Source organism: Glycomyces algeriensis, from assembly GCF_027622855.1.
GTDB lineage: Bacteria > Actinomycetota > Actinomycetes > Mycobacteriales > Micromonosporaceae > Glycomyces > Glycomyces algeriensis.
The window spans coordinates 1-44,260 of record NZ_JAPZVR010000009.1 but is presented as its reverse complement, the minus strand read 5'-3'; the positions used below and the strand labels follow the sequence as shown (position 1 = coordinate 44,260).

General features: G+C 69.7%; 45 protein-coding genes. 25 read left to right on the top strand and 20 right to left on the bottom strand.

Going from position 1 to position 44,260, the window contains the following annotated elements; translation table 11 throughout:
* Positions 1-177: 177 nt before the first annotated feature.
* From O2L52_RS16925 to O2L52_RS16905, 5 genes are all read left to right on the top strand, one after another.
* Positions 178-1,044 (top strand): hypothetical protein, encoded by an 867-nt coding sequence (locus tag O2L52_RS16925; RefSeq protein WP_270116931.1) that lies wholly within the window; start codon positions 178-180, stop codon positions 1,042-1,044.
* A gap of 395 nt (positions 1,045-1,439) precedes the next feature.
* Entirely contained in the window at positions 1,440-1,880 is a 441-nt protein-coding gene (locus O2L52_RS16920; protein WP_270116930.1) for a hypothetical protein, read from the top strand.
* Positions 1,881-1,916: 36 nt separating this feature from the next.
* Positions 1,917-2,507, top strand: coding sequence for a DUF1707 SHOCT-like domain-containing protein (locus O2L52_RS16915; RefSeq protein ID WP_270116929.1), 591 nt, complete (start codon positions 1,917-1,919; stop codon positions 2,505-2,507).
* Positions 2,508-2,737: 230 nt separating this feature from the next.
* Entirely contained in the window at positions 2,738-5,782 is a 3,045-nt protein-coding gene (locus tag O2L52_RS16910) for a S8 family serine peptidase (RefSeq protein WP_270116928.1), read from the top strand.
* Positions 5,783-6,066: 284 nt separating this feature from the next.
* Complete coding sequence (locus O2L52_RS16905; protein WP_270116927.1) at positions 6,067-7,131, top strand: arabinan endo-1,5-alpha-L-arabinosidase; 1,065 nt, start codon at positions 6,067-6,069, stop codon at positions 7,129-7,131.
* 300 nt (positions 7,132-7,431) lie between these two features.
* On the opposite strand, the gene O2L52_RS16900 is transcribed toward O2L52_RS16905, so the two are convergent.
* From O2L52_RS16900 to O2L52_RS16890, 3 genes are all read right to left on the bottom strand, one after another.
* A complete protein-coding gene (locus tag O2L52_RS16900; protein ID WP_270116926.1) occupies positions 7,432-9,285 on the bottom strand; it encodes a hypothetical protein in 1,854 nt (617 codons plus the stop codon).
* Positions 9,286-9,290: 5 nt separating this feature from the next.
* Complete coding sequence (locus tag O2L52_RS16895; RefSeq protein WP_270116925.1) at positions 9,291-9,608, bottom strand: hypothetical protein; 318 nt, start codon at positions 9,606-9,608, stop codon at positions 9,291-9,293.
* 297 nt (positions 9,609-9,905) lie between these two features.
* Complete coding sequence (locus O2L52_RS16890; RefSeq protein WP_270116924.1) at positions 9,906-10,628, bottom strand: winged helix-turn-helix transcriptional regulator; 723 nt, start codon at positions 10,626-10,628, stop codon at positions 9,906-9,908.
* Positions 10,629-11,086: 458 nt separating this feature from the next.
* On the opposite strand from O2L52_RS16890, the gene O2L52_RS16885 reads away from it, so the two are divergent.
* The 5 genes from O2L52_RS16885 (at position 11,087) to O2L52_RS16865 (ending at position 14,908) form a co-directional block, all read left to right on the top strand.
* Positions 11,087-12,157, top strand: a complete 1,071-nt coding sequence (locus O2L52_RS16885; RefSeq protein ID WP_270116923.1) for a hypothetical protein — start codon at positions 11,087-11,089, stop codon at positions 12,155-12,157.
* Between the two features lie 68 nt (positions 12,158-12,225).
* Entirely contained in the window at positions 12,226-12,948 is a 723-nt protein-coding gene (locus O2L52_RS16880) for an LmeA family phospholipid-binding protein (protein WP_270116922.1), read from the top strand.
* Positions 12,949-13,450: 502 nt separating this feature from the next.
* On the top strand, positions 13,451-14,302 hold the full coding sequence (locus tag O2L52_RS16875; RefSeq protein WP_270116921.1) for a sulfurtransferase: 852 nt from the start codon (positions 13,451-13,453) through the stop codon (positions 14,300-14,302).
* 31 nt (positions 14,303-14,333) lie between these two features.
* Complete coding sequence (locus tag O2L52_RS16870) at positions 14,334-14,645, top strand: DUF1416 domain-containing protein (protein WP_205326659.1); 312 nt, start codon at positions 14,334-14,336, stop codon at positions 14,643-14,645.
* A gap of 89 nt (positions 14,646-14,734) precedes the next feature.
* Entirely contained in the window at positions 14,735-14,908 is a 174-nt protein-coding gene (locus tag O2L52_RS16865; RefSeq protein WP_270116920.1) for a hypothetical protein, read from the top strand.
* A gap of 59 nt (positions 14,909-14,967) precedes the next feature.
* Here O2L52_RS16865 and O2L52_RS16860 read toward each other — a convergent pair whose 3' ends face one another.
* From O2L52_RS16860 to sigJ, 3 genes are all read right to left on the bottom strand, one after another.
* The gene (locus O2L52_RS16860; protein ID WP_270116919.1) at positions 14,968-15,645 is read right to left on the bottom strand and encodes a phosphotransferase; all 678 of its coding nucleotides are present in this window, start codon (positions 15,643-15,645) and stop codon (positions 14,968-14,970) included.
* Between the two features lie 377 nt (positions 15,646-16,022).
* Positions 16,023-16,463 carry a carboxymuconolactone decarboxylase family protein gene (locus tag O2L52_RS16855; protein ID WP_344473573.1) on the bottom strand — a complete coding sequence of 147 codons (441 nt, stop codon included), beginning with the start codon at positions 16,461-16,463 and terminating at the stop codon, positions 16,023-16,025.
* A 69-nt stretch (positions 16,464-16,532) separates the two neighbouring features.
* Positions 16,533-17,474 (bottom strand): RNA polymerase sigma factor SigJ, encoded by a 942-nt coding sequence (gene sigJ / locus O2L52_RS16850; RefSeq protein WP_270116916.1) that lies wholly within the window; start codon positions 17,472-17,474, stop codon positions 16,533-16,535.
* A 72-nt stretch (positions 17,475-17,546) separates the two neighbouring features.
* On the opposite strand from sigJ, the gene O2L52_RS16845 reads away from it, so the two are divergent.
* Positions 17,547-18,194 carry a hypothetical protein gene (locus tag O2L52_RS16845; RefSeq protein WP_270116915.1) on the top strand — a complete coding sequence of 216 codons (648 nt, stop codon included), beginning with the start codon at positions 17,547-17,549 and terminating at the stop codon, positions 18,192-18,194.
* Between the two features lie 185 nt (positions 18,195-18,379).
* On the opposite strand, the gene O2L52_RS16840 is transcribed toward O2L52_RS16845, so the two are convergent.
* On the bottom strand, positions 18,380-19,465 hold the full coding sequence (locus O2L52_RS16840) for an NADH-quinone oxidoreductase subunit D (RefSeq protein ID WP_344473570.1): 1,086 nt from the start codon (positions 19,463-19,465) through the stop codon (positions 18,380-18,382).
* Positions 19,466-19,673: 208 nt separating this feature from the next.
* Here O2L52_RS16840 and O2L52_RS16835 point away from each other — a divergent pair, with 208 nt between their 5' ends.
* The 5 genes from O2L52_RS16835 to O2L52_RS16815 all read left to right on the top strand — a co-directional run bounded on the left by O2L52_RS16835 (position 19,674) and on the right by O2L52_RS16815 (position 22,345).
* A complete protein-coding gene (locus O2L52_RS16835) occupies positions 19,674-20,117 on the top strand; it encodes a DUF1707 SHOCT-like domain-containing protein (protein ID WP_270116913.1) in 444 nt (147 codons plus the stop codon).
* A gap of 69 nt (positions 20,118-20,186) precedes the next feature.
* Positions 20,187-20,720: an SUKH-4 family immunity protein gene (locus O2L52_RS16830; RefSeq protein WP_270116912.1), complete on the top strand. Its 534-nt coding sequence runs from the start codon at positions 20,187-20,189 to the stop codon at positions 20,718-20,720.
* A gap of 99 nt (positions 20,721-20,819) precedes the next feature.
* Positions 20,820-21,308: a hypothetical protein gene (locus O2L52_RS16825; protein ID WP_270116911.1), complete on the top strand. Its 489-nt coding sequence runs from the start codon at positions 20,820-20,822 to the stop codon at positions 21,306-21,308.
* A gap of 118 nt (positions 21,309-21,426) precedes the next feature.
* Positions 21,427-21,900 (top strand): GNAT family N-acetyltransferase, encoded by a 474-nt coding sequence (locus O2L52_RS16820; RefSeq protein ID WP_270116910.1) that lies wholly within the window; start codon positions 21,427-21,429, stop codon positions 21,898-21,900.
* Between the two features lie 70 nt (positions 21,901-21,970).
* Positions 21,971-22,345, top strand: coding sequence for a hypothetical protein (locus O2L52_RS16815; protein ID WP_270116909.1), 375 nt, complete (start codon positions 21,971-21,973; stop codon positions 22,343-22,345).
* Positions 22,346-22,372: 27 nt separating this feature from the next.
* Here the strand turns inward: O2L52_RS16815 and O2L52_RS16810 are convergent, their stop codons facing one another.
* From O2L52_RS16810 to O2L52_RS16780, 7 genes are all read right to left on the bottom strand, one after another.
* Positions 22,373-23,251 carry a hypothetical protein gene (locus O2L52_RS16810; protein ID WP_270116908.1) on the bottom strand — a complete coding sequence of 293 codons (879 nt, stop codon included), beginning with the start codon at positions 23,249-23,251 and terminating at the stop codon, positions 22,373-22,375.
* A gap of 218 nt (positions 23,252-23,469) precedes the next feature.
* Positions 23,470-23,991, bottom strand: a complete 522-nt coding sequence (locus O2L52_RS16805; protein WP_270116907.1) for an SUKH-4 family immunity protein — start codon at positions 23,989-23,991, stop codon at positions 23,470-23,472.
* A 45-nt stretch (positions 23,992-24,036) separates the two neighbouring features.
* Positions 24,037-24,576, bottom strand: a complete 540-nt coding sequence (locus tag O2L52_RS16800; protein ID WP_270116906.1) for a hypothetical protein — start codon at positions 24,574-24,576, stop codon at positions 24,037-24,039.
* A 14-nt stretch (positions 24,577-24,590) separates the two neighbouring features.
* Positions 24,591-25,133, bottom strand: a complete 543-nt coding sequence (locus tag O2L52_RS16795; protein WP_270116905.1) for a hypothetical protein — start codon at positions 25,131-25,133, stop codon at positions 24,591-24,593.
* Positions 25,126-25,620, bottom strand: a complete 495-nt coding sequence (locus O2L52_RS16790; protein ID WP_373897001.1) for a WXG100-like domain-containing protein — start codon at positions 25,618-25,620, stop codon at positions 25,126-25,128. The genes O2L52_RS16795 and O2L52_RS16790 overlap by 8 nt, the downstream gene beginning before the upstream one ends.
* Positions 25,621-25,707: 87 nt before the next feature.
* Positions 25,708-26,031 carry a hypothetical protein gene (locus O2L52_RS16785; RefSeq protein WP_270116903.1) on the bottom strand — a complete coding sequence of 108 codons (324 nt, stop codon included), beginning with the start codon at positions 26,029-26,031 and terminating at the stop codon, positions 25,708-25,710.
* 1 nt (position 26,032) lies between these two features.
* Positions 26,033-26,437, bottom strand: coding sequence for a hypothetical protein (locus tag O2L52_RS16780; protein WP_270116902.1), 405 nt, complete (start codon positions 26,435-26,437; stop codon positions 26,033-26,035).
* A gap of 323 nt (positions 26,438-26,760) precedes the next feature.
* Between O2L52_RS16780 and O2L52_RS16775 the strand changes: the two genes are divergently transcribed.
* From O2L52_RS16775 to O2L52_RS16765, 3 genes are read left to right on the top strand one after another with little or no spacing between them, the layout of a single operon-like run.
* The gene (locus O2L52_RS16775) at positions 26,761-27,504 is read left to right on the top strand and encodes a LamB/YcsF family protein (protein WP_270116901.1); all 744 of its coding nucleotides are present in this window, start codon (positions 26,761-26,763) and stop codon (positions 27,502-27,504) included.
* Positions 27,501-28,160, top strand: coding sequence for a 5-oxoprolinase subunit B family protein (locus O2L52_RS16770; protein WP_270116900.1), 660 nt, complete (start codon positions 27,501-27,503; stop codon positions 28,158-28,160). Before O2L52_RS16775 ends, O2L52_RS16770 begins: the two co-directional genes overlap by 4 nt.
* Positions 28,157-29,044, top strand: coding sequence for a 5-oxoprolinase subunit C family protein (locus O2L52_RS16765; protein WP_270116899.1), 888 nt, complete (start codon positions 28,157-28,159; stop codon positions 29,042-29,044). Before O2L52_RS16770 ends, O2L52_RS16765 begins: the two co-directional genes overlap by 4 nt.
* Positions 29,045-29,254: 210 nt before the next feature.
* On the opposite strand, the gene O2L52_RS16760 is transcribed toward O2L52_RS16765, so the two are convergent.
* Both O2L52_RS16760 and O2L52_RS16755 read right to left on the bottom strand, forming a co-directional pair.
* Positions 29,255-30,403, bottom strand: a complete 1,149-nt coding sequence (locus tag O2L52_RS16760; protein ID WP_270116898.1) for a trans-sulfuration enzyme family protein — start codon at positions 30,401-30,403, stop codon at positions 29,255-29,257.
* 78 nt (positions 30,404-30,481) lie between these two features.
* Positions 30,482-32,536, bottom strand: coding sequence for a bifunctional copper resistance protein CopD/cytochrome c oxidase assembly protein (locus O2L52_RS16755; RefSeq protein WP_270116897.1), 2,055 nt, complete (start codon positions 32,534-32,536; stop codon positions 30,482-30,484).
* 230 nt (positions 32,537-32,766) lie between these two features.
* Between O2L52_RS16755 and O2L52_RS16750 the strand changes: the two genes are divergently transcribed.
* Complete coding sequence (locus O2L52_RS16750; RefSeq protein WP_270116896.1) at positions 32,767-33,924, top strand: DUF5925 domain-containing protein; 1,158 nt, start codon at positions 32,767-32,769, stop codon at positions 33,922-33,924.
* A gap of 355 nt (positions 33,925-34,279) precedes the next feature.
* Here the strand turns inward: O2L52_RS16750 and O2L52_RS16745 are convergent, their stop codons facing one another.
* Positions 34,280-34,678, bottom strand: coding sequence for a carboxymuconolactone decarboxylase family protein (locus tag O2L52_RS16745; protein ID WP_270116895.1), 399 nt, complete (start codon positions 34,676-34,678; stop codon positions 34,280-34,282).
* 289 nt (positions 34,679-34,967) lie between these two features.
* On the opposite strand from O2L52_RS16745, the gene O2L52_RS16740 reads away from it, so the two are divergent.
* Positions 34,968-36,278, top strand: a complete 1,311-nt coding sequence (locus O2L52_RS16740; protein WP_270116894.1) for a choice-of-anchor A family protein — start codon at positions 34,968-34,970, stop codon at positions 36,276-36,278.
* Positions 36,279-36,851: 573 nt separating this feature from the next.
* Complete coding sequence (locus tag O2L52_RS16735; protein ID WP_270116893.1) at positions 36,852-37,517, top strand: DUF1275 family protein; 666 nt, start codon at positions 36,852-36,854, stop codon at positions 37,515-37,517.
* An 8-nt stretch (positions 37,518-37,525) separates the two neighbouring features.
* Here the strand turns inward: O2L52_RS16735 and O2L52_RS16730 are convergent, their stop codons facing one another.
* The gene (locus tag O2L52_RS16730; RefSeq protein ID WP_270116892.1) at positions 37,526-38,527 is read right to left on the bottom strand and encodes an epimerase; all 1,002 of its coding nucleotides are present in this window, start codon (positions 38,525-38,527) and stop codon (positions 37,526-37,528) included.
* A 178-nt stretch (positions 38,528-38,705) separates the two neighbouring features.
* Between O2L52_RS16730 and O2L52_RS16725 the strand changes: the two genes are divergently transcribed.
* Entirely contained in the window at positions 38,706-39,584 is an 879-nt protein-coding gene (locus O2L52_RS16725) for a transglycosylase SLT domain-containing protein (protein ID WP_270116891.1), read from the top strand.
* 154 nt (positions 39,585-39,738) lie between these two features.
* On the top strand, positions 39,739-40,401 hold the full coding sequence (locus tag O2L52_RS16720; protein ID WP_270116890.1) for a pentapeptide repeat-containing protein: 663 nt from the start codon (positions 39,739-39,741) through the stop codon (positions 40,399-40,401).
* Positions 40,402-40,671: 270 nt separating this feature from the next.
* On the opposite strand, the gene O2L52_RS16715 is transcribed toward O2L52_RS16720, so the two are convergent.
* Positions 40,672-40,998, bottom strand: a complete 327-nt coding sequence (locus O2L52_RS16715) for a MoaF-related domain-containing protein (protein WP_270116889.1) — start codon at positions 40,996-40,998, stop codon at positions 40,672-40,674.
* A 345-nt stretch (positions 40,999-41,343) separates the two neighbouring features.
* Positions 41,344-42,198: a hypothetical protein gene (locus O2L52_RS16710; protein WP_270116888.1), complete on the bottom strand. Its 855-nt coding sequence runs from the start codon at positions 42,196-42,198 to the stop codon at positions 41,344-41,346.
* A 233-nt stretch (positions 42,199-42,431) separates the two neighbouring features.
* Between O2L52_RS16710 and O2L52_RS16705 the strand changes: the two genes are divergently transcribed.
* The gene (locus tag O2L52_RS16705; protein ID WP_270116887.1) at positions 42,432-43,808 is read left to right on the top strand and encodes a serine hydrolase domain-containing protein; all 1,377 of its coding nucleotides are present in this window, start codon (positions 42,432-42,434) and stop codon (positions 43,806-43,808) included.
* Positions 43,809-44,260 lie beyond the last annotated feature (452 nt).

Sequence of the window (44,260 nt, the reverse complement as noted above, 5' to 3'; positions counted from 1 at the left end):
AGCGGCGCGGGCCGCCTCCCCAGGGGAGGCGGCCCGCGCCGCTGCTGTTGCTGGAACATCTGCTGCGAAAGTTGTCCACAGGCCACTGAACTGCGATTCCGCATTCCACCCATCAAGTTATCCACAGGCGGAAAAGAAGTCGTTGACGCTCTGCAGCGAGTCGGCGACAGTTGGTATATGACGCAGATACCGATGTACCGCACCAGTTCAGCAGCGATGACGGCCACGATGAACCGGCCGCTCGACGAGCCGCTCCACGATGCGGGCGAGACCCCTGAGGACCTCCTCATGCGTTTCGAGGCCGCTTTCGAAGCCGACTTCAGTCTGGTGGCCACCGGCCGCACCGCGGCCTGGATACACGGCTTCGATGTGCTGCCGCCGGGGGCCGACCAGCGCGAGTGGCCGGTGGAGAGCTCGCCCGATCCGCCGCTGGCGCACATCACGGTGATCGACGGCCTGCCGGTGACCCGCTTGGCGCGCACCCTGGTCGACTGCGCGGCCGATCTCCCCCGGCTGGAGGCGGTGGCCGCCGCGGACCAGTTCCTGCGGGCCGGCATCGACGCGGGCAGCCTGTCGGCCGCGCTCGAGTCGCTGCACGGCGACCGGCTCAGACAGGCGAACGCGACGCTGCTCGCGGCCGATCCGCGGTCGGAGTCGCCGATGGAGTCCTGGACGCGCTGCCTGGTCGGCGACGCGGGCCTGCCGGCACCGGTCCCGCAGCTGCGGGTGCGCACACCGAACGGGCGCTCCAAGTTCCTCGACCTCGGCTGGGAGCGGTGGCAGGTCGGGGTGGAGTACGACGGCCTGGGCACGCATTTCGGCCTGGCCGCAGAGAGCAACGACAGGCGCCGCCACCAGCTGCTCGAGAACCTCGGCTGGGAGGTCCTGGTCCTCACCGCCTCCGATGTGATGGAGCACCCGCGGCCGTGGCTGGTCCGGCTCCGGGAGACGCTCCTCGACCGCGGCTGGGACCCGAACCCGAATGAGCTGCGCGACATCAACGAGCGCATCGAGGCGGTGCACATGGCGGTGGGCCGAGGCTGAACCACCGCCGGACCGGTGGCGCGGGAAGGCGCCTCCCGACCACCGGTCCGGCGAACCAGACCTGAAGTGCGACAACCAATCCCGGACACGACGAGCCTGCGGGCCACTCGCACCGCCGAGCGGCCGGCGCCACCGCAGGCGGTCGGACCGGCATAGGGCGGCGGGCGGTCGAGCGGTGGGTGGGCGTGGGTTGACGAGGGAGGGGTGGGGTGGGGGGGCGGGGGGAGGGCCCCCAGGGGGCCCGAGCGGTCGCGCCCGCTTTGCCCGGGAACACCCGCATCCCTCCCGGATTCGCGGCCCGCCGGGCGGTCTCACGGTTTGCAATCGTGGACCGGGATCGGGGCGGGGTCGGGCTAGGATCGGTGCGAGCATCGTTCGAATCGGCAGGAGCGGCAGTGGCGGAAGGGTCCTTCACCGGGTTCGCGCGTCCCGCCGTGCCCACCCCCCAGGAGATCCGCGACTGGGCGCTCGACCCGTACTCGACCGCCCCCGAGGGCCGCCAGTGGGACCTCACCCTCGCGACCGACGAGCTCGTCGACACCTGGCTCGACCTCGCCGCCGACGCGACCTGCCCGAAGCGCTCCTTCGCGCTCCACGTGCTCTACATCTACGCCGGCGACGCCGTGCGCACCAACTTCCGGGTCCACTCGCGCAAGCGCGTCGACCGCCTCCTCGAGAAGGCGGTCGAATCCCGCGACCAGTACGTTGAACTCTGGGCCGCCAACACGAAAGCGCTCATCCGCCAGCCGGACCTGTTCGACTACCACGAATGGTGCAACGGCGGGCTGGTGCGCGGGCCCCGGCGGCTGAAGCCCGGTCCGACGAGGAAGCCTTGACCCGATGAACCCCATGACGAACCATGCGAGCCACCGATGACGCACGACCCGAACATGCGCGTCTCCAACGCCGAGCGCGAGGCGATCCTCGCCAGGCTCCACGCCGCCACCGAGGAGGGCCGCCTCGACCTCGACGAGTTCGCGGACCGCTCCCGCCAGGTCTACGAGGCCCGCACCTACGGCGAGGTCGAGCGCCTCCTCGCCGACCTGCCGAACACCGATGGCGCCCTCGTCGTGCCGGCCGCCAAGCGGCCGGTCCCCGAGGGCCCGGCCGAGCTGCGCCTGAGCCCCACCGGTTCCTCCGTGGAGCGCAAGGGCGAGTGGATCGTCCCCTCGAAGGTCGTCGTCTCCGGCTCCATGAGCTCGGTCAAGCTCGACTGCCGCCACGCCACCATCATCGGCGACACCGTGGAGATCAAGCTCGACTCGAACATGTCCTCGCTCGAGGTCGTCCTCCCCGCCGGGGCCTACGCCGTCGACGACGGCGTGAAGGCGACTTTCGGCTCCGTGACGAATCACGCTCCCTACAAGGGAGGGAACGGCATCCGATTCGTCATCGCGGGCAGGACACAGCTCGGCTCCGTGACGATTCGCCACGAGCGCCGATTCCTCTGGTGGCGCTGGTGATCGCGCATTTCGCAATGCGCGCAATTCACTGAATAACCACCTGCCGGAACCGAAGATGTCACGGCCTCATAACAGTCATGCCTGATACCGGCATTCTCCTCATATGAGGGTTTACAGCGAACCAACCTCGCAATAGGCTCGTTTCCGTGCGCCGCGGCGCGGCCGCAGATCGCTGTCCGCGCCGGAGCACTCACCCACGGCGCACGTCCCCCTTGAGAGGAGCTCATCGCATGGGATCTCCGTCCCTCCGCAGGCGAGGGCGCGCGTCGACGCGCGCCCGAGCCAGAACCAGAGCCGTCATGGCGGCCGCGGCCGTCCCCTTGGTGGCCATCGCGTTCACCACCGCCGCCGCACCCGTCTCGGCCGAGCCCCCCACGCTCCCTGAGGTCACACCCGAATACCTCAAAGAGGGTGCGGCGCTGCCGATCGACTACAAGGACGGCAACTACATCGTCCAGCTCGCCTCGGACCCCATCGCCACCCACGAGGCCACCGCCCCCGCCGAGGGCGAGACCATCGACTTCGAGGCCTCGGCCGTCGAGGAGTACCGCAGCACCCTCGCCGAGGAGCGCGAAGCGGTCATCAACGAGTACGACGTCGACGCGACCGCCGCGTACGACACCGTCCTCAACGGCTTCGCCGCGAACCTCACCGCCGCCGAAGCCGAGGAACTAGCCGCGAGCGACGACGTCGCCGCGGTGATCCCCGAGACGATCTACCAGCCGACCGCCGCGGTCGACACCTCGAGCTTCCTCGGGCTCTCCGGCGGCAACGGCTCCTGGGAAGACGAGTTCGGCGGCCCGAAGGACGCCGGCGAAGGCGTCATCGTCGGTGTCCTCGACACCGGCGTCTGGCCCGAGAACCCGGCCCTGGCCCCGCTCTCCGAGCCCCGCCCCGACCAGGACGTCATCGACGCCAAGTGGAACGGCGAGTGCGTCGCCGGCGTCGACGAGGACCCGGCCAACAACGTCGAGTGCAACAACAAGCTCATCGGCGCCCGCTACTTCGACACCTGGGGCTACGCCGAAGACGGCTTCGCCTCCCCCCGCGACCAGGACGGCCACGGCACCCACACCGCCACGACCGCCGCGGGCAACTACAAGACCAAGGTCGAGATCGACGGCGAGAAGGTCGGCACGTTCTCCGGAATGGCCCCGGCCGCCCGCGTCGCCGCTTACAAGGTCTGCTGGGGCGGCTGCCCCGGCGCCGACCTCGTGGCCGGCATCGAAGCGGCCGTGAACGACGGCGTCGACGTCATCAACTTCTCGATCGGCTCCACCGGCACCCCCGAGTTCATCGACTCGGTGTCGCTCGCGTTCTTCAACGCGGCCGCCGCCGGCGTCTTCGTGGCGGCCAGCGCCGGCAACGACGGCCCGACTTCCACTGTGGACCACCAGGAGCCGTGGGTGACCACGGTCGGCGCGTCGACGCACGACCAGACGTTCCGCACCGAGGTCGAGTTCGGCCGCGAGGAGATCCCCGCGGCCGCGGCGGTCGGCGAGGCGAAGTGGTACGTGAAGAACGCGGTCGACGCGGCGTACGACGGTACCGACCCGGCTGCGGCGTCCCGCTGCGACGCGGGCACGTTGGACCCGGCGAAGACCGAGGACTTCGCGATCATCTGCGAGCGCGGGAACCTGTTCAGCGCCAACGCTGACCAGGTCGCCGCTGCGGGCGGTGTCGCGCTGATCGTGCGCGACCAGTACGAGCGCGGTGCGGCCACGACGGTGACGTCGCAGGCGGTTCCCGTGGTGCACGTGAACTACGAGGACGGTCTGGCGCTGGCCGAGTGGGTGGATTCGAAGTCGAACCCGCGCATCGAGGTCGAGACGTCGGAGCAGGACTACCAGAACGCGCCGAGCATGGCGGCGTTCTCGTCGAACGGTCCGGCGCTGGCGGCGGAGCAGAACCTGCTGAAGCCTGACATCACGGCTCCCGGTGTGGAGATCCTGGCCGGCATCACGCCGTTCAACCACGCGGGGAACGATTTCGCGACGAACCAGGGCACGTCGATGTCGAGCCCGCACATCGCGGGTCTGGCGGCGCTGCTGAAGTCGGCGCACCCGGAGTGGTCGCCGATGGCGGTCAAGTCGGCGATCATGACGACGGCGTACCAGACCGATCAGAACGGGGACCCGATCCAGCGCGGTGGCGCGGATGCGACGCCGTTCGACTTCGGTGCGGGGCATGTCGACGGTCAGGCGATGTTCGATCCGGGTCTCGTGTACGAGTCGAACCCGACCGAGTGGATCCAGTACATCTGCGGTACGCCTGAGGCGGGGAAGGTGCAGTCGTACTGCGACGCTTTGGGTTCGATCGACCCGTCGCAGCTGAACTACCCGTCGATCACGGTCGCGGAGCTCACGGGTTCGTACCAGGTGACGCGTACGGTGACGAACGTGTCGGAGAAGAAGAGCTCCTACAAGGCCGAGATCACGGCTCCGGCGGGCTTCTCGGTGACGTCCGACGTCACGAAGTTCACGTTGAAGCCGGGTGAGTCGGCGACGTACACGCTGACCATCACTCGTACTGACGCGGCGTTCGACGAGTGGGCGTTCGGCGATGTCACGTGGGTGGAGAAGAAGGGCACCAAGACGGTGCACGAGGTCCGTTCGCCGATCGTGGTGAAGCCCGTGCAGCTGGCGGCCGCGGATGAGGCGACGTTCACGGGCGCTTCGGGTTCGGCGACGCTGACGGGTACGTCGGGCTTCGACGGTTCGCTGGGCGCTTCGGTGTCGGGTCTGGTCGCTTCCGAGGTGAAGACGGCTTCGCTGTCGGACCCGGATTCGTCGACGTTCCCGTCGGACGCGCCGGTGGAGAACTCGCACGCGGTGTCGTACGAGTTCACGACGCCGGAGGATGCGGCGCTGGTGCGCTTCTCGACCTTCGACGCGGATCACCCGGCGGGCACGGACCTTGACCTGTTCGTGTACACGAAGGCTGCTGACGGCGCGTTGACGCTGGTGGGCAGTTCGGCTTCGGGCGGTTCGAACGAGACCGTGTCGCTGCCGGGCGGCTACACGTTCGTGGTGTTCGTGGACGAGTGGGCCGGGCCTTCGCCGCTGGAGGCGAAGCTGCACGCTTGGGTGGTTCCGGGTGCCGACGAGGGGAACCTCGTCGTGGATCCGGCCGAGCAGTCGGTCGCGATGGGCGATGACTACTCGGTGGGTCTGACGTGGTCGGGCCTGGCTGAGGGGCAGCGGTTCCTCGGCACGGTGAACTACTCGGCCGACGGTGCCGCGATCGATTCGACGATCGTGGGGATCACTACCTGATCGGTTGAGCCGCAAGGTTCGATGTGATCGACGCGCCCGTCGTGGGCGGCCGGGGCCGGAAGGTCCTTGGTCGGCTGCGGCGGGCGCTGTCGCGTTTACCATCCACTAGCCCCCACCCTCCCAGAGGGGAAGGAAGGGGTCCAGCGTCGCATCGGGGTCCGACAGGACGGCCCCGGATCGGGGCGGGCGGCGCGGAAGTTCACTCGAATGATTGACCGCGCCGCCATGTTCCCGTTAACATTGAGTCGTTTCAATCCATCGATTCACGGACAAGGCGGTCTTCCATGCAACGGAAGCGAACCACCCTCCTCGCCGCGACCGGCGCGATCGGCCTCGCCGCCGCGGCGCTGGCGATCATCGCGCCGCCGGCGCTCGCCCACCCCGGCAACGGGAACGGTCACGGGCACGGCCACGGCCACGACCGCAAGTGCGACATCGAAGCGCCCGGCACGCTCGGCGGCGACCTCGGCGCCCACGACCCCGGCCTCTTCGCCCCCTGCAACGAAGGCGACCCCTGGTACGTGTTCGCCACCGGCTGGGGCCCCCTCGGCGAAGGCAACGTCACCATCCGCTCCTCCACCGACGACGGCGCCACCTGGAACTACGTCGACACCGTGTGGGACACCAAGCCCCAGTGGCTCAAGGACACCGTCCCCGGCGTCGACAACCTCTGGGCCCCCGAGATCTACTTCGACGATGACCAGGACCGCTACTACCTGTACTACTCGGCCTCGACCTTCGGCCAGCAGCGCTCGGTCATCGGCCTCGCCACCAACACCACCCTCGACCCCGCCGACGACGACTACGAGTGGGTCGACGAGGGCCAGGTCTGGGAGTCCAACCCCGGCGACCCCTTCAACGCCATCGACCCGACCATCCTCGAAGCCGACGGCAAGCACTACATGGCCTACGGCTCCTGGTGGCAGGGCATCTACATGCTCGAACTCGACTGGCCCTCGGGCAAGGCCGCGAACGGCGCGACGCCGGTCCACATCGCCGGCCGCGGCGGCGCCGGCATCGAGGCGCCCGTGCTGACCGAGCACCGCGGCTACTACTACCTCTTCACCTCATGGGACGTCTGCTGCGCGGGCGCCGACTCGACCTACAACATCCGCGTCGGCCGCTCCACCTCGCCGACCGGGCCCTTCGTCGACGCGAACGGCGTCCCCCTCACCGAAGGCGGCGGCACCCTCGTGCTCGGCGCCCACGGCGACTACGTCGCCACCGGGGGCCAGTCGATCTCGAACGGCCTCATGGCGTACCACTCGTACCACGAGGACGGCCACTTCGACCTCGGCATCGAAGCGATCACATGGTCCCGGGGGTGGCCCGTCCTGGACGGAGTCTAGGACCGGATGCACAGCCTGGACGGAGTCTAGGACCGGATGCACAGCCTGGACGGAGTCTAGGACCCAAAACGCACCCTGGACGGAGTCCAGGACCGGAAGCACAGCCTGGACGCACTCCAGGACTAGAAGCACAGCCTGGATGCAGTCCAGACCGTGAACGCGCCTCGGGCCGCCCGGATCGGACCGAGGCCGACCAGCGGACAACTAAAGACCGGTGGGCCCGTCGTTGCGACGGGCCCACCGGTCTTTCAGTCGACGTCGTGAACCCGAAGGATCGCGGCCCGTCGCCTCACTGTCCGCTCAGGCGTAGGGGTCCTCGTCGATCTTGCGGATGCCCCAGATCTCCTCGTCCTCTTCGAGCCAGTCGCGGTGCTCGCCCTCGGCCTCCTGATCGCCGCCCATGCCGCGACCGCCTCCAGCGCCGCCGCCGCCCATCATGCCGCCCATGCCGCCACCGCCGCGGCCGCCGCCGGCCGCGTTGGCAGCCGAGCTGCCGCTCTCCAATGTGGAGGAGGCCGGGCCGACCGGGAACGAGCCGCCGCTGCCGAGCGTCGACCCGCCGCTGGCGAGACCACCGCTCACACCGCCGGGGGGCTCCAGGCCGCCGCCACCGCCGCCCCCACCGGCGCCGCCGGCGTCCGGCGAAGGCGGCTCACTGCCGGGCACGAAACCGCCCGAGCCCGCGTCCAGGCCCCCGTAGGAGTCCTCGAGCATGTCCGAGGCCTCCCGGAAGTTCGACGGGTTCGACGGCTTGGCCTCCGGCGCGAAGGTCCCGGCCGACTCCTCGGCGTTCTCCCACCGGTTCATGACGTCTTCGTTCGCGATGCGCGACCGCGACTCGTAGTCGTCGAGACCGGCGCTCATGTCGCTGCTCATCTCGTTGTTCGCGTCGGCCTGCGCCCATGCCGCGCACTGTTCCGGGGTGGGCGGCGGCTTGTCGTTCTTGAACTTGTTCATGTAGTACTCGGTCTGCGATTCGACGTAGTTCGAGACCTCCCGCAGGTAGTCCTTGTCGAATCCGCCGAGCTCCAGCAGGGAGCCCACGAGCCCGCCCGCGTGCCCGCACCCGTTCGTCACATCGCACAGGCCGCTGCGGAACGGCGGGCGCACATGCACGAACGGATCGGTGTACATCACTGCCAGGTCCGAGATCCAGTACAGCGGCGCGGGATACGGCAGCTCTCCGGAGGACCCGCCCTGCAGGCCGTAGAACTCGTCGGCCTTCTGCTCCAGCAGCCCGACCGCACCCGAGGAGAGGTCACCGATGTCGTCGCAGACCGACGCGCAGTTGCTCATGACGACCTCAACTTGCTCGGCGAAGGCGTCGAAGTCGTCGCCCTGCCAGTGCTCGGAGAGGGTTCGCAGGCCCGACTTGAGCATCGGGGCGATCCCGGTGGTCGGGTCGGTGTCGAAGCCGTCCTTGAACGTCTGCCAGTGCGTGCTGATCGCCCTGAGCGCGTAGGTGTCCGGGTTGTCGGGGCGCACCTGGGACACCAGCGACTGGATGGCGTCCTGACCCGGAGCGGCCGTGCCGGTGGTGACGACGGTGAGGTTGCTGACCTGCCCTACCTCGGGGATCGCGGAGACCAGTTTGATCCAGGCTGCCTCGGCGGGGTTCTCGGTGTTCTCGCAGGTCGCGTGCGGGCAGGGGGCGCCGGAGAGGAACAGCGCCTGGGCGTCCATGCGCTGGTACTCGAAGTCGGCCGAGTTGTCGGGCGCCTGGCCGTCCCAGTCCTCGCGCTCGTAGGAGGACTGCCGGCCCTGGTGGTCCTTGTCCTCGTTCTCTTCTTCCTTCTTGCCGTCGTCCTCGTCCGACTCCTCTTCGTCGTCCTCGTCGTCGTCCTCCTCATCGGAGTCGTCGTCAGGGACGTCGTCGGGGTCGTCGTCCTGCTCGTCCTCGTCCGCGCCGTCATCGGAGTCGGCATCGTCGTCTTCTGAGTCCTCGTCGTCCGAGCCCTCGTCCGGGTCGTCGGCGGACTCGTCGTCCGCGTCGGGGTCGACCGGGGTGTCGGCGGGCTCCTCGCCCACGTCCTCGTCCGGGTCCGGCTCCAGGGCGCGGTCGGGGTCGAGCTCGTCGTCGTAGTTCGGGTCCTCGCCGAGGTCCGGGTCCTCCGACTGGTTCTGGTTCTGGTTCTGCTGCTGGGTGTCTGACATGGCGTTCAGTCCCTACCGCGCGAGAGGTGGACGGCGGAGGTCTCATCGTCCTCGACGACTCGCCCGGCGACACCGTCAAGCGTGGCGATGATGCCGGTCAGGTCCGCTCGCAGGTCCTGGAGGTTGGTCCAGGTCTGGCGGTGGAACTCGCGATAGGCATCGCGCGCGGTCAGGGCGCCGTCGAGCAGCCCGAACCCGGGTTCGACGCCCAGTTCGTTGCCGTTGCGCAACTGATCGATGAGGGTTTCGAGGTAGTCCAAGCGGCCCTGGGCGATCTCGCGGAACACCGCGAGGGCTTCGGGGTCGACGGAGCGATCGGACACGGGGTCACACTCCAAGAGGGAAGGTTAGGTCCAAAGCGAACTCAATTCTAACCACCGAGAGCAATAGCATGGGTACGTAGAGTTGCGGCATTTGTCCCGATAGGACCATTCTCTTGTCCCATTAATAATGGTAAGTTTTCCTTGCTCGATTGCATTTTTCTTCCGCGGCTTCGAATCAATTCCCTCTGATACACCAGGAAACGCAATCGCCACTCTGTCAACTTTGGACACAACGAAAAGAGCGGGCCCGCTCTCGCGGACCCGCTCGCAATGTCATTCGTCAGTGGCAGCCCTGTATCAAGCGTCGACCCGCTTCGGGACCGGCTCGGACTCGCGCAGGTTCTCCGGCGGCGGGGCCACGAACTTGTAGCCGACCTGCCGCACCGTGCCGATCATCGACTCGTACTCGCTGCCGAGCTTCGCGCGCAGACGACGCACGTGGACGTCGACGGTGCGGGTGCCGCCGAAGTAGTCGTAGCCCCACACCTCCCGCAGCAGCTGCTCGCGGGTGAAGACCCGGCCGGGGTGCTGGGCCAGGAAGCGCAGCAGCTCGAACTCCTTGTACGTGAGGTCGAGCGGCGTGCCCTTGAGCTTCGCGGCGTACGTGTCCGGGTCGACCGTGAGGTCCCCGGCGCGGATCACGGCCGGTCCCGCGGCCGTGGCCGCGTTCGGTTTGCCGGTGGCCAGGCGCAGCCGCGCCTCGACCTCGGCGGGGCCGGACGAGGCGAGCAGGAAGTCGTCCACACCCCAGTCGGCCTGCAGAGCGGCCAGACCGGCCTCCGTGACGATGGCGTACAGCGGCACCGTCAGGCCGGTGGCCTGCAGGACGCGGCAGGTGGCGCGGGCGTCGGCGAGGTCGGACCTGGCGTCGACCATCACCGCATCGGGGCTCGGGCCGCTCAGCAGCGCTCGCACGTCCCGGCCGGCGTAGCGCGCGCGGTGGGGCAGCAGTTCCAGCGAGGGCAGGATCGACTCAGGGGACTCCGGAACGGGGTTGGAAGTGAGGATAAGGATTTCCACAGCAGTCCTCCGCTGGTTGGTGAGCACACGCGACTATCGCTCTTCCCGGCGTCGACGGCGGGCGGGCTTACATGCGGTAGGTGGAGTCCTGGACAAGTGTAAACGGTCACCAGTCAAAAGACCAGCGTCACCGCGGCGAAACCTCACCATGCGGGACTCCCTGAAGCTAGGTTTCGGACAAACCGCGTTCACCGGACCGACACGGCCCGGTCACGATCTGGACCTGCACTGTTGTCCCGCAGCCGAATCCGAGGCGCGGTCGCGCCCGGCTCGCGGACCCGCCCCGAACTCGATTCGATGAGGGTCCACATGTTGAGACGAGTCGATTCCGGCGATGATCCGGCACCGGACCGGTCCCGCCGGACCCCGCGTCACCCGACGTGCCGGACGACCGTCCGCAAGGGTGACTCATGGCGAAGGTCGCGAGTCGGGATTTCCTGCTGCCGTAGGCTGTGGACGTGTCGTACAGCCGACCCGACGAGACCTGGGGCTACGAGCCTCCCGAGGCGCCCGGCGCCGCCGAGGGCCCCGCCTGGGGCGACGCCTACGCCGGAACCGCCGGTGCCGCCGATGAGCGCGGCGGGCCCGCAGAGCGCCCCGGACCCGACGCCCCGCGCGGCCGCCCCGAGCGCCGCCGCGCCGCCGCGCCCCCGGGGAGCACCGGCGCCTACCGGACCGCCGGCGCCGACGGCACCGAGGACCACACCCTCCCGCCGCCCAGCCCCGCCCTCCTCCACCGCCTCCCGGCCATCGCGGCCACCATCGTCATCAGCGCCGGGCTCGTCCTCGGCGCCCAGATGGAACGCCCCGTCTACGCCGCCGGGATCGCCGTCCTCCAGCTCGCCACCGTCGGCCTCGTGACCTGGGTGCGCCGCATCGAAGGCGCCTGGGTGCCCCTCGCCGTCGCCTCGCTCCTGGCCATCGCCGCCGACGCCGCCGCCGTCGCCTGGACGCCCGTCTCCCTCGTCCCGATCACCGTGCTCCTCGCTCTCGCGTACGGCGTCGCCGTCGCCGCGCAGCTCGTGCGCCGCACCCACGTCGGCGTCACCGAGAACCTCGGGTTCACGATGCTGCTCGGCCTCGCCGTCTGCGGCTACGCCTGCTACATCGCGCTCTCGCGGCTCGGCTCCGCCCCGCCGGCCATGTACTCGGCCGTCGTCGCGGCAGGCACCGCGATCCTCGCCGCGCGGGCCGTCGACCTCGTCATGCCCGACCCGCGCATCAACCGGCAGGTGACGCGCGGCGCGTTCGGCATCGTCATCGGCACCATGTGCGGCACCGCCTCCGCCGCGTACGCCGGGCTCGTCATCGAAGGCCCCGACCCCACCCACGCCGCCGTCGGCGGACTCCTCATCGCGCTCACCGCGGTCCTCGCCGACCTCGCGTGCGGGTACATGTCCGCCTCGCGCCGCATCGACGGCAGCGGGACCGCCCCGAACCCGGTGGTCAGCGCCGCCGGACCGCTCCTCGCGTTCGCCCTCACGGGCCCCGTCGTGTACCTCTTGAGCGCCTATTACATGATCGACTGACACATTCAGTCCGTCGACCACCCTCTGGCGCACCCCGACGGGCACACCGCTGCACAGGAGACCCCCTGGTGAAGATCCTCCGCCGCCTGCTCATCACCCTCGTCATCGTCGTCGCGGTCGTCGCACTCGGCGACCGGGTCGCGAACGCGCTGGTCGAACGCCGCATCGCCGACGAGGTCGCGAACACCGCCGCCGCGAACGGCGCCTACTCCGACCAGGAACCCGACGTGAAGATCCACGGCTGGCCGTTCCTCACCCAGGCCTGGACCGGCGAGTTCGAGCAGATCGACATCACGCTCCAGGACGTCGGCTCGAACGGGCTCACCTTCCCGTCCCTGGAGATGGTCGCGCACGACGTGGACGCCGACTGGCGCGAACTCCGCAACGGCGGCGACGCCGTCGCGAGCACCCTCGACGTGAGCGGCTCCGTCTCGGTCGACTCGATCGAAGCGATCGTCGCCGAGCAGACCGGGTACGACCTCCAGATCGACGAGGACGGCACGGCCTCCCTCACCGGATCCCAGGAGTTCCTCGGCGTCCAGGTCGACCTCGAGGCCACCGGGAAGTTCGCGTTCGCCGACAACACCCTCACCTTCACGCCCGACGCCGTCGAATCCCTCACCGAGAACCTGCCGCCGCAAGTGCAGCCGCTCGTCGACCAGGCCGCCGGCGAGTTCGCCTCCACCGTGGCGCTGCCCGAACTGCCATATGGGATCCAACTGTCGGAGATCCGATTCGAAGGCGACGTCGTCACCGTCTCCGGCACCGCCGAGGACGTCGTCCTCACCTGATCCACCTGCGGTTGCACCGCCCGCCCGCCGCCAGCGCGGGCGGGCACCGGGCGGTACCGGCCCGTAGCTCTGGGTCTTCGTCACAGTCCGCATCGCGAGAACGGGTATGGATTCGGCCCGGGAAGTCTGCTAGCGTTCCAGCCATGCGCAAGCCGATGCTCACCAAGCGGCGCGCGATCGACTACTGCATGATCGCGACCACGCTCTGTCGAATGCCCTAGGCGACTCGCCAGGCCCATAGAGGCCCGACGGCGGTCGCCGCATTGCGGCCCAGCGTGCGCGAACTTCAGAGCAAGGCTTACGACTCACCACCAACCCAAGGCCCGCTTGCATAAAGCGGTTCCGCTCGGGTGTGACGTCAATCGGCTCGAATCCCGGACCATCTGTCCAGGACGAACCCTGCTCAGCTGCGAACAGCAGCGTTCCGCCCCGCTTCGCACCACTGGGCTCGCTCTCGAACTTTCGAACTCAAGTTTCATTTACGTTCAGGAGAGAACAAGCCATGGCTCGTGAAGACGTGCTGGTCACCGCCGATTGGGCGGAAGAGAACCTCGACACCCCCGGAGTCGTGTTCGTCGAGGTCGACGAAGACGCCTCCGCCTACGACTACGGCCACATCAAGGGTGCGGTGAAGATCGACTGGAAGGACGACCTCCAGGACCCGATCCGCCGCGACTTCGTCAACCAGGAGCAGTTCTCGCAGCTCCTTTCCGAGCGCGGGATCGCGAACGACGACACCGTCGTCCTCTACGGCGGCAACAACAACTGGTTCGCCGCCTACGCGTACTGGTACTTCAAGCTGTACGGCCACGAGGACGTCAAGCTCCTCGACGGCGGCCGCAAGAAGTGGGAGCTCGACGCCCGCGAGGTGACCGCTGACGTCGTCAAGCGCGAGGCCACCAATTACATCGCCAAGCCCCTGGACTGGGACCTGCGCGCCAAGCGCGACGAGGTCGAGGCCGCCATCGGCGCCAAGAACCTCATCGACGTGCGCTCCCCCGACGAGTACGCCGGCCGCCTCCTGGCCCCGGCCCACCTCCCGCAGGAGCAGTCCCAGCGCGCCGGCCACATCCCCACCGCGCTCAGCGTGCCGTGGAGCAAGGCCGCGAACGAGGACGGGACCTTCAAGTCCGAGGCGGAGCTCCGCGAACTCTACGTCGGCGAGGCGGGCCTGGACGAGGACAAGGCGACCATCGCCTACTGCCGCATCGGCGAGCGCTCCAGCCACACCTGGTTCGCGCTCCGCGAGCTCCTCGGCTACACGGACGTCAAGAACTACGACGGCTCGTGGACCGAGTACGGCTCCCTCGTGGGCGTCCCGATCGCGCTCGGCGACGAGCCCGGCACCAAGTAACACCGGCGACGGTAGTAGGAAAGGAACACCAATGTCTGACAGCTGCGCTGCACCCGACCAGGACGCGGCCCTGCCGGCGTCGGTCGACATCGAGAAGGAGACCGTGCTCACGGGCACCGTCGTGAACGACGAGGGCGAACTCGTGCAAGGCGCCTACGTGCGTCTGCTCGACGGTTCCGGCGAGTTCACGGCCGAGGTCGTCACCGGTGAGGGCGGGCAGTTCCGCTTCTTCGCCGCTCCCGGCAAGTGGACGCTGCGCGCGCTCTCGCGCTACGGCGACGCCACGGGCGAGGTCGAGGCCGACCGCGGTCTCAACGAGACCAAGCTGGCCGTGAGCCGCTAGTCGATCACGACCACCGAGACCGACCGGGGCGATTCAGCTCGTATCCCAGTCTGAAAGGCGGGGCCGCTCACGCGGCCCCGCCTTTTGCCTTGCCGCCGAACGGCATCAACGACAAGCGCGCCGCATCGCCGCATCGCCGCATCGCCGCATCGCCGCATCGCCGCATCGCCGCATCGCCGCATCGCCGCATCGCCGCATCGCCGCATCGCCGCATCGCCGCATCGCCGCATCGCCGCATCGCCGCATCGCCGCATCGCCGATGATGATGGCTGCCGCCCGGCGCAACGGCAACCGCAGTCGCGGCTCCGATTCGGGCGACGGTTCAGCTGCAGGGCGTGGTCGTCGTGGCGGCGGCGCGGGCCCGCAGCCGGTTCAGTTCGGCCGCATCGAGGTTGCCGTCGGCCTCCCGGAATGCGATCGCCGCCGCCAGCGCGTGTCTGGACGGGCCGTTGCCCAGGAGCTCGAGCAGCCGGTCGAAATCTGCGGCGAGTGCGGGCTCCAGCGGTGTCGCGTCGATGCCGGCGAAGATCGCCCAGGTGACGGCGAGGTCGATCTCAGGGTCGCCTGCGGCGGCGTTGGTCCAGTCGATGACCTGCGGGCCGTGGTCGGTGAGCAGGATGTTCTCGGGGTGCAGGTCGAGGTGCAGGACTGCGTGGCCGGTCGCGCCTCCGGTCAGGTCGACGCCGCGGGCTTGCGTGGCGAGCCAGGCCGGGGGTTCGATGCGGTGCAGCTCGTTGTGGAGGTTCCGGATGAATTCGGCGCACTGGGCGGGTCCGACGCGGCCGGTGGTGAGTTCGTGCGCGAGGGTCGGGCCGTGCAGGCGTTCCATGCGCATCTCGCGGCCGTCGGCGGCGTAGACCTCCGGGACCGGGTAGCCCCGTTCGCGGAGGTACCGCATGAGCCGCACCTCGTTCACGATGTCGAAGCCGCTGCGGCGCAGTACGGTCCGCTCGTCGATCGCGTAGACGGCCGAGGCTCGGCCCGATGCGAGGAGTTCCATGCCCGCACCCTAGCGCGGGCGGTACTGAGGTGGCCGATGACGGCTGGTGCCGTGGCTGCGCCCCGCACTTGCGCGGGTGGGCCCGGGGGCCGCGTTCGTGGTCGCCCGTGATCGCGCCGGTCCGCTACCCGCCAGGGTCCTGCCTCTATGGGGCGCCGCGGCCGGTCCTCACGGTCCTCCTCCCTTTATCGCGATAGCCCGCTGCCCGCGCGGTCTTCGTACTTCCCCGTGATCACGGCGGTCCGCTATCCGCCTGGGTCGGGCCTCTGGACGGGCGCCGCGGCGCCTGTCCTTTCGGTCCTCCTCTCTTCATCACGGCGGTCCGCTGCCCCGCGGTCTTCCCTCCTGCGGGCAGCGGGCCGCCTTCGTGGGTTCTGCTACTTGTTGAGGTTCTTGTAGCGGGCCGTCTTGGTGGCCGGGTCGTAGAAGCCCGCCGGGGTGCGGAGGGTGACGTTGATGCGGTTCCAGGCGTTGATCTGGGCGCACATGGCGACCAGGGCGGCGATCTGCTCGTCGTCGTAGTGCTTGCGCACCTGCTCCCAGGTCTCGTCGGTGACGCCGTGCGGGTTGTCCGCGAGGCGGGCCGACTCCTCGGCGAGGGCGAGGGCGGCGCGTTCGGGCTCGGTGAAGGCGGGGGATTCGCGCCAGACGGTGACGAGGTTGAGGCGCTCGGGGTCGTCTCCGGCGTGGACGGCGTCCTTGTAGTGCATGTCGACGCAGAAGCCGCATCCGTTGATCTGGCTGACCCGCAGTTTGAGCAGTTCCATAGTGGTGTGCGGCACGGGTCCGGTGTGGAAGAGCTTCTCGTTGGCGAGCATGTGCTTGTAGTACTGCTTGGCGAACTCGGTCTCGGTGAAGGCGAGTCGGGGTTCCATGGTGGTTCCTTCCTACTGTTCGGCCCGGGTGGTGCGCAGGCCGGCGAATTTCTGCGGGTTGCGGAGGTAGTCGACGGTGACGATGCGTCCGTTCTCGATGCCGAGGGCGATCACGCCGTCGACCACGCCGCCGCCGACGGTGATGAGGGCGGGGCTGCCGTTGATGACGATGGGGCGGTGGCTGCGGTCGGTGTACTTGTGGTTGATGCCGACGAGGAAGCGGGCGACCTTGTCCGCGCCGCGGACGGGGTTGCGGGCGGCTCTGACGAGGCCGCCGCCGTCCGAGGTGAGGACGGCGTCGGGGTCGAGGAGTTCGAGCAGGCCGTCGAGGTCGCCGGAGCGGGTGGCCTGCGAGAAGGCGTCGACGACGGCGCGGTGGGCTTCGGGGTCGACATCGAAGCGGGGTTTGCGCTGCTCGACGTGTTCGCGGGCGCGGCTGGCGAGTTTGCGGCAGGCCGCGGGGCTGCGGCCGAGGGTGGCGCCGACTTCGTCGAAGGTGAGGCCGAAGACGTCGTGGAGTACGAAGGCGGCGCGTTCGGCGGGGCTGAGGGTCTCCAGGACCACGAGCATGGCCCAGGACATGGAGTCCGCGAGGCTTACCGAGTCGGCCGGGTCGGGGGCGGTCTCGACCGGTTCGGGGAGCCAGGGGCCGACGTAGGCCTCGCGGCGGGTGCGGGCGGCGCGGAGGACGTCGAGGGCGAGGCGGGAGGTGGCGGTGACGAGCCAGCCGGTGAGGTCCTCGATCGCGTCGATGTCGGTGCGCTGGAGGCGTATCCAAGCGTCTTGGACGACGTCTTCGGCTTCGGCGACCGAGCCGAGGAGTCCGTAGGCGACGCCGAAGAGGCGCGGGCGGAGCTCTTCGAAGTGCGCGAGCGCGCGGCTCGCGGGAGGCGCCTCGGCGGGTGCCTCGGTGTGGTGCGCTTCCGGTCGGTGCATGTGAGGAGGACGGGACATGCTTCAAGAGTGTGACACCGGATCGCAGATTGTGACCGTCATCTCACCAAAGGCGTAGGGCAGACTGGTGGCGTGTTCTCGAACCTCTCCGAGCGGTGGCGGCGCCGCCTGCGCATCGCGGTCGCCGTGTGGGCGGTGCTGCTGGTCGCGGTCGCCTTCGCGGGATCGCGCGCGACGGTGCGCGAGCAGGTCGACGCCGAGGGGGCCCGTGGGCTGCTCGACGCCGCGGTCGGCGAGGCGGCGGCGCTGTTCACCGGTGCGGCGGTGCTCGCGGTGGGGCCGCTGACCTGGGAGGAGTGCGAGGTGACGCCGGTGCGGCCGGGCCTGTCCCTCGAACGGACCCTGCAGGTCTCGGGTGCCACGGTCGAGCATGTGGAGGCGCTGACCGAGCGGTTCGCGCTGCGCTCCTTGACCAGCGAACCGGACGGCGCGTCATGGTCGGGCACGACGCAGGAGTTCATCGGCGTGCGAGTCACCGCCCCCGCCGCCGATCCCCCGGGCGGACGCTGGGCCGAACCCGTTGCCGTGCAGGCGGTCAGCGGCTGCAGGCCGCTGGAGGCGCCCATCGGCGCCTTCGCGCCCGATCCCCCGGCCGAGGCCACCGATGCCTGGACGTACGGCTCGGTCGACTGCCCCGACGGCGCGACCCTCACCAGCTGGACCGAACCGGTCGAAGCCCAGCCCATGCGCGTCCACGAGACCTCCGGCGGCTGCGCCTAGCACCCTTACCTGGCGGTAGCGAGTACCGCAGCGCTTGGAAGTCACTGGCGCTCTACACCGGCCTCGTCGCGGCGGTGATCCTCCTGATCGTCCTGGTCAACGCCGGTACGGGCGGCGAACAGACGCCCGGCGAGGGCGCGAGCGACGGGATCAGCGGGTCCGCCGGCGTCGACCGAGCGGCCCGCTCACTTGTCGATGTCGCCCACCACGAAGAACATCGAACCGAGGATCGCGATCATGTCCGGGATCAGGCAGCCGGTCATCAGCGTCGCCAGCGCCTGCACGTTCGCGTAGGAGGCCGTGCGCAGCTTCAGGCGCCACGGCGTCTTCTCGCCCCGGCTCACCAGGTAGTAGCCGTTGGCGCCCAAGGGATTCTCGGTCCACACGTACGTCTCGCCCGCGGGCGGTTTGAAGATCTTCGGCTGCTTCGAGTTCACGGGCCCGCCGGTGAGGGCCGCCTGCTCCAGGCACTGCCGGGCCAGGGAGATCGAGACGGCGACCTGGTCGAGGAGGCAGATGAAGCGGGCGTAGCAGTCGCCTTCGGTGCGCAGCACGACCGGGACGTCGAGCTGGTCGTAGGCGAGGTAGGGCTCGTCGCGGCGCAGGTCGAAGTCGAGGCCGCTGGCGCGCGCGACCGGGCCGGTCACGCCGTAGGCGGCGGCCGTGGCGGGGTCGAGCACGCCGACGCCTTTGGTTCGGGCCGCGAAGATCTCGTTGTGGCGCAGGAGTTTGTCGAGGCGGATCATGCCGTGCTCGACTTCGTCGAGGGCGCGGTGCGCGCGGCCCTCCCAGCCGGAGGGGACGTCGGCTTTGAGGCCGCCCACGCAGTTGTACATGTAGTGGATGCGTCCGCCGCTGGCCTCCTCGAAGACCTGCTGGAGCCGTTCGCGCTCGGTGAAGGCGTAGAACATCGGGGTGATCGCGCCGATCTCGAGCGGGTACGAGCCGAGGAACATGAGGTGGTTGAGCACCCGGTTCATCTCGGCGAGAGCCATGCGCAGCCACGTGGCCCGCTCGGGCACCTCGATGCCGGCGAGGTGTTCGGCGGCGAGGGCGACGCCGAGTTCGGAGGAGAACGCGGAGAGCCAGTCGTGGCGGTTGGCGAGGAGCATGATCTGGCGAAAGTCGCGCACTTCGTAGAGCTTCTCGGCGCCGCGGTGCATGTAGCCGATGATCGGCTCGCATTCGGTGACGCGTTCGCCGTCGACGCGCAGCCGCAGCCGCAGCACGCCGTGGGTGGACGGGTGCTGCGGGCCGATGTTGAGCACCATGTCGGTGGTCTCGGTGCCGGCGCCGACGCCGACGATCAGTTGCTCCCGTTGGCTCACGGTCCCATCGTCGCAGCTTCGGGGCTCCCGGGGAAGGGTCTGCGGCGGTGGAGGCCGCGAGTCGTGCAGGGAACAGGGCGGGGAGGTTTCCCTGGCGTGGGTTGCGGGGTGCTGGCATCCTTGAGGATGCCGACTATGGAGGTATCGCCCAATGGACCGCGATCAGATGCGTGCGTCAGAGTCCGACCGGCAGGTCGTGATGGAGCGGCTGCGCGAGGCGGTCGAGGAGGGCCGCCTCGACGTGCTCGAGTACCAGGAGCGCGTGGACGCCGCCATGCAGGCGAAGGTCTATTCGGAGCTGGACGTCCTGCTGTCGGATCTGCAGCAGCTGCCGCCGCCCGGGTTCGCGGAGTCCGGGCTGGAGCCGACCGCGGTCATGCCCGCCGCGCCGTTGTCGAAGGTGAACCAGCAGCTGCGCGACAGCGCGGAGGCGGGTTCGCAGAAGTGGAAGATCGTCGGCGTCTCGGCCGCGATCGCGGTGGTGCTGGCGCTGATCCTGATCGCGATCAACCCGCAGATCATCTTGTACATCGCGATCGGTGTGCTCGTGATCCTGGTCCTGTTCGTCGTCGCGGCCGTCGCCGGTCTCTTCTGACCGAGGCATGAGCGACCACCTCCCCGAAGTGCGGCGCAAGCGCACCCCGATCCCCTGTGAGGAAGCACCGTGACCGACAGCGACGCCATCCTGAAGGCCTGGGAGCCTGAGAACACCATCCCCTACCCGCGCGAGGAGTGGCTCGACGAGTTCCCCGCGCCCGCCGCCGCGTACCCGGTGGTCGACTTCCTGCCGATCGACATGTCCGCGGTGTTCACCGCCTACCTCGAGGGCGCCCGGTTCGACCTGTACAGCAGGATCAACCTGGACATGGGCCCGGACGGGACGCTCGCGCTGGCCGTGATCGGCGCGGTCCCCGACGACCGGGACGACATGCTGTTCTGCCTCGACACCGACAGCGGGCGGATCCTGCTCCTCGGGGTCGGCGACGGCACCTTGGAGCTGGTGAACTCGACGTTCAAGGCGCTCACCGAGTTCCTGTACCACTTCGCGCTCTTCATCGACGCCGACACGGGCGGCTTCGGCCGCGCCAAGCGCGCGAAGGCCTTGCGCGCCACCCTGAACGCCATCGACCCGGAGGCCCTCGCGGACCGCGAGTCGTGGTGGAACGTCGCCCTCATGCAGCTGGGCTCGAAGGCCTGACGCCGACGGCTGCCGCTTCCGGTTCCGGCACCGCCGTCCGTTGCCGGTATGACCGGTCGCCGTCCGGGTACTCCCTCGATTCAACGCAGAGGGGGAGACATGTCTGATCGACACACGGCTCACGACGGCGGCGGACGCGAGCGCGGGGGCGGCGACGATGCGGAGGAGTACCGGGGCGAGCACTTCGGGCTGACCCCTGAGGAGGAGCGCCGGGGCACCCCGCTGCAGCAGGAGATCGCCGGAGAGGAACCGGAGATCGCGGGCGATCAGGACGTTCCGGTGCCGAACAGTGCGGTAACGGGCGACCCGGGCTGGTCTGATCCCTCGCAGCCGATCCCGGACCCGAACCAGCCGCCGGACCCGGCGCAGCCGATTCCCGATCCGAACCGGCCCGATCCTTTGCGGCCCTACCCGGAGCCCGGGGATCCGACGCGGCCGTACCCGGACCCGAACCGGCCGCCGGACCCGGCGCATCCCGATCCCGGCCCGAACCCGCCGGATCCCAACCGGCCCGACCCGATGCGCCCGTACCCCGAGCCCGGCGAGCCTGAACCGAATCGCCCGCTGCCGGGCGGAGCGGTTCCGTAGTAGGGAGCACGCGTCGGATTCCGAACACAGCGTCGTCGCCCCCGAGATCGCCTGGTCAGCAGGTGATGTCGGGGGCGATTGCTACGGTCCTCAAGGGGACGACCAGAGGAGGACCGGCGTGGCGCAAGTGGCACTGCGGCCGATCGAGGACGCCGATCTCGCCGTGCTGTTCGAGCTGATGCGGGACCCGGAGTCGGTGCGGATGGCCGCGTTCACGGCGAAGGACCCTGACGACCGGGCGGCGTTCGACGCGCACATGGCGAGAGTGCGGGCCGCTCCGGACGTGAACACGCAGGCGATCACCCTCGACGGCCGGCTCGTGGGCAGCATCGCCAGTTTCGTCATCGAGGAGGAAACCGAGCTCACCTACTGGATCGACCGCTCGGTCTGGGGCCAGGGCGTAGCGACCCGGGCTCTCGCGCAGTTCCTTCAGGCCCTTGCGATCCGACCCGTGTACGCCCGCGCGGCGAGCGACAACGCCGGATCGCTCACAGTGCTGCAGAAGGCGGGATTCGAGACGATCGGCACCGAGGTCGCGTACGCGCCCGGGCGGCAGACCGAGGTCGAAGAGACCATCCTCCGGCTCGGCTAGGCCGCCGCCATTCCGGCGGCCCCTGAACTGCCCGGATGCACTTGTCGACCCCGCGTGATTTGATGCAGGCATGGCGAAGAAGAAACGAGCCCCTGCCCCCCTGCGGTTCCTCGTGCTCGCCCGCACGCCCTCCGGGTCCTACCCGCATCCCGTTGAAGTGGGGTTGTACCCGGACGGCGCGAAGTCGATCCTCGCGTTCTCGATCGGCCCGCATGTGGTGAACGCGGGCGGCCTGGTCGCCCTCTCGACGCTGATCGACGGGACGCGGGGCGAGCTGAGTCCGCTCTTCAACACCGAATTCGATGCGGCAGAGCTGCACTGGGTGGTGCCGTTCCTGGTCCGCCTGCAGGCCGGGGAAGACGTGGAGGACGAGATCGTGGCGGCCTACCGGGAGCTGCACGGCGCGGCGCCCGAGACGATGAGGATCGCCCGCCCTCGATACTGAGCGGCCCCCGGCGCTGCAACGAGTCCATCAGAGCTCAGGGCCGATCCACTCCGGCGGGGCCGGATCGGAATGGAACGCGACGAAGACCAGGTGGTCGTCCCCCGGCCGCACCGGGTCGAACAGCACTTCGGCGAAGCCCCTGGCCGGTAGCCCCGTGCGGCCCCGACTGAAGCGGGTCACCCACCGTTCGACGCCGTGGGCGTCGGTGAACCGCACCGTCACTTCAGTGCCCGCGATCGAACGCTGCCCCTGGTCGTTCGTCGCGGTCCGCAGCACCATCGCGGTCACGGCGCCCTTCGTACATCGTCCTTCCATCAGCAGCCGCCCGCGGTCGGCGATCTGGAGCCGCAGTCGGCCGTAGTGCCGGATCGCATGGGCCACCACGAGACCGGCGATGGCCACGGCGAGGCCAGGCAGCCAGATGTCGGCGTAGTAAGCGATCCAACCGAAGACGCTCCAAGCCTCGTCCTCGTGGAACACCGGGTCGGCCGCGACCCCGACCTCGAGCGGGTCGAGCCAGGTGGGCGCGTTCGCCACGACGGCGACGGCGGCCGCGCAGGTCGCGAGGGACGCCAGGATCCGAGGCTGCTGCTCGCCGCCCCGGTACGAGTCGAGCAGCGAGGACGCCGCGATGGAGCCGATGAGCGTGCCGATCATCCCGATGCTCCAGAGGTAGCCGAGCGTGCCGGGGCCCCAGAACGTCGGGAACGGCAGCCGCTCGTCGAAGACGCTGTCGATGATCGAGTGCCGCAACATGTTCGCCGTGGTCGCGACCGCCAGACCGAACAGGGCCGCGCACCCGGTCATGAGCATCGCGGCGGCGATCGCCCAGGCGAGGAAGCGCCGATCCCCCTCGCGCTGTCGCCGCTTCGCCCGCTGCACGTCCGCTGGGTCCATGGTGCTCATCGTCGGCCTCCTCGCGGCGCTCCTGCCGAGGCGGCGGACCGGTGACGGCGCGGCTCTCGGCTCTCCACCCCTGCTGTGGTGTGCGGGGGTCTCGTGAGCTTCGCGCACCGCAACGCCCTACCGGTCACAGCTTTGGCGACGCCGAAGGAACCCGCAAGCAGGTCAACGCGATGATCCCGCGTTCGATGCCTGACGGGCCCGTGCAGCGGCGGCCTCGGTCAGGAGGTGAGCTGGTCGAAGACCAGCGGCCACCAGGCGCCCGCCGCGAAGGCGTTGGGGTCCAGGCGGATCAGGATCTCGCGGAGGGAGGCGGCGCGGGCCGCGCGGCCCTCCTTGCCCTCGTCGGCGTTGACGAACTGCTGGAAGTGGTAGAGGAACTCGACGAAGCAGCGGTAGTTGGAGTTCACGGCCTGGACGTCGCGCGGGTTCGACTGGTCGAGCTGGAGGATGTCGCCGCTGTCGGGGTCGAGCACGTACAGGAGGTTCTTGTCATCCTCGACCGCGCCGACCACGACGAGGTGCAGGTCGACCTTGCCGTCCTCGGTGCCGAGGCTGATCGAGTCGTACAGGCCCGGGCTGCCGGGGAGGAACGCGGTGTAGACGACCTCGACGTCCAGGGGGACCTCGTCGCCCTCGGGGAGGGCGGCGGCGGGGAAGCCGTCGGCGAGCCAGTCCTCGCGCGGGTACGGGATCAGTTCGTCTTCTGTCCACAGTGCTTGGTACTTCGCTGCCGCGGGCATGCGGTCCTCCTCAGGTCAGGGGTCTTTCGGTGGCGGGAGACGGGTTCAGGCGAAGCCGAGTTCCTCGATGAGGAGGCGCCATTCGTCCTCCTCCTCGTCCTCGGGGGTCTGGTAGCCGCCCGCGAGGTCGATGAGCTCGCGGTAGCGCGGGCCGAACAGGAACGCGTCCGCGAACGCGACCGGGTTCGGCGCGAGTGGCTCGGTCGGGAGGGGCGCGCCCTGCTCGACCGCCTCGATGAGGGCGTCCGCGTCCACGAGATGCACTGCGCCCGAGTCGATGTCGGTGCAGAGCGCGAAGCTGTAGCAGACGTTGCCGAACTGGACGAGCTGCGGGACGGGGTTGTGCGGATCCGCGTGCGGGCCCCCCGTCCCCTGCTTGTCGAGCTCGGCCAGGACGTCGTCGGCCGCGAAGAGGTCGATGAGTCCCATGCGGGTGCTCAGGCCGTCGAAGACCCGGTACAGGTCCGCGAGCGCGGGCGGCAGGCCCTCGGTCTCGGCGGGTTCGCCGAGTTCGTGGGCCCAGCCGTTGCGTTCGAGCTCCCCCATGCGGGGGCGGACGAGCGCGGCCTTCGCGGCGAGTTCCATCCTGGTCCGTCCTTTCAGTACCCGAGCACTCTGATGATGACGGGTGTGCCGTCGGGGACGCCTCTGAGCTGCCCGGCGATCTGGGAGCCGATCGTGCGGTTCGTGTAGGCGTCCATCCAGCGGAGGTTATCAGCGTGGTCGCGCCCGCCCAGCTGCAATTCGTGCACGTGGTCGGGGTCGAGTCCGTCGCCGGCGCGGGTGGCCGAGGTGCGGCCGCTGAACTTCTGGGCGATGCGCCGCTGCTGGACGCGGTTGCCGCGGTGCTGGCCGGCGAGCTTGCGGATCGTCGCGCCGCGGTAGTTGCGGGTGATCTGCGGGTCGCGTTTGACCGGCGTCTTGCGGAGCTTGCCCTCGCGGCTGAGGCGCCGGAGCGAGTCGGCCTTCGTGCGGAAGTCCTTCTTGCTCATCTTCGGGTCGAACCTGATGGTGACGACCTTGGGTTTGATGCCGCGGCCCTTGCCCGCGCGGAAGAAGCGCGGGTTGTCGATGATGGCCGAGATGATCTTGGCGCCCTTGGCGACCGACTTGCGGGCGGCCCTGGTGCGTGCCCTAGCCATTGAGCACCGCCTCGATCGCCATGTTGAGCAGCTGGTCGATGAGCATCGAGGTGATCATCTTGAAGATGGGGATCTCCAGGAGCGACGCGCCGAAGGTGACGACGGCGGTGGCGATGGCCTGGGCGATCTGGATGGCGAGGGTGACGAGCTGGACGATCATCTGGAGCTTCAAGGCGAGCACGACGCCGGCGGCGATCATGAGCCCGATGCTGATGATGTTCGAGGGCTCGCCGATGTCGGCGATGTTGCGCACCGCCGACTCGCCGTCCTCCCATTCGGAGCGGAAGGCGTCGATGTCCTTGCTGATGTTGTTGTCGGTGACGGTGCGGGCGGCGTCTTCGAGCTGGTCGATGGCGCCGGTGATCTGGTCGGAAAGCTTGGTCCAGGTGTCGCCGAGGTCGTAGAGCTTCGTCTCGTCCGATTCGGGCCAGTCGTAGCCGAGCATGGAGAGCAGGCTCGTGAGTTCGGAGGGCAGTGACATACCCACTTTGGATCTCCTTCGTAAGGGGAGGAACGCGAAGGGTGACGGGAGGGCGCGGCCGGTGGCGGCGGTCGGGCGGGGCTGGGATCGGGGCTAGAGACCGAGTTCGGCGAGGAGTTCGCGGAAGATGCGCGCGGCCTCGCTGTCGGCGTTCTCGTGGGTGTCGGCCATCTCGCGGAGGTTGACGGCGTAGTCGAGGAGGTCTTCGATGTTCGACTCGATGCACTCCATGAGGGCCTCCATGCACACCTGGTGCGCGAGGTCCAGGAGCGAGCCGATCATGTCGCCGCCGAACGAGTCGGTGAGGCCTTCTACTGCGGATTTGAACTCGTCGAAGAGGCCTTGGACCGCCTCGGTGGCGGCGTCGAGCGCTTCGGCGCCTTCGCGGATCGAGTCGAGGTCGAGCTGCACCACCATGTCAGGCCCCTCCCTGGAGTTTCTTCATCACGGCGCTGATCTGGGTGCTCATGGCCCGCATCTGGGCGATGCCCTGGTCCTGGATCTTGGTGACGGCCTCGCCGATGGCCTCGAGGTCGGGCGCGGCAGTGTCGTGGCCGAGGGACTCGGCGCGGGCGTCGAGTGCCGCGTTGACGACCTTGGCGAGCTCCTCTTCGAGGAACTCGGTGCCCTCCTTGAGGACCCGCACCTCCAAGAACTCGAACCGCTCGACGCGGCCGTTGGAGCCGAGGGTGAGCTTGATGCGACCTTCGGCCCCCTCGACGGTGACCGGGGGGACCTGGTGGTCCTGTTGCGTTTGCCTGACGACGTCCAGTTGCGAGCGGGCTTCCGCCAGCTGCTGGGCGATGGCGTCCTCACCGAACATGCCGCCTCCGAGGTCTCAGTGAACTCAAATGTGAGTATCAGCATAGACCGGCGGTGCAAGTTTCGGGGACCCCGAATACCACTGTCTACCAGGGGTTTTGGCAAGTCTGTTTACCGAGCGTCACGATGTCGCCTCTGTCCATATTGGTGCACATTCGAGGATGTACTCGCGTCCCACTGACGCGCCCCAGGCACACGGCGGCCGCCGTGCCCGCGCGAGCCCGGCCGCGGTGCCCGCCTCACCCGGACGGGTGGATCGGGGGTGGGGTTTCTCCCCCCGTTCCCGAAGCGCCCGAATCCCGTGCACTCCGGTACCGTTTAGTCATGGACCTCAACGCGGACCTGGGGGAGGGTTTCGGTCGCTGGGTGCTCACGGACGATGACGCGCTGCTGCGCATCGTCACGAGCGCGAACGTGGCATGCGGCTTCCACGCCGGGGACCCCTTGACACTGCGCCGCGTCACCGCCCTCGCCGCCGCCGGAGGCGTGCGCGTCGGCGCCCAGGTCTCCTACCGCGACCTCGCCGGGTTCGGCCGGCGCGAGATCGAGGTCCCTCCGGAGGAACTGGCCGCCGAAGTCGCTTACCAGATCGGCGCGCTTCGGGTCTTCGCCCAGGCTGCCGGCACTGACGTGGCGTACGTGAAACCCCATGGGGCGCTGTACCACCGGGCCGGGCGCGACCCGGTGCAGGCCGCAGCTCTGGTCGAGGGCGCGACGATCGCGGGCGTGGACGTGCTGCTCACCCAGCGCGGGAGCACCCTCGACCTTCTCGCGACCGAAGCCGGGTTCCGCGTCGTAGGTGAGGCTTTCGCCGATCGCGGGTACCTTCCCGACGGACACCTCGTGCCGCGCGGGCTCCCGGGAGCGCTCCTGGGGCCCGCCGAGGCGGTGGCGCAGGCCGTGTCGCTCGCCGCCGACGGTGTCGTGACGGCGATCGACGGTACTGTCACTCCTGTTGCGGCCGAATCGATCTGCGTGCACGGCGACGGTCCCGACGCGGTGGCGGTCGCCGCGTCGATCAGGTCAGCATTGATTGAGCGAGGCATCGACGTGGAGGCTTTCTCGTGAGCACCAGACCCACCGCACCCACCTCCAACCGGGGGCTCAGGCCGCTCCCAGCCGGGCCGCGCGGCATCCTGATCGACTGCGGGACCACCGCGCTCGCGCGCGCCTGCTACCGCTCGCTCCAGGCCCGGCGCATGTCCGGGCTCCTGGAGGCCGCCGACCTGGTCCCGGGCGCGACCACCGTGCTCGTCGACGGCGTCGACGAGCCCGAGCTGCTGGCCGCCGAACTCCCCGGCTGGCCGCTCACCGAGGAGCCCGAATCGGCGAGCGAGGCCGTCGAGATACCCGTCTGCTACGACGGGCCCGACCTCGAGGCCGTGGCGAAGCTGTGGGGCGTGAGCCCCGACGCGGTGGCGGACATCCACTCCGGCATCGAGTACGAGGCGGCGTTCTGCGGGTTCTCCCCCGGGTTCGCCTACCTCGAGGGCCTGCCCGAGGAGTACCGGGTGCCGCGCCGCGAGAGCCCGCGGACCGCGGTCCCGGCCGGGTCCGTGGCCATCGCCGGGCCCTACACGGGGGTGTACCCGCGTTCGAGCCCCGGCGGGTGGCAGCTCATCGCGACGATGACGAACCCGGGCCGGCTGTGGAACGAGCACCGCGAGCCCGCGGCGCTCCTCGTCCCCGGCACCAAGGTGCGGTTCGCGGCGGTGCGGGTATGAGCCACATCGAGATCCTGCGCGCGGGCGTGCTCACCACCTGCCAGGACGCCGGCCGCCCCGGCTGGGGCCACCTCGCGGTGCCGCCCTCCGGCGCCGCGGACCGCCCGTCGTGGCGGCTCGCGAACCAGCTGGCGGGCAACCCGACCGGGGCCTGCGCGCTCGAGACGACCCTGAACGGCTGCACGGTGAAGGCGCACCGGAACGTGACCGTGGTCGTGGGCGGCGCGCCCTGCCCGGTCACTGTGGACGGACGCCCGGAGTCGTGGGGCCAGCCGGTGAAGCTCAAGGCCGGGTCGGTGCTCGACGCCGGCCCCGCCGAAGTCGGCGTGCGCTCCTACCTGGCGTTCTCCGGTGGGCTGCACCCGAAGTCGAGCCTCGGCTCGCACTCGACCTGCCTGCTCTCCGGTCTCGGCCCCGCGCCGCTGGCCGACGGCGACACGATCCCGCTCGGCCCCAGCCCCGCGCACCCGCCGCTGCCCACGCAGTGGCCGACGCCGTGGGCCGGGGTGAGCGAGGAGCTCGTCATGAAGCTCCACCTGGGCCCCCGCCTGGAGTGGTTCCGGCCTGAGGCGGTCGCAGAACTCGCCCGGGGGGTGTGGACGGTCTCGGAGCACTCCAACCGGATCGGCCTGCGGCTCGACGGTCCCGCGCTGCGGCGCATCGACACCGCCGAACTTCCGAGCGAGGGCATCGTCGCGGGCGGCCTCCAGGTCCCCCCGAACGGGCAGCCGATCCTGTTCGGCGCCGACCACCCGACCACCGGCGGCTACCCCGTGATCGGCGTCGTCGGAGCCGAAGCGCAGGCCGCCGCCGCTCAAGCCCGACCCGGCACGCGGATCAGGTTCGCCCCGATCCCCATGCCCCACTGGAGCAGGCGGGCCTGACCGAGCCGGCCGGTGATGCGTCGTGGCGCCTTGCGCGCCCGACGCACCCGGCTCAACGAGCGCGCTCGGCAACCCCGGCCCGCGCAGCGGGCCGCGCTGCGCTTCGGCTCGTCCCCGTCGTCGCGTTGCGCCTCCGCTCGTCCTCGCAGGCCGTCGCGCCTCTTCCCGAAGTCCAGTCGCACCTCCTCTCTCTTGTACGGCCGCAGTTCCTTACTCCCCCAGGGCCCTCCCGAAGTCCTCGATCAGGTCCTCGGCCGCCTCAATGCCCGTGGAGAACCGGATGAGATCGTCCGCGATGCCCGCCGCCGCCCGCTCCTCGGCGGTCAGCTTCACGTGGCTGCTGATCGCCGGGCGCGTCACCAGCGACTCCACCCCGCCCAGGCTCGCCGCTGAGTACGGGATCTGCAGCGACTTCAGCAGCCGCTCCGCCGCCTCCAAGCCCCCGACCGGCCGGAACGCCAGCATCGAACCGAACCCGGAGAACAGCTCCAAGGCCCGAGCGTGGTCGGGGTGCGACTCGAGCCCCGGGTAGTGCACCTCGGCGATCGCGCTGTGCCCCTCCAGGAACCGCGCCAGCGCGAGCGCGTTCTCGCCCTGCGCCTTGACCCGGATCGCGAGAGTCTTGAGGCCGCGGGAGAGCAGGAACGCGGCGTGCGGGTCGATGCTGCCGCCGAACAGCATCAGGAAGTGGCGCACGTGCTCGATCCGCTCGGCCGAGCCGGTGACCACGCCCGCGACGAGGTCCGAGTGCCCGTTCAGACCCTTGGTCGCCGAGTGGCACACCAGGTCGTAGCCGATGCTGTGCGGCCGGAACAGCATCGGGGTGGGGAAGGTGTTGTCGATGATCGAGGTCAGGCCGTGCTCCCGCGCGAACGCGGCGAGGCCGGCGAGATCGCCGACCCTGATGAGCGGGTTGGTGATCGACTCGACGTAGACCGCTTTCGTCTCGGGGGTCAGCGCGGCGGCCCATGCGGCGGGGTCGTCGGCGTCCACGAAGTCGACGCCCCAGCCGGAGCGGCGGGATTCCTCGTTGAGGAGCGCGTGCGTGCCGCCGTAGATGTTCCCGGCGACGATGATGCGGTCGCCGACGCCGAGGACGCTGCGGAGCGCGGTGCTGATCGCGGCCATGCCGGAGGCGGTGGCGACGGCGGCCTCGGCGCCTTCGAGGGCGGCGAGCTTCTCCTGCAGGTAGTTCTGGGTGGGCGTGTTGGAGTAGCGGATGTAGTCGACGCCGCCGCCGGGTTCGATCTCGTAGACCGTGCCCTGGTAGATGGGGAAGACGACGGAGCGGCCGTGTGCGGGCCGGGGTTCGGCGGCGTGGACGGCCAGGGTCTCGAAGCGAACGTTTTCTGCGGTCATACGGCCACATTACGTTCGGGTCCACCTGGGCCGCATCTGTCTAACGACCGGTTTGCACCCTGCCGAAAGTCAGGTACTTCAGCGGCGTTCCTGGTCGAGGCCCGCGAGGTAGGCGTTGTAGACCTCGTGCGGGTCGTCCTCGGGGCGGCCCGAGGCGGCGGCGCGTTCGGCCATCCGGTCGAGGCGGCGGCCCTCGCGCTCCTCCGAGCGCGTCCACTGCGCGATGAGCACGACGATGATGATGAGACTCGGAATCTCCCCGAACGCCCACGCGATGCCGCCTCCGGCGCGCTGGTCGGCGAGGAGGTCGCCCACCCAGGGGATGGCGATCTGGGTGTACCAGTCGACGGCGATCAGGTTGGTGCCCATCATGAGTGTGAGCCCGAAGATCGCATGGAACACGATCGACACGAAGTACAGCAGCACCTTCGCCGGGTAGGAGAGCGGGCGCGGCTTCGGATCCGGGCCGATGATCACCCAGAAGAACAGGCTCCCCGCGGCCAGGAAGTGCATGGTCATGAACAGGTGCCCGAAGTGCGAGCGCATCGCCCACTCGAACATGCCCGTGAAGTACATGAGGTACAGGCTCGTCAGGTAGACGAACAGGGCCACGAGCGGGCGCGAGACGAGCTTCGACCAGCGGCTGTGGATCGCGGCGAGCAGCCATTCGCGCGGCCCGCCGGCACGGTCGGGCTTGAGGGCCCGCAGCGCGAGTGTGACCGGCGCGGCCAGCACGAGGAGGATCGGCGCGAGCATGTTCAACGCCATGTGCTGCACCATGTGCGCGCTGAACAGCACCATCCCGTACTTGCTCAGTCCGGAGGAGGTGGTGATGACGACGACGGCCCACCCGGCGATCCACAGCGCCGTGCGGTACCAGGGCCAGGAGTCGCCGCGGCGGCGCAGGCGCACGACGCCGGCGACGTACGCGCCCACGAGTGCCAGTGCGGCCGTGCAGAACAGCACGGACGGGTACCAGTCGAGGACGATCGACGCGAAGGAGAGCGGGCCGGGCGTGGGGAAGCCGAGCAGGGCCGTGTTCGGGTCCGGCAGCTCCGCCGACGGCGGCGGCGTCACCGACAGGGACGAGGCGAGGCCGAACGCGGCCGCCATGAGCCCCAGTTCGACTGCGGCCAGGCGCGTGAACGCGCTGCGGTCCCCTGCGGCGATGCGCGGCAGGGTGACGCGCCGGTGCGCCCAGCCGAAGACCCCGCCGACCGCGAGGACCATGAGCTTCGCGAGCGCGATGCGCCCGTACGGGGACGTCCACAGGTCGGTGAGGTTGACGTTGGCGCAGAACACGATCAGGCCGGAGAAGCCGATCGCGGCGTAGGCGAACACGGCGGCGGCCGAGTACCGGCGGGCGGCGATGGCCGGATCGCGGCGGGCGATGAACAGCGCGAACAGGCCGCCCGCCCAGAACGCGGCGGCCACGACGTGGATGAGGAGGCCGTCGACGGCGATCTGGTGGTTCCCGTTCGACGCCGAGTGCCCGGTGAACACCGGGGGGAGCGCCGCGCCGATCGCGAGCGCGGCCGCGAGCACCGCGCCGGGGATCGTGAACGCCCGCGCCGCGACCACGGCCGCGGCGGTCGCCAGCAGCGCGGTCGCACCGAGCGCCTGGCCCTGCTCGTACTGGCCCACGTACGACCACAGGCCCAGGGCGGTGACCCCGCCGAGCGGCCGGGCGAACGAGTTCGCGAAGTCGACCGGGAGGCTCATCAGGGCCACGGCCGCCCAGATGCCTGAGGCGGCGGCGCCGACGCGCAGCCACCGCCAGGACTGGCCGGTGAGCCGGGCGCGGTCGCCCTGGCGTCCCGGCAGGAAGCACGCGGCGGCGATCATGCAGCCGACCGCGGCGAGCATCGCCAGGTCGTACCCGTACTTGAGGAGGCCCGCGGCCCAGGTGACGGTGGGGTCGGCGGTCGACAGGCCGGGCAGCTCCGCGACGTCGACGGCTCCGCCGAGGTCGAGGGCGATCACGGCGACGGCGAGCCCTGCGAGCACCGCCGCGGCGACGGCCAGCGCACGCAGTCCGCGCCCGTGCCGCGTCTGCTGCCCGCCTCGGGACCCCGCGCCGCCGCCAGGTATGGTAGCGGCGGTGTTTTGGCTGGTCTCGGTCGATGCGGTCACGTAACCCAGCATGGCTGATTGTTCCAGCTCACGCCCCACCGGGTGGGGTCCAGTTATCTCCTGCAACTCCACGGCGGGCCCTGCGGGCGCGCATCGTCGTGGCAGGGTTGCAGGACACAGGGGTTGCAGGACACAGTCAAAAGGCACGGTCACGGAGCGCGGCATGCGATGCCGTGCGATGGCAGTCACGGCGGCGGAGGCGTCGCCGTAGTTTTCTATGGTGGATCGCGATGGGAATCATCGAAAGACGCGGTGAGATCATGAACCTGCTTCAGGGGAGCGGCGGCGTGCTCGGCAACATGCACTTCACGCTCGACGGCTCGGACGATCCGTCGAACGTGCTGAACCTCATGGCACTGGACGCGTACGTCTCCGGGGCGCAACCGCACGCGGTCGTGCGGGCGCTCGACATGGTCGCCGACGACGTGGACCTCATTCCTGAGGGCGGTTCACTCGTACGGTCGATTTCCGGGGCTTCTTTTCTGCAACTGGTGACCGGTGACGGCTGGACGCTGCGCACGCAGCGCTGGCGGGACGGCTCGGGCCAGGCGGTCGTGACCGCGGTGACGCGCGAGCGCGCCGAGGAGATCGCCGCCTACCTCACCGACCGGACCGGTTCGGTCGAAGAGGTCGGCGAGGACAAGGTCGACATGGGCTTCTGGTACCGGTCGGCCCGCGGGCCGTTCCGGTCCACGCGGTCGATCAGCGCGCCGCGCTGGCCGGAGATCGAGCGGAACTACTCCTCGAGCGCCGGCTCGGCGCTGGGGAAGCTGATGGCGACGCAGGCTTCGGACGTGGCGGGGCGGCTGGTGCTGTTCCACGGCCCGCCCGGGACCGGGAAGACGACGGCGCTGCGGGCGCTGGCCCGCGAGTGGGCGCCGTGGTGCCAGGTGGACACGGTGCTGGACCCGGAGGCGTTCTTCGCGGACCCGTCTTACCTGATGGAGGTCATCATCGGGTCGGAGATGGACCTGGTGCTGGACGCGGACCTGAACCCGGACGAGCCGCGGCGCGGGCACTGGCGGCTGATGGTCCTCGAGGACTGCGACGAGCTCATCCGCGGTGAGGCGAAGGAGGCGTCGGGGCAGTCCCTGGCGCGCCTGCTGAACCTGACGGACGGCCTGCTCGGACAGGGCCGCGAGATCATGGTCGCGATCACCACGAACGAGCGGCTCGACCGGCTGCACCCGGCCGTGGTCCGGCCCGGGCGGTGCCTGGCGCAGATCGAGGTCGGGGCGCTCTCGGCGCTTGAGTCGAGCGACTGGCTCGGCGGCGACGCAGTGCGCGAACCGATGACCCTCGCCGAGCTGTACGCCCGGCGCGGCGGCACGGACCCGACGCGGACCGAGTCTCCGATCCCGCAGCAGCAGATCGGGCAGTACCTCTAAGACATTTCAAGGCTCTAGCCTTCAAATCGGACCCTGTGCTGAGTCACGGCTCGCAAGCTTCGCCGCGGCCGGCAACCCCCGATTCAATACTCCCAGCGGGGTACGACAGCCGAGGGGCGCATCGCGATCGCGATGCGCCCCTCGGCTTCACGCAAGGAAACCTCAAGTGACTCGACGAGCCGGTTCAGTCGATCATCAGCGTCGCAGAATCAGCGCAATGAGTCCTGGTTCCACGGGCTCGGTCCGGTGAGTCCGCGGCGCCGGGAGATTCATCTCGATGAGCCTCACGCCTTGGACTCAGTCCGGTGAATCCGGGGCGTCGCAAGATCAACTCGATGAGCCTCACGCCTGGGACTCAGTCCGGTGAATCCGCCGCGTCGCGGGCGGCGAAGACTTCCCTCGCGGCCTCGACCGCGTTGATGGCGGCGGGGAAGCCGGCGTAGACGGCGATCTGGATGAGCGCCTCGATCACCTCGGCCCTCGTGCAGCCGGCGTTGAGGGCGCCGTTGATGTGGAATCGCAACTGCGGGGCGGCATTGCCCAGCGCCGCGAGCGCGCCGATGGTGACAAGCTCGCGGTCGCGCAGGTCGAGTTCGGGGCGGGTGAGGACATCGCCGTACGCGAACTCCGCGATGAACCGGCCGAGGTCGGGTGCGATGTCGGCCAGCGAGGTGACGACCGTCGGTTCGGCCTCGCCGGAGAGGTGCTGCAGGGTCTTCAGTCCGCGCTCGTGGCGCCCGTACGGATGCTCCATGGGGGTCCTCCTTGGTCAAAGTGAGGGACGGATCCGGTTGCCCCACAAGGCCAATCCAACAGCAAGCGGAGTGCGGTCGCAAGGTTCGGGCACCCCGTCGCAGCCCACTCGACAGGCCCGGCCGCATCCAGTGCCGTCCGATCCGCGCGTTTCACACCACTTGACCCACGTCTGCCTTGTTACGCTCAGTCACAAAAATCCCCCCGCCTCAGCCAACCGTCGTCGATCCAGGGGGAGCACCATGCCGCACCAACCGCCGAAGTCCATGCACCGAGTACGAGCCAGGCGCATGGCGGTGCTCGGAGCCGCCGGTGTCGTCGCGGTGGCGGCCCTCGCCACGGCGGCCACGGCCCCGACCGCGCAGGCGGCGACGGTCACGATCGACCCCCTCGAGAGCGCGCTCGGGTACAACGCGTTCATCGAAGGCGACACGACGCTCACCTCCCACGAGTCAGAGGGCCCGATCGCCACTGGCGGGAACCTCACCATCGGCGGCACCTACAACGTCGCCATCCACACCACCGGCACCTTCATCGACGGCGACGACGCGCAACCGAGCGCACTCGTCGTGGGCGGGCGGCTCAAGTACGGCCAGAACCCGAGCATCGGCAACATCCTGCGGGTACTGAACGAGGGCTACGTCAAGATCGGCGACCTCACCGGCACCAGCGTGCTCAACACCGACACCAACAACGCGAGCGTCAACACCCGCCTCGTCGCCGCCGGGGCCGCGTACGACAGCACCCCTCGGGCCGAACTGACCGTCCAGCAGCCGATCGACTCGGTGGGCCCGACCTCGCCCATCGACTTCGACACGGCGTTCGCCGACTTCCGCTCCAAGGCCTCCCAGCTCGCCGAGTGCGAGAACACGGTCACCATGCGGGACCCGAGCGGCTTGGCCGTCGCCAAGGGCGAAGTCGCACCCGGACAGCAGATCCGGATCAGCCTGGAGAGCGGGACGACCAATGTCCTCGACCTCACCGGCGAGGACCTCAACAACATGGCGAACCTGACCTTCCTCGACCAGCCCTCGGCCGACACGCCGCTGCTGATCAACGTGGACACCTCCGGCACCGGAGGCGAACTGGACTGGGATGTGGCGACGCAGGCCGGCATCAGCGGCACGCAGGCGCCCTACATCCTGTGGGACTGGGCCGGCACGACCGAGCTGAACACCGTCAGCGGCGACACCGTCGAAGGCACCGTCTACGCGCCGGACGCCGTCTTCTCCGACACGAGCCCCGCCAACATCGAAGGGCAGATCATCGCCAAGCAGGCGACCCTCGGCGACCTGGGCGAGGAAGGCGGCGAGATCCACCAGTTCCCGTTCGCGGCCGAACTCTCCTGCGAGACCGACGTGACGCCGAGCCCGAGCCCGTCCCGCTCACACGACAACGTGACCTGGAGCCCGCACCCGAGCGACGCCGACGGCACCACCGGGTCGGACGGGTCGGACGGATCCGACGGCTCCAACGGTGCCGGAGACGGCCTGGCGACCACCGGCGGCGACGCCCGAGCGTTCATGATCACGGCGGCCTCGCTGGTCGCGGTCGGTGCAGTGGCGCTGATCGCCGCAGGCCGACGGCGAGCGCGCGAGTAGCGGCGCGAGGTTCAGCACGCGACTCCGGCCGACGGGCGTCTCGCCCGGCAGGGCTTTGCGGCCGGAGTCGCGCTTCATATTTCGGTTCGATCTGGTGCATGAATAAAGCCTATGGAAGCCCGGGGCCGCTGCCATCGGCCGAACTTCCTGAACCACCCCTGACGATAGTCATGGTGGTTCAGGAGAGCGCACAGGCCCGCGCGCGCGATCAGCATGCGGGTGTACGGGGTGCTCGGCATGCGCAGGGTGCGCGGCGTGCGGCGTGCGCAGGGTGCTCGGGGTTACGGTGTGCGCGGAGGCGCGGGTGCGCGGCCTGCGCAGGGTGCTCGGCGTGCTCGGCGTGCGCAGGGTGCTCGGGGTTGCGGGGTGCACGGGGTACCCCGAAGCTCTCACGCGATCGTCCGAGGTCATCCTCGATCCACTGGTCGGGGCCGAGCGGGCCCGGCCCCGACAGGCCGTCCGACAGGCCAACATCAACCAGTGCGACACCCGCATCAGCGTTAGCCTGGGCCACATGTGGTACCGCCTCCATCCGACCGAACCCGCACGGCCGCAGCGCAACGGCGGCGCCCGATGAAACCGGCCGCGCCCCAGTACGCATACGCCTGGACCGCACTCGTCCTCACGGCGATCGCCGGCGCCGTCGACGGCGCCGGATTCCTCAGCCTGAGCCAGCAGTTCGTCGCCAACCAGACCGGCAACGCGGTGCTCCTCGCGGTCGCCGTCTCGGGCGAGCTGACCGGACGCGAGGACGGCCTCTCCCCCGTCGGTCCGCTGTGGTCGCTCGCGGGATTCTCGCTAGGTGCGGTGCTCGCCTCGCTGGCGACGCGCCGCCACGTCCTCACCAGCTTCGGTGTGCCGCTGCTCCTGGTCGGCGAGGTCGTGATGCTCGCACTGGCAGGGCTCAGCCACGGCTTCGAGCTCGCGATCGCGCTGGCGGCGTTCGCGATGGGCGTGCAGAGCGTCCACGCGGCCCGGATCGGGCTCTCGGGCGTCACGACCACGGTGCTGACCGGCACGCTCATCGCGTTGTCCGTCAACCTCTCCGGCGGCCGGAGCGGGCTCCGCACGGCCCGGCTGCAGGCCGGGGTGTGGGCGGTCTACCTCGTAGGCGCCGGCCTCGGCTCGATCCTGGCGTTCACGGTGTCATTCGGGGCGGTGTGCGGCATCGCCGCGGCGGTGGCCGCCGCGATGGCCGTGGCGGCGTTCGCCGAAGCGCACCGGGGCAGCACCGCCTGACTCGCGGCTCAGCTGCCGGTCAGGGCCCGGACCGCTTTGAGCCCCGGCCTGCGCATCAGCGGCCACTTCCGGTCGGCCGCGGTGCGGCGCGCGAGGTCGTCCGCAGCGGCCTCCCATGCGGGATAGGAGAACTCGAACCCGTCGTCTTCAAGGCGGCCGGGGATGACGCGGCGGCTCTTCAGCAGCAGCTCGGTGTCGCTGCGGAGCGCGAACGCGCCGATCTCGGCCATCCACTTCGTCGCCGGGATGCCGAAGTGCCCGCCCCAGGCCCTGCGGAGCGCCCGCATGAGGTCTTTCTGCCGCAAGGGATGCGGCGCGGCGAGATTGACGGGCCCGGCGAGGTCGTCGCGGTCGATGAGGAACTCTACGGCGCGCGTGAAGTCCGCTTCGTGGATCCACGACACGAACTGGCGCCCGCCCGCGACAGCCCCGCCGAGACCGAGCAGCGTCATGCGGGACAGCATGTCGAAGACCGCGCCCCGGTCGGTGCTCATCACCATCGCCGAGCGCAGCGCCACCTTGCGGGTGTGCGGCGTGTCGGCCTCGTCCAAGGCGCGTTCCCAGGCCCGGGCGATGTCGATGCTCTTGGCCCAGTACGCGGGCACCTCGGGTTCGCCCCCGCCGATGACGCCGGTGGCCTCATCGTTGGCGCGGTCGAAGGTGTGGGCGTAGATCGTGGCGGTGCTCATCTGGAGCCACACGGCCGGTGGCCGGTCTGCGGCGGCGATGGCCTCGCCGACGACGCGGGTCGAGTCGACGCGGGAGTCCATCATCGCGGCGAGGTTCTCGCGGGTGTAGCGGCAGCTGACGCTGCGTCCGGCCAGGTTGATCACCACGTCGGCGCCGTCGACCGCCTCGACCCACGGGCCGAGGGTGCGGCCGTCCCAGTGTACGTGGTGCGGACGGGAGGGGGTGCGGGTGAGCACGATGAGGCGGTGGCCCGCGGCGAGGAGTCCGCGTTCGAGGACGGCGCCGACACTGCCGGTTCCGCCGGGAATGACGATCTTCATAGGGTTCCTCCTTCCCTGCCAAGCTTACCCGTCTTCTTGAACACGTTCAAATACTTTCCGAAGGGTTGTCGCGAGACGCGCCGCACACCGTTGATTCCGCATCCGCAGCTCCCCACACTGGACTCGCGCTCGGTACGCTGCCCACAGTGAACTTGACGTTCAGTAAAGGACCGCCTCCATGACCGATATCCCCTTCGAGCAGGAACCCGACGACGAGGACCGTGCACCCGTCACCTGGATCGTGCTGTTCGTGCTGCTCTTCGCCACGGTCGCGATCGTCGCGTACCTGATCCTCCCCTCCGGCGGCGACGGCGGCCAGACCTCGGCTGCCGCCACGACCCCGGTCGCGACCGAGACCGCGAGCGCCACCGAGTCCCCGAGCAGCACGCCCAGCCCTGAACCCCTCAGCCAGCCGACACCGAGCCTCCTCGAGACGACCAGCGCGGCCGAGACGACGAGCGCGGCGACGTTCCCGACCGTGCCGCCCTCGGAGCACCCGCCGTGCACCACCTATCTGGGTGGCGGCCCCGCCTCGGCATCGGAGGTCGAAGCAGCCCTTGAGGAGGCGGCCGAGACGCAGGTGTGGACCACCTCGAGCGTCGACGTCCCGCACGACCTCATCAAGGCCATCGCGTGGATGGAGAGCGGCTGGCAGTCCGACATCGTCGCGTGCGACGGCGGGACGGGCCTCATGCAGATCCAGCCCGAGACCGAGACGTTCATCAACGACAGGTTCGAACTCGACCTCGACCGCACCGGCGTCGAGGAGAACGCGATGCTCGGCAGCGCGCAGCTGCAGTGGCTCGCGAAGTACTTCGCGGTCAACTACTTCGGCGGCTCCGACCCCGGCAGTTACTCGCTCGACGACGACTGCGGCCGGGACGACAGCGTGCCCGACCATCTCGAGCGGTGCCTGCTCAACGCCGTCATCTCGGCGTACCAGGCGGGCTTCGGCACGGTTGAGACCGTGCTCGACGCGGGCGGCGACCCGGACTACACGAACCCGCAGTACATAGAGACGGTGAGGGCGCTGCTCGAACTTCGCCCCTGGGCTTGAGCGGACAGCGAGCTACGGGTGTGGCCTGCCTCGGCGCGTCGTGCGCTCTGCGGCTGATCGGGAGCGACGGAGGCCACTTTTCGCTCGGTCGCATGCGTGAAATTGTCGGCGGGTTCGCGTAGCCTGCCGAGGTCACGATGACCTTGGAGGCTCGGTGAAGTTCAGGAAGATCGACGACAAGCTTTCCATGCGCAGGCCGCTGTGGGAGGCCGAGCGGTTGCGGCCCTTCGACGAGGAGCCCGAGCCGGACTTCGAACTCAGCGAGCGCCTCTTCGACGGCCTGGAGTGGACCGACGGGCAGGGCGACGGCAGCCTGGACCAGTCGGTGCTGCGCAGCGTCGACTTCTCGGGGACGGTGCTGTCGCCCTTCGAGATCGTGGACGTGACCGTCGAGCGCTCGATGCTGGCCAACGCCCGCTGGGAGCGGGCGACCGCGCGGCGGCTGGAGATCACCGACAGCCAGCTGGTGGGCTGGCAGGCGCAGTTCGCGCTCGCCCAGGACGTCTACATCGCCGACTGCCGGGCCGACTTCGCTGGCATCTCGATCGGCACGGCGAAGGGCCCGTTGGTCTTCGAGCGGTGCCGGTTCATGAACGCGACGTTCCTCGGCGACCTCTCCAAGGCCGTGTTCGTCGACTGCACCTTCCCGGCTGCGGACTTCTCGCGCGTCGCGAATGCCAAGGGCTGCGACTTGCGGCGTTCGGAGCTGTCGGGGATCAACGGGCTCATGAGCCTGCGCGGAGCGCTCATCACCGCGGACCAAGCAGTCGAGATCGCGGGCGAACTGGCGACCGCTGCGGGTTTCAAGCTGGCCTGAGCGGCGTTGCGGCGTTGCGGCGTTGCGGCGTTGCGGCGTTGCGGCGTTGCGGCGTTGCGGCGTTGCGGCGTTGCGGCGTTGCGGCGTTGCGGCGTTGCGGCGTTGCGGCGTTGCGGCGTTGCGGCGTTGCGTCGTTGCGGCGTTGCGGCGTTGCGGCGTTGCGGCGTTGCGGCGTTGCGGCGACCGATCCTAACCATCGAGCGGTGCCGTCACCACATACTTCATCGAGTCGCGTTCTCACCACGACCGGTTTCGACCCCCCACGCTTCTTTACTTCACCTCCTCGAACGTTCCGGAGTGAACCTCGCCGACCCTGGTGCCGCCGGCATCAAGCGCTCGGAACGCGGTGAGCTTCTTCGTCTTGAAATCCATCACGTGGGCCACAGTCGCCCCCGAAACCTCGTTCCAGCCGACCAGGTACATCCGCGGCGCGACCTCGGCGACGTACAGGTCCACCTCCTCCGAAGCGCCTTCCACCGCGCCGTCGATCTGCTCGTAGACCAGCTTGTTGCCCTCCGCCGCATAGGTGTTGTGGAAGATCACCCCGTTGTCCAAGCGAATGTCGAAGGCCTTCCCCGCGAATGCGAAATCGGTCATGACCGTCTCCTTCTCTGGCTGCATCCATGGTTCGCACTGCTACGAACCGTTTTGGCCGCTTTCCAACCTAGGAGATCGACAACCTCGACACTGGCGTTTCGTCGAGCCTGGCATGGTCGAAATCGGTCTAGGGTCAGGTCGGCGGTCACTGCCGCGACTCGACCAGCCCGGCGCCGCAATCTGCCGACAAGAGCTGAAGGCGGGAGGCCGGCGACCGGCGACCGGCGACCGGCGACCGGCGACCGGCGACCGGCGACCGGCGACCGGCGACTCAACCACCTCCCGTCCTCGGCCGTGTCGCGGATGCCAAGGCCGCCGATCCCTATCCTTTGCGGCGGGCTGAAGTCATCCGCTCTCGGCTGCCTCGTGCGGCGCCCCTCTTTCCGATTCGATGGCCGTGCGGGCCGCTTCGACCCGGGCGCGGAAGTCGTCGTCCTCGGTCTCGGCCAGCGCTTCGAGCGTGGTCTGGCGTCGCCGCAGCGAACGCTCCAGCCAGGCCTGCCACTCCGGTGTGCCCTCGACAGCGGCCACGGTCGCGGGTCGCCAGACCGGCATCGGAGCGCCGGTGGCGGCGAACCGCGGGTTCGGTTTCAGGCCTTCGGGTTGGGGCAGGAAGTCGCGAACTGCGGAGTCGGTCCAGCCGCGTGAGCGCAGGATCGGCTTGGTCACCCAGATCGATCCGTCGCGTTGGCGCACGAACTGCGGTCTGGGCGGCGCGGGCGGGCCTTGCCATTCGAGCGGCAGCGGCTCGGACCTCGGTGGATCGTCGGGTGGCGCCGCCTCGGGCACGAGTCCGACTGCGGCCTTGGGAAGGGTGCGGAGCGGGGGCAGCCGCGTGTCGACCTCTTGCGCGATATCGACTGCGACCTCGGGAAGTGAAGCGGGCGGCGGTGGTCGAGTGTCAGGAGCGGTGTCGACAGCGTGTTCAGGAGGTGTGGTGATCGGTAGTGGCCGAGTGCCGGTCTCCGGCGCCGATGGCGCTGGTTCCGGGTCGTCCATCGGCGAGCTGGTCTCGGGTTCGAGGCTGGGGAACGGCCCTAGCCGGTCCGCGGTAGCCAGCGAATCGAGGAGCCACCTGGCGAAATGTGCTCGGAGCGGTTCGTCGGGAATCGTGGTGAACGGCAAAGCCCGGGTGATCACCTCGAGGCTCGCCTGGTGCCGTGAACTGTCTGATGGTTTCGCTGCCATCGCATCGTCCAATCGGTTCTCGCGCCCCGCCGCCGGGCGTTGCGCGCGCTATTCAGTTGCCTCCACAACGGTAGAGGAGGGGTACGACATTTCTGTTCGAGAACGCTTTGACCTGCGATGACAGCTATCTCATGGCCGCTCCGGCGGTGTCGTCAGCCGCGTGTCAGTGCCGCGTCAGCGCTCAAGGCGATGGTTCTTCTACACCGCTTCCGGGGAACGCCGGGGCATCCGAGAGGGGAACCACCATGAGCATCAACGAACTGCAGCAGATCGTCGCCAAGTCCGCCGCCGAGTACGCGGTGCCCGGCATCGCGGTCGGCATCTGGCACCAGGGCCGCGAGATCTACGCGTCCCACGGCGTCACCAGCGTCGCGAACCCGATCCCGGTCGATGAGGACACGATCTTCACCCTCGGTTCGACCACCAAGAGCTTCACCGCGACCGCGCTCGTCATCCTCGCCGAACAGGGCAAGGTCGACTTCGACGCGCCGGTGCGCCGCTACCTCCCCGAACTCCGACTCGCGGACGAACGGTCCGCCGCGACGATCACCGTCGGCCACCTGCTCAACCACACTGCGGGCCTTGACACCTGGATGCTCCGGGACACCGGCGACGGCGACGACGCCCTCAAGACCTATGTGGACCATCTCGATGAGCTGACGATCATCGCCGAACCCGGCGAGCGGGCGTCCTACAGCCAGGCCGCGTTCAACCTCCTCGGCCGCGTCATCGAGGTCGTCACCGGCACGACCTACGAGCGGGCGATCGCCGACCTCCTGTTCGAGCCGCTCGGGATCGAGAACTCCACGTTCTTCGCCGCGGAGGCCATGACCCGCAAGTTCTCGCTCGGCCACAGCGTCACCGCGGACGGCACCTCCGTCGCTCCCACCTGGAAGGTCCACCGCGCCCAGAACCCGGGCGGGGGCGGCGCGTCCACTGCTCGCGACCTCGTTCGCTGGGCCCGGTTCCACCTCGGCGACGGCCGCGCCGAGTCCGGTGAGCGGATCGTCTCTCATGAAGCGCTGCAGGCGATGCGGCGCCAGACCGTCGAGCTGCGCGGCAGCTCCCTCGGCGACGGGTTCGGCATCTGCTGGTTCCTGCGGGAGATCGACGGCGCGGCCACCTTCGCGCACGGCGGCTCGTCCGTCGGACAGTTCGCGGACTTCCTCGCCGTGCCCGAGCACGATTTCGCGATCGTCGTGCTCACCAATGCCGAGCCAGGCGGGACGCCGTGCAACCTGGCGGTCATCCGCTGGGCGCTGGAGCACTATCTCGGGCTGGTCGATCGCGACCCGGAGCCGGTCTCGTTCGACCGGGAGCGTGCGGCCGAGATCGTCGGGGACTACGAGGTGGACATGATGGTCGTGAGCATCGTCGACGAGGGCGACCACTTGAGCCTCGCGGCCCGGATCCGGCCCGAGCTGCGCGCGGCATCGCCGGAGATGCCGGCCGACTGCGAGCCCGCGCACATGGGGTTCCTGTATGAGGACGGGGACGACTACATCGTCACCGATGGCCCGCTCCAGGGCCAGCGCGGGTACTTCGCCCGGGACGAGCGCGGCGAGGTGGTGGCGATCGACCTGGCCGGGCGGCAGTTCCGCAGGGTAGGCGGGGGCGTCTGACCTGCGGGTCTGATGGCCGTACGGGTGGCCCCGGGTACCCGCCCGATCCCACCTTCACCACTACCAGTGAAAAGGACACCGTCCCACAGGGGTACGACAGAAATTGCCCAAATGCCGCCTGACCTGCGGGTACGGCGGCATTTCGGGTCTGTGGTATGCGGTGCGGGGTGCGGGGTGCGGGGTGCGGGGTGCGGGGTGCGGGGTGCGGGGTGCGGGGTGCGGGGTGCGGGGTGCGGGGTGCGGGGTGCGGGGGGCGGGGTGCGGGGTGCGGGGTGCGGGGGGGGGGGTGGGGGGTGCGGGGTGGGGGGGGCGGGGGGGGGGGGGGGGGGTGCGGGCCCTACTGACGGGGTCGTTGCGGGCATAGGGCGTGCCCCTTCCCACCCGCATCCGCCTCCGACCAACCGAAAAGGACCACTCTCGCACACGGGTCCGACATGAGGGTGTTTTTGCAG

Coding starts and splice junctions, on each gene's coding strand:
- O2L52_RS16825 (WP_270116911.1), top strand. CDS start 20,820: ATGTCTGATCGACACACGGCTCACGACGGCGGCGGACGCGAGCGCGGG.
- O2L52_RS16705 (WP_270116887.1), top strand. CDS start 42,432: ATGAGCATCAACGAACTGCAGCAGATCGTCGCCAAGTCCGCCGCCGAG.
- O2L52_RS16810 (WP_270116908.1), bottom strand. CDS start 23,251: ATGAGCACCATGGACCCAGCGGACGTGCAGCGGGCGAAGCGGCGACAG.
- O2L52_RS16860 (WP_270116919.1), bottom strand. CDS start 15,645: ATGGAACTCCTCGCATCGGGCCGAGCCTCGGCCGTCTACGCGATCGAC.
- O2L52_RS16765 (WP_270116899.1), top strand. CDS start 28,157: ATGAGCCACATCGAGATCCTGCGCGCGGGCGTGCTCACCACCTGCCAG.
- O2L52_RS16815 (WP_270116909.1), top strand. CDS start 21,971: ATGGCGAAGAAGAAACGAGCCCCTGCCCCCCTGCGGTTCCTCGTGCTC.
- O2L52_RS16840 (WP_344473570.1), bottom strand. CDS start 19,465: ATGGTGCTCAACATCGGCCCGCAGCACCCGTCCACCCACGGCGTGCTG.
- O2L52_RS16795 (WP_270116905.1), bottom strand. CDS start 25,133: ATGGCTAGGGCACGCACCAGGGCCGCCCGCAAGTCGGTCGCCAAGGGC.
- O2L52_RS16715 (WP_270116889.1), bottom strand. CDS start 40,998: ATGACCGATTTCGCATTCGCGGGGAAGGCCTTCGACATTCGCTTGGAC.
- O2L52_RS16875 (WP_270116921.1), top strand. CDS start 13,451: ATGGCTCGTGAAGACGTGCTGGTCACCGCCGATTGGGCGGAAGAGAAC.
- O2L52_RS16760 (WP_270116898.1), bottom strand. CDS start 30,403: ATGACCGCAGAAAACGTTCGCTTCGAGACCCTGGCCGTCCACGCCGCC.
- sigJ (WP_270116916.1), bottom strand. CDS start 17,474: ATGTCCCGTCCTCCTCACATGCACCGACCGGAAGCGCACCACACCGAG.
- O2L52_RS16925 (WP_270116931.1), top strand. CDS start 178: ATGACGCAGATACCGATGTACCGCACCAGTTCAGCAGCGATGACGGCC.
- O2L52_RS16915 (WP_270116929.1), top strand. CDS start 1,917: ATGACGCACGACCCGAACATGCGCGTCTCCAACGCCGAGCGCGAGGCG.
- O2L52_RS16750 (WP_270116896.1), top strand. CDS start 32,767: ATGGGAATCATCGAAAGACGCGGTGAGATCATGAACCTGCTTCAGGGG.
- O2L52_RS16835 (WP_270116913.1), top strand. CDS start 19,674: ATGGACCGCGATCAGATGCGTGCGTCAGAGTCCGACCGGCAGGTCGTG.
- O2L52_RS16785 (WP_270116903.1), bottom strand. CDS start 26,031: ATGGTGGTGCAGCTCGACCTCGACTCGATCCGCGAAGGCGCCGAAGCG.
- O2L52_RS16805 (WP_270116907.1), bottom strand. CDS start 23,991: ATGCCCGCGGCAGCGAAGTACCAAGCACTGTGGACAGAAGACGAACTG.
- O2L52_RS16800 (WP_270116906.1), bottom strand. CDS start 24,576: ATGGAACTCGCCGCGAAGGCCGCGCTCGTCCGCCCCCGCATGGGGGAG.
- O2L52_RS16735 (WP_270116893.1), top strand. CDS start 36,852: ATGAAACCGGCCGCGCCCCAGTACGCATACGCCTGGACCGCACTCGTC.
- O2L52_RS16730 (WP_270116892.1), bottom strand. CDS start 38,527: ATGAAGATCGTCATTCCCGGCGGAACCGGCAGTGTCGGCGCCGTCCTC.
- O2L52_RS16900 (WP_270116926.1), bottom strand. CDS start 9,285: ATGTCAGACACCCAGCAGCAGAACCAGAACCAGAACCAGTCGGAGGAC.
- O2L52_RS16775 (WP_270116901.1), top strand. CDS start 26,761: ATGGACCTCAACGCGGACCTGGGGGAGGGTTTCGGTCGCTGGGTGCTC.
- O2L52_RS16855 (WP_344473573.1), bottom strand. CDS start 16,463: ATGCTCGCCAACGAGAAGCTCTTCCACACCGGACCCGTGCCGCACACC.
- O2L52_RS16740 (WP_270116894.1), top strand. CDS start 34,968: ATGGCGGTGCTCGGAGCCGCCGGTGTCGTCGCGGTGGCGGCCCTCGCC.
- O2L52_RS16780 (WP_270116902.1), bottom strand. CDS start 26,437: ATGTTCGGTGAGGACGCCATCGCCCAGCAGCTGGCGGAAGCCCGCTCG.
- O2L52_RS16745 (WP_270116895.1), bottom strand. CDS start 34,678: ATGGAGCATCCGTACGGGCGCCACGAGCGCGGACTGAAGACCCTGCAG.
- O2L52_RS16905 (WP_270116927.1), top strand. CDS start 6,067: ATGCAACGGAAGCGAACCACCCTCCTCGCCGCGACCGGCGCGATCGGC.
- O2L52_RS16910 (WP_270116928.1), top strand. CDS start 2,738: ATGGGATCTCCGTCCCTCCGCAGGCGAGGGCGCGCGTCGACGCGCGCC.
- O2L52_RS16725 (WP_270116891.1), top strand. CDS start 38,706: ATGACCGATATCCCCTTCGAGCAGGAACCCGACGACGAGGACCGTGCA.
- O2L52_RS16870 (WP_205326659.1), top strand. CDS start 14,334: ATGTCTGACAGCTGCGCTGCACCCGACCAGGACGCGGCCCTGCCGGCG.